Annotated in this window: 56 protein-coding genes (2 of these 56 running past the window's edge); 37 read left to right on the top strand and 19 right to left on the bottom strand. The window is 70.8% G+C overall.

Annotation, left to right across the window (positions count from 1 at the left end):
- The 5 genes in view from ACTWQO_RS01270 to ACTWQO_RS01290 are tightly spaced (at most 14 nt apart) and all read left to right on the top strand, a layout consistent with a single transcriptional unit that may run on beyond the window.
- A protein-coding gene (locus ACTWQO_RS01270) for an SDR family oxidoreductase (RefSeq protein ID WP_443235293.1) crosses the window boundary here: on the top strand, positions 1–408 show its end. It extends 501 nt beyond the left edge of the window; only the last 408 of its 909 coding nucleotides appear in the window; its start codon lies beyond the left edge, outside the window; it ends in the stop codon at positions 406–408.
- Between the two features lies 1 nt (position 409).
- On the top strand, positions 410–829 hold the full coding sequence (locus ACTWQO_RS01275) for a Zn-ribbon domain-containing OB-fold protein (RefSeq protein ID WP_443235294.1): 420 nt from the start codon (positions 410–412) through the stop codon (positions 827–829).
- The gene (locus ACTWQO_RS01280; RefSeq protein WP_443235417.1) at positions 826–1,974 is read left to right on the top strand and encodes a thiolase family protein; all 1,149 of its coding nucleotides are present in this window, start codon (positions 826–828) and stop codon (positions 1,972–1,974) included. Before ACTWQO_RS01275 ends, ACTWQO_RS01280 begins: the two co-directional genes overlap by 4 nt.
- Positions 1,975–1,988: 14 nt before the next feature.
- Complete coding sequence (locus ACTWQO_RS01285; protein WP_443235295.1) at positions 1,989–3,209, top strand: acyl-CoA dehydrogenase family protein; 1,221 nt, start codon at positions 1,989–1,991, stop codon at positions 3,207–3,209.
- Entirely contained in the window at positions 3,206–4,315 is a 1,110-nt protein-coding gene (locus tag ACTWQO_RS01290; RefSeq protein WP_443235296.1) for an acyl-CoA dehydrogenase family protein, read from the top strand. The genes ACTWQO_RS01285 and ACTWQO_RS01290 overlap by 4 nt, the downstream gene beginning before the upstream one ends.
- A gap of 63 nt (positions 4,316–4,378) precedes the next feature.
- Here the strand turns inward: ACTWQO_RS01290 and ACTWQO_RS01295 are convergent, their stop codons facing one another.
- From ACTWQO_RS01295 to ACTWQO_RS01320, 6 genes are all read right to left on the bottom strand, one after another.
- The gene (locus tag ACTWQO_RS01295; protein WP_443235297.1) at positions 4,379–5,536 is read right to left on the bottom strand and encodes an acyl-CoA dehydrogenase family protein; all 1,158 of its coding nucleotides are present in this window, start codon (positions 5,534–5,536) and stop codon (positions 4,379–4,381) included.
- Between the two features lie 14 nt (positions 5,537–5,550).
- Positions 5,551–6,078 carry a DoxX family protein gene (locus tag ACTWQO_RS01300; RefSeq protein WP_443235298.1) on the bottom strand — a complete coding sequence of 176 codons (528 nt, stop codon included), beginning with the start codon at positions 6,076–6,078 and terminating at the stop codon, positions 5,551–5,553.
- Positions 6,075–6,986, bottom strand: coding sequence for an SDR family NAD(P)-dependent oxidoreductase (locus tag ACTWQO_RS01305; protein ID WP_443235299.1), 912 nt, complete (start codon positions 6,984–6,986; stop codon positions 6,075–6,077). The genes ACTWQO_RS01300 and ACTWQO_RS01305 overlap by 4 nt, the downstream gene beginning before the upstream one ends.
- 3 nt (positions 6,987–6,989) lie before the next feature.
- Positions 6,990–8,147: a CaiB/BaiF CoA transferase family protein gene (locus ACTWQO_RS01310; RefSeq protein WP_443235300.1), complete on the bottom strand. Its 1,158-nt coding sequence runs from the start codon at positions 8,145–8,147 to the stop codon at positions 6,990–6,992.
- 63 nt (positions 8,148–8,210) lie between these two features.
- Entirely contained in the window at positions 8,211–8,981 is a 771-nt protein-coding gene (locus ACTWQO_RS01315; RefSeq protein ID WP_443235301.1) for an enoyl-CoA hydratase/isomerase family protein, read from the bottom strand.
- 10 nt (positions 8,982–8,991) lie between these two features.
- A complete protein-coding gene (locus ACTWQO_RS01320; RefSeq protein WP_443235302.1) occupies positions 8,992–9,747 on the bottom strand; it encodes an SDR family NAD(P)-dependent oxidoreductase in 756 nt (251 codons plus the stop codon).
- An 87-nt stretch (positions 9,748–9,834) separates the two neighbouring features.
- Here ACTWQO_RS01320 and ACTWQO_RS01325 point away from each other — a divergent pair, with 87 nt between their 5' ends.
- From ACTWQO_RS01325 to ACTWQO_RS01350, 6 genes are all read left to right on the top strand, one after another.
- Positions 9,835–10,977: an acyl-CoA dehydrogenase family protein gene (locus ACTWQO_RS01325; protein ID WP_443235303.1), complete on the top strand. Its 1,143-nt coding sequence runs from the start codon at positions 9,835–9,837 to the stop codon at positions 10,975–10,977.
- Between the two features lie 81 nt (positions 10,978–11,058).
- Positions 11,059–12,549 (top strand): aldehyde dehydrogenase family protein, encoded by a 1,491-nt coding sequence (locus ACTWQO_RS01330; protein WP_443235304.1) that lies wholly within the window; start codon positions 11,059–11,061, stop codon positions 12,547–12,549.
- Positions 12,550–12,570: 21 nt separating this feature from the next.
- Positions 12,571–14,163 carry an AMP-binding protein gene (locus ACTWQO_RS01335; protein WP_443235305.1) on the top strand — a complete coding sequence of 531 codons (1,593 nt, stop codon included), beginning with the start codon at positions 12,571–12,573 and terminating at the stop codon, positions 14,161–14,163.
- The gene (locus ACTWQO_RS01340) at positions 14,160–15,311 is read left to right on the top strand and encodes a thiolase family protein (RefSeq protein ID WP_443235306.1); all 1,152 of its coding nucleotides are present in this window, start codon (positions 14,160–14,162) and stop codon (positions 15,309–15,311) included. The genes ACTWQO_RS01335 and ACTWQO_RS01340 overlap by 4 nt, the downstream gene beginning before the upstream one ends.
- The gene (locus ACTWQO_RS01345; protein WP_443235307.1) at positions 15,308–15,730 is read left to right on the top strand and encodes a Zn-ribbon domain-containing OB-fold protein; all 423 of its coding nucleotides are present in this window, start codon (positions 15,308–15,310) and stop codon (positions 15,728–15,730) included. The genes ACTWQO_RS01340 and ACTWQO_RS01345 overlap by 4 nt, the downstream gene beginning before the upstream one ends.
- Complete coding sequence (locus ACTWQO_RS01350) at positions 15,718–16,476, top strand: FadR/GntR family transcriptional regulator (RefSeq protein ID WP_443235308.1); 759 nt, start codon at positions 15,718–15,720, stop codon at positions 16,474–16,476. Before ACTWQO_RS01345 ends, ACTWQO_RS01350 begins: the two co-directional genes overlap by 13 nt.
- A gap of 9 nt (positions 16,477–16,485) precedes the next feature.
- Here ACTWQO_RS01350 and ACTWQO_RS01355 read toward each other — a convergent pair whose 3' ends face one another.
- The 5 genes from ACTWQO_RS01355 to ACTWQO_RS01375 all read right to left on the bottom strand — a co-directional run bounded on the left by ACTWQO_RS01355 (position 16,486) and on the right by ACTWQO_RS01375 (position 21,157).
- A complete protein-coding gene (locus ACTWQO_RS01355; protein ID WP_443235309.1) occupies positions 16,486–16,944 on the bottom strand; it encodes a nuclear transport factor 2 family protein in 459 nt (152 codons plus the stop codon).
- Positions 16,945–16,994: 50 nt separating this feature from the next.
- Entirely contained in the window at positions 16,995–18,053 is a 1,059-nt protein-coding gene (locus tag ACTWQO_RS01360; protein ID WP_443235310.1) for a type III polyketide synthase, read from the bottom strand.
- Positions 18,054–18,214: 161 nt separating this feature from the next.
- Complete coding sequence (locus tag ACTWQO_RS01365) at positions 18,215–19,237, bottom strand: LLM class F420-dependent oxidoreductase (protein WP_443235311.1); 1,023 nt, start codon at positions 19,235–19,237, stop codon at positions 18,215–18,217.
- Complete coding sequence (locus ACTWQO_RS01370; RefSeq protein WP_443235312.1) at positions 19,234–20,370, bottom strand: acyl-CoA dehydrogenase family protein; 1,137 nt, start codon at positions 20,368–20,370, stop codon at positions 19,234–19,236. Before ACTWQO_RS01370 ends, ACTWQO_RS01365 begins: the two co-directional genes overlap by 4 nt.
- Positions 20,371–20,389: 19 nt before the next feature.
- Positions 20,390–21,157 (bottom strand): enoyl-CoA hydratase/isomerase family protein, encoded by a 768-nt coding sequence (locus ACTWQO_RS01375; RefSeq protein ID WP_328437025.1) that lies wholly within the window; start codon positions 21,155–21,157, stop codon positions 20,390–20,392.
- 91 nt (positions 21,158–21,248) lie between these two features.
- Between ACTWQO_RS01375 and ACTWQO_RS01380 the strand changes: the two genes are divergently transcribed.
- The 3 genes from ACTWQO_RS01380 to ACTWQO_RS01390 all read left to right on the top strand — a co-directional run bounded on the left by ACTWQO_RS01380 (position 21,249) and on the right by ACTWQO_RS01390 (position 25,362).
- Positions 21,249–22,115 (top strand): crotonase/enoyl-CoA hydratase family protein, encoded by an 867-nt coding sequence (locus ACTWQO_RS01380; protein WP_443235313.1) that lies wholly within the window; start codon positions 21,249–21,251, stop codon positions 22,113–22,115.
- A 118-nt stretch (positions 22,116–22,233) separates the two neighbouring features.
- Entirely contained in the window at positions 22,234–23,835 is a 1,602-nt protein-coding gene (locus ACTWQO_RS01385; RefSeq protein WP_443235314.1) for a GMC family oxidoreductase, read from the top strand.
- Positions 23,836–23,964: 129 nt separating this feature from the next.
- The gene (locus tag ACTWQO_RS01390) at positions 23,965–25,362 is read left to right on the top strand and encodes a family 1 glycosylhydrolase (protein ID WP_443235315.1); all 1,398 of its coding nucleotides are present in this window, start codon (positions 23,965–23,967) and stop codon (positions 25,360–25,362) included.
- Here ACTWQO_RS01390 and ACTWQO_RS01395 read toward each other — a convergent pair.
- Together ACTWQO_RS01395 and ACTWQO_RS01400 are read right to left on the bottom strand one after the other, a co-directional pair.
- On the bottom strand, positions 25,341–25,841 hold the full coding sequence (locus tag ACTWQO_RS01395; RefSeq protein ID WP_443235316.1) for a MaoC family dehydratase: 501 nt from the start codon (positions 25,839–25,841) through the stop codon (positions 25,341–25,343). The two genes, ACTWQO_RS01390 and ACTWQO_RS01395, sit on opposite strands and share 22 nt — an antisense overlap.
- A 10-nt stretch (positions 25,842–25,851) precedes the next feature.
- Positions 25,852–26,673, bottom strand: a complete 822-nt coding sequence (locus ACTWQO_RS01400) for an enoyl-CoA hydratase/isomerase family protein (RefSeq protein ID WP_443235317.1) — start codon at positions 26,671–26,673, stop codon at positions 25,852–25,854.
- A gap of 84 nt (positions 26,674–26,757) precedes the next feature.
- On the opposite strand from ACTWQO_RS01400, the gene ACTWQO_RS01405 reads away from it, so the two are divergent.
- From ACTWQO_RS01405 to ACTWQO_RS01420, 4 genes are read left to right on the top strand one after another with little or no spacing between them, the layout of a single operon-like run.
- Positions 26,758–27,867, top strand: coding sequence for an acyl-CoA dehydrogenase family protein (locus ACTWQO_RS01405; RefSeq protein WP_443235318.1), 1,110 nt, complete (start codon positions 26,758–26,760; stop codon positions 27,865–27,867).
- Between the two features lie 30 nt (positions 27,868–27,897).
- Positions 27,898–29,076 carry an acyl-CoA dehydrogenase family protein gene (locus ACTWQO_RS01410; RefSeq protein ID WP_443235418.1) on the top strand — a complete coding sequence of 393 codons (1,179 nt, stop codon included), beginning with the start codon at positions 27,898–27,900 and terminating at the stop codon, positions 29,074–29,076.
- On the top strand, positions 29,073–29,585 hold the full coding sequence (locus ACTWQO_RS01415; RefSeq protein WP_443235319.1) for a nuclear transport factor 2 family protein: 513 nt from the start codon (positions 29,073–29,075) through the stop codon (positions 29,583–29,585). Before ACTWQO_RS01410 ends, ACTWQO_RS01415 begins: the two co-directional genes overlap by 4 nt.
- Positions 29,586–30,338 (top strand): SDR family NAD(P)-dependent oxidoreductase, encoded by a 753-nt coding sequence (locus ACTWQO_RS01420; RefSeq protein ID WP_443235320.1) that lies wholly within the window; start codon positions 29,586–29,588, stop codon positions 30,336–30,338. It begins immediately after the preceding gene.
- A 92-nt stretch (positions 30,339–30,430) separates the two neighbouring features.
- Here the strand turns inward: ACTWQO_RS01420 and ACTWQO_RS01425 are convergent, their stop codons facing one another.
- Positions 30,431–31,018 (bottom strand): TetR/AcrR family transcriptional regulator, encoded by a 588-nt coding sequence (locus tag ACTWQO_RS01425; protein ID WP_443235321.1) that lies wholly within the window; start codon positions 31,016–31,018, stop codon positions 30,431–30,433.
- A 111-nt stretch (positions 31,019–31,129) separates the two neighbouring features.
- Between ACTWQO_RS01425 and ACTWQO_RS01430 the strand changes: the two genes are divergently transcribed.
- Complete coding sequence (locus ACTWQO_RS01430; RefSeq protein ID WP_443235419.1) at positions 31,130–32,140, top strand: NADP-dependent oxidoreductase; 1,011 nt, start codon at positions 31,130–31,132, stop codon at positions 32,138–32,140.
- A gap of 98 nt (positions 32,141–32,238) precedes the next feature.
- Positions 32,239–32,988: an SDR family NAD(P)-dependent oxidoreductase gene (locus tag ACTWQO_RS01435; RefSeq protein ID WP_443235322.1), complete on the top strand. Its 750-nt coding sequence runs from the start codon at positions 32,239–32,241 to the stop codon at positions 32,986–32,988.
- Positions 32,989–33,009: 21 nt separating this feature from the next.
- On the opposite strand, the gene ACTWQO_RS01440 is transcribed toward ACTWQO_RS01435, so the two are convergent.
- On the bottom strand, positions 33,010–34,221 hold the full coding sequence (locus tag ACTWQO_RS01440) for a CaiB/BaiF CoA transferase family protein (protein ID WP_443235323.1): 1,212 nt from the start codon (positions 34,219–34,221) through the stop codon (positions 33,010–33,012).
- 143 nt (positions 34,222–34,364) lie between these two features.
- Here ACTWQO_RS01440 and ACTWQO_RS01445 point away from each other — a divergent pair, with 143 nt between their 5' ends.
- The 6 genes from ACTWQO_RS01445 to ACTWQO_RS01470 are packed head-to-tail and all read left to right on the top strand — an operon-like array spanning position 34,365 to position 39,136.
- Entirely contained in the window at positions 34,365–34,859 is a 495-nt protein-coding gene (locus ACTWQO_RS01445; RefSeq protein WP_443235324.1) for a PaaI family thioesterase, read from the top strand.
- Positions 34,860–34,863: 4 nt separating this feature from the next.
- Positions 34,864–35,709 carry an enoyl-CoA hydratase-related protein gene (locus ACTWQO_RS01450; protein ID WP_443235325.1) on the top strand — a complete coding sequence of 282 codons (846 nt, stop codon included), beginning with the start codon at positions 34,864–34,866 and terminating at the stop codon, positions 35,707–35,709.
- Positions 35,710–35,727: 18 nt separating this feature from the next.
- On the top strand, positions 35,728–36,168 hold the full coding sequence (locus ACTWQO_RS01455; protein ID WP_443235326.1) for an FAS1-like dehydratase domain-containing protein: 441 nt from the start codon (positions 35,728–35,730) through the stop codon (positions 36,166–36,168).
- The gene (locus tag ACTWQO_RS01460; protein ID WP_443235327.1) at positions 36,168–36,584 is read left to right on the top strand and encodes a MaoC/PaaZ C-terminal domain-containing protein; all 417 of its coding nucleotides are present in this window, start codon (positions 36,168–36,170) and stop codon (positions 36,582–36,584) included. The genes ACTWQO_RS01455 and ACTWQO_RS01460 overlap by 1 nt, the downstream gene beginning before the upstream one ends.
- Positions 36,585–36,587: 3 nt before the next feature.
- Positions 36,588–38,033: a class I adenylate-forming enzyme family protein gene (locus ACTWQO_RS01465; protein WP_443235328.1), complete on the top strand. Its 1,446-nt coding sequence runs from the start codon at positions 36,588–36,590 to the stop codon at positions 38,031–38,033.
- Positions 38,030–39,136, top strand: a complete 1,107-nt coding sequence (locus ACTWQO_RS01470) for a serine hydrolase domain-containing protein (protein WP_443235329.1) — start codon at positions 38,030–38,032, stop codon at positions 39,134–39,136. The genes ACTWQO_RS01465 and ACTWQO_RS01470 overlap by 4 nt, the downstream gene beginning before the upstream one ends.
- A gap of 6 nt (positions 39,137–39,142) precedes the next feature.
- Here ACTWQO_RS01470 and ACTWQO_RS01475 read toward each other — a convergent pair whose 3' ends face one another.
- Complete coding sequence (locus ACTWQO_RS01475; RefSeq protein ID WP_443235330.1) at positions 39,143–39,910, bottom strand: FadR/GntR family transcriptional regulator; 768 nt, start codon at positions 39,908–39,910, stop codon at positions 39,143–39,145.
- Between the two features lie 203 nt (positions 39,911–40,113).
- On the opposite strand from ACTWQO_RS01475, the gene ACTWQO_RS01480 reads away from it, so the two are divergent.
- Positions 40,114–40,902, top strand: a complete 789-nt coding sequence (locus tag ACTWQO_RS01480; protein WP_443235331.1) for an enoyl-CoA hydratase-related protein — start codon at positions 40,114–40,116, stop codon at positions 40,900–40,902.
- The gene (locus ACTWQO_RS01485) at positions 40,899–41,237 is read left to right on the top strand and encodes a DUF2889 domain-containing protein (RefSeq protein WP_443235332.1); all 339 of its coding nucleotides are present in this window, start codon (positions 40,899–40,901) and stop codon (positions 41,235–41,237) included. Before ACTWQO_RS01480 ends, ACTWQO_RS01485 begins: the two co-directional genes overlap by 4 nt.
- Before the next feature lie 107 nt (positions 41,238–41,344).
- On the opposite strand, the gene ACTWQO_RS01490 is transcribed toward ACTWQO_RS01485, so the two are convergent.
- Positions 41,345–42,562 (bottom strand): acyl-CoA dehydrogenase family protein, encoded by a 1,218-nt coding sequence (locus ACTWQO_RS01490; protein WP_443235333.1) that lies wholly within the window; start codon positions 42,560–42,562, stop codon positions 41,345–41,347.
- Between the two features lie 100 nt (positions 42,563–42,662).
- Between ACTWQO_RS01490 and fabG the strand changes: the two genes are divergently transcribed.
- From fabG to ACTWQO_RS01515, 5 genes are read left to right on the top strand one after another with little or no spacing between them, the layout of a single operon-like run.
- Positions 42,663–43,409 (top strand): 3-oxoacyl-ACP reductase FabG, encoded by a 747-nt coding sequence (gene fabG, locus ACTWQO_RS01495; protein WP_443235334.1) that lies wholly within the window; start codon positions 42,663–42,665, stop codon positions 43,407–43,409.
- Between the two features lie 56 nt (positions 43,410–43,465).
- Entirely contained in the window at positions 43,466–44,701 is a 1,236-nt protein-coding gene (locus ACTWQO_RS01500; protein WP_443235335.1) for an acetyl-CoA C-acetyltransferase, read from the top strand.
- Complete coding sequence (locus ACTWQO_RS01505) at positions 44,701–46,125, top strand: OB-fold domain-containing protein (RefSeq protein ID WP_443235336.1); 1,425 nt, start codon at positions 44,701–44,703, stop codon at positions 46,123–46,125. The genes ACTWQO_RS01500 and ACTWQO_RS01505 overlap by 1 nt, the downstream gene beginning before the upstream one ends.
- Before the next feature lie 16 nt (positions 46,126–46,141).
- Positions 46,142–47,350, top strand: coding sequence for an acetyl-CoA acetyltransferase (locus tag ACTWQO_RS01510; RefSeq protein WP_443235337.1), 1,209 nt, complete (start codon positions 46,142–46,144; stop codon positions 47,348–47,350).
- Between the two features lie 15 nt (positions 47,351–47,365).
- A complete protein-coding gene (locus ACTWQO_RS01515) occupies positions 47,366–48,163 on the top strand; it encodes an SDR family NAD(P)-dependent oxidoreductase (RefSeq protein ID WP_443235338.1) in 798 nt (265 codons plus the stop codon).
- A 1-nt stretch (position 48,164) separates the two neighbouring features.
- Here the strand turns inward: ACTWQO_RS01515 and ACTWQO_RS01520 are convergent, their stop codons facing one another.
- Positions 48,165–49,046: an NAD(P)-dependent oxidoreductase gene (locus tag ACTWQO_RS01520; RefSeq protein ID WP_443235339.1), complete on the bottom strand. Its 882-nt coding sequence runs from the start codon at positions 49,044–49,046 to the stop codon at positions 48,165–48,167.
- 96 nt (positions 49,047–49,142) lie between these two features.
- Between ACTWQO_RS01520 and ACTWQO_RS01525 the strand changes: the two genes are divergently transcribed.
- Complete coding sequence (locus tag ACTWQO_RS01525; protein WP_443235340.1) at positions 49,143–49,481, top strand: winged helix-turn-helix transcriptional regulator; 339 nt, start codon at positions 49,143–49,145, stop codon at positions 49,479–49,481.
- 68 nt (positions 49,482–49,549) lie between these two features.
- Here the strand turns inward: ACTWQO_RS01525 and ACTWQO_RS01530 are convergent, their stop codons facing one another.
- Positions 49,550–52,234 carry an ABC transporter permease subunit gene (locus ACTWQO_RS01530; RefSeq protein WP_443235341.1) on the bottom strand — a complete coding sequence of 895 codons (2,685 nt, stop codon included), beginning with the start codon at positions 52,232–52,234 and terminating at the stop codon, positions 49,550–49,552.
- A gap of 193 nt (positions 52,235–52,427) precedes the next feature.
- Between ACTWQO_RS01530 and ACTWQO_RS01535 the strand changes: the two genes are divergently transcribed.
- The 3 genes in view from ACTWQO_RS01535 to ACTWQO_RS01545 are tightly spaced (at most 29 nt apart) and all read left to right on the top strand, a layout consistent with a single transcriptional unit that may run on beyond the window.
- On the top strand, positions 52,428–53,669 hold the full coding sequence (locus ACTWQO_RS01535) for an ABC transporter substrate-binding protein (RefSeq protein WP_443235342.1): 1,242 nt from the start codon (positions 52,428–52,430) through the stop codon (positions 53,667–53,669).
- Positions 53,669–54,388 carry an ABC transporter ATP-binding protein gene (locus ACTWQO_RS01540; RefSeq protein ID WP_443235343.1) on the top strand — a complete coding sequence of 240 codons (720 nt, stop codon included), beginning with the start codon at positions 53,669–53,671 and terminating at the stop codon, positions 54,386–54,388. The genes ACTWQO_RS01535 and ACTWQO_RS01540 overlap by 1 nt, the downstream gene beginning before the upstream one ends.
- A gap of 29 nt (positions 54,389–54,417) precedes the next feature.
- Positions 54,418–55,517, top strand: partial view of a hypothetical protein gene (locus ACTWQO_RS01545; protein ID WP_443235344.1) — the 5' portion only. It continues 244 nt past the right edge of the window; only the first 1,100 of its 1,344 coding nucleotides appear in the window; the start codon lies at positions 54,418–54,420; the stop codon falls past the right edge of the window.

Below are 55,517 nucleotides of genomic sequence, written 5' to 3' on the forward strand. Positions count from 1 at the left end.
GGCCAGTCCAACTACGGCTCGGCGAAGGCGGGAATCGCCGCCCTCACCATCATCGCCGCGGCCGAACTCGCCCGCTACGGAGTGACGGTGAACGCCATCGCGCCGACCGCGCTCACCCGGCTCACCGAGGACATCGAGGTGATGAAGCAGGCCGCCGAGACCCAGGACCTGACCCCGGAGGCCATCTCGCCCCTGGTGGTGTGGCTGGGCTCGGCCGCCTCGCGCGAGGTCACCGGCCGCGTCTTCGGAGCCGTCGGCAACCGGATCACCGTGCTCGAAGGCTGGGTCAACGGGCCCAGCGCCGGCGCCGAGTCCCGCTGGACACCGGAGGAACTGACCTCCGTCGTGCCGAACCTGGTCGCCAAGGCGGCACCGAACGCCGACGCGCTCGGCAGCCGGAGGGGCTGAGATGACGACACAGAAGCCGGTCGCCGAGGGCCTGTTCACCACCGAGCCCCGTCTCATCGGCTCCGAGTGCACGGCGTGCGGCGAAGTGGCCTTCCCCGCCGCCGAGTTCTGCCTGCGCTGCGGAGGCGACGCGTCCAAGGAGCGGCTGCTGTCGGACCGCGGCACGCTCTGGACGTACACCACACAGAACTTCCGCCCGCCCTCGCCGCCGTACGACGGACCGGAGTCCTTCGAGCCGTACTCCGTCGGCTACGTCGAACTCCCGGGCGAGCTGCTGGTCGAGGCCCGCCTCACCGAACCCGACCCGGCGAAGCTCGTGATCGGTCAGGACATGCGGCTGACACTCGTGCCCTACCGGGTCGACGACGACGGCACCGAGGTCCTGACGTTCGCGTTCGCCCCGGTCGAGGAGGAGGTCTGATGGAAGCGGTCATCATCGGCGTGGGGCTGCACCCCTTCGGCCGGTTCCCGGGCAAGCCGGCGATGGAGATGGGCACGGAAGCGGTCCGTATGGCCCTTGCCGACGCCGGCGTGACCTGGCCGCAGATCCAGGGTGGCTACGTCGGCAGCTACGAGGTCGCCAATCCGGACGCGATCGTCGGTGGCCTCGGCCTGACCGGCGTACCACTGCGCGGCGTCTTCAACGGCTGTGCGACGGCCGGTACGGCGGTGGCGCTGGCCGCACGTGCAATCGAGACCGGCGAGCACGACCTCACCATCGCCATCGGCATGGACAAGCACCCGCGGGGCGCCTTCGCGGCCGACCCGTCCGTGGCGGGCATCCCCTCCTGGTACGGGCAGACGGGACTCTTCCTCACCACGCACTTCTTCGGCATGAAGATCAACCGCTATATGCACGACCACGGCATCTCCCACGAGACGCTCGCGCGGGTGGCGTCGAAGAACTTCGGCAACGCGGCGGGCAACGAGAAGGCCTGGCGCCGTACGCCCCTGTCGGTGGAGGAGATCCTGGCCTCACCCGTCCTCAACCACCCCCTGCGCCAGTACATGTACTGCGGCCCAGACGAGGGCGCGGCAGCGCTCGTGCTGTGCCGCGCCGACCAGGCCCACAAGTACACCTCGACTCCTGTCCGGGTCCGCGCCACCGCCCTCCGCAGCCGCCGCCTCGGCGCGTTCGAGGTGCAGAGCCCGTCGTTCCCGGTCGGCGAGCCGACGCCCAGCCCCACCGTGGACGCGTCCCGGGCGGCGTACGAGAGCGCGGGGATCGGCCCCGAGGACGTCGACATCGCCCAACTCCAGGACACCGACGCCGGCTCGGAGATCATCCACATGGCCGAGAACGGGCTCTGCAAGGACGGCGACCAGGAACGCCTCATCGCCGAGGGCGCCACCGAGATCGGCGGTCGGCTCCCCGTCAACACCGACGGCGGTCTGCTCGGCAACGGCGAGCCCATCGGCGCGTCCGGACTGCGCCAGATCCACGAGATCGTGCTCCAACTGCGCGGCACGGCAGGGTCCCGGCAGATCCCCGGCACCCCGCGCGTCGGCTACACGCATCTGTACGGCGCCCCCGGCGTGTCGGCGGTCACCATCCTGAGCACGTGAGGGCTGGAGCGCACATGGACGACGACATGCAGGACTTCACCGCCGAGGTACGCCGCTTCCTCGACACCCACGCGGCGAAGGCCCCCGACCGCACCGCCTTCACCTGGGGCGAGGGCGACGACTCGATGGCGTACTTCAGCAGCCTCCCGCCCGAGGAAGACCTCCAGCACGTCCAGCGGGCCCGCGACTGGCAGCGCGTCCGCTACGAGAACGGCTTCGGCTGGATCACGGGCCCCGAGGAGTTCGGCGGTCGCGGACTGACTCCGATCCATGACGTCGTCTACGACGCAATCGAGGCCGAGTACGACGTCCCCGACACCGGCACCATCAGCGTGGTCGGCCTGGGCATGATCGGCCCGACGATCCTCGCCCACGCCCAACCGCACCTGAAGGACCGCTGGCTGCCCGCGATGTATCGCGGGGACGCCATCGCGTGCCAGCTGTTCAGCGAGCCCGGCGCCGGGTCCGACCTGGCGAGCGTGACCACCCGCGCCGTACGCGACGGCGAAGACTGGGTGCTCGACGGACAGAAGGTGTGGACGTCCGTCGCCCAGCACAGCCAGATCGGCCTCGCCCTGACCCGGACGAACCCCAAGGCGCCGAAGCACCGCGGCATCACGGCGTTCCTGGTGCCCATGGACGCACCCGGCGTCGAGGTGCGACCGCTCCGGCAGATGACCGGCGGCGCGGACTTCAACGAGGTGTTCCTCACCGGCGTACGCATCCCCGACGACCACCGTCTCGGCGAGGTCGACGGCGGCTGGACGGTCGCCCTGACCACGCTGATGAACGAGCGGGCGACCGTCGGCAGCGAGGGCGCGGGCCCCGTGGGCGCCGCTCTCTCCCCGGACCGTCTGGCCGCCCTGATGCGTGCCACCTGGACCTGGGAGGACCGCGCCCTGCGTGCCCGCCTCGCCGAACTCCTCGTGGATGTCATGGCCACCGGCTACCTCAACGCCCGCGCCACGCGCGCCCTGCGTTCCGGAGTCACACCCGGCCCCGAGAGGTCCGTCTCCAAGCTGATGTACGGTCAGAATCTCACCCGCGCCGCCCACTTCGCGTCCGACGTCCTCGGCCCGCGGATGATCGCCGACACCGGCGAGTGGGGCACGTACGCCTGGTCCGAACTCCTCCTGGCCACCCCCGCGTTGCGCATCCTCGGCGGCACCGAGGAGATCATGAAGAACATCCTCGCGGAACGCGTCCTCGGACTGCCCAAGGAGGCACGGTCGTGACCGTCGACGACAGCGGACTGCGCGAACTGCGGGCAGCCGTACGGGAGTTCCTGGAAGCCAAGTCGCCCGAGGACGTCGTCCGCAAGCTGATGGAGAGCGAGTCGCGCTTCGACCCGGCGGTGTGGGCACAGGCCTCCGACCAGCTGCGGCTCCCCGCGCTGACCGTCCCGGAGGAGTACGGCGGTGACGGCTTCGGGATGGTCGAACTCGGTGTGGTCCTGGAGGAGATGGGCCGCGCCCTGCTGTGTGCGCCCTTCTTCGCCACGGTCGTGCTCGCGGTCCCGGCCCTGCTCGCGTCCGGCGACGCGGAGGCCTGCGCGCGCCATCTGCCCGGCGTCGCCGACGGACGGACCACGGCGACGCTTGCCGTAGCCGAGGACGCCGGATCCTGGGACCCCGCGCTGGTCTCCGCACGAGCCGTGGGGGACGGCCGATGGCGGCTGACCGGCGGCAAGAGCTTCGTCATCGACGGGACGACGGCCGATCTCATCCTGGTCGTCGCCCGTACCGTCGCCGGTCCTTCCCTGTTCGCGGTCGACCGTACGGCCGCGGGTCTGACCGCCGAGCCCATGGAGACGCTGGATGCCACCCGGGCGATGGCCCGGCTCACCCTCGACGCCGTACCCGCGACGCTCGTCGGCGCGGAGGGCGCGGCCGAGCGGACCGTGAGCCGGGTCCTGGACCTCGCCTCCGTCGGACTCGCCGCCGAGCAGGCGGGCGGGGCGCGGCGCTGCCTGGAGGAGAGCGCCGCATACGCCCGCACCCGCCACCAGTTCGGCCGGCCCATCGGCTCTTTCCAGGCCGTCAAGCACAAGTGCGCCGACATGCTGGTCCAGGTGGAACTCGCCGAGGCCGCGAGCCGGGAGGCCGCGCGGCTCGCCGCCGAGGGCTCGGACGAGTTCCCGGTGGCCGCCGCCGTTGCGCACGCCTGCTGCTCGCGGGCGTACATGTTCGCGGCGATGGAGAACATCCAGGTCCACGGCGGCATCGGCTTCACCTGGGAGCACTCGGCCCACCTGTACTTCCGGCGGGCCAAGTCCTCCCAGCTGCTGTTCGGCGGTCCCGGGGTGTATCACGAGCGGCTGCTGGACCGGTTGGGCATCTGAGACCGCGCCGTCAGTCGTGACGGAGGGGCCGCCGGCACAGCCGGCGGCCCCATAGCGTCTCCCTCAGCCGCGAGCGGCCTCCCCGAGCAGCGCCTTGGCGATGATGACCTGCTGGATCTGACTGGTGCCCTCGTAGATGCGGAACAGCCGGGCATCGCGGTAGAAGCGTTCGACCGCGACCCCGCGCATGTATCCCGCGCCGCCGTGGATCTGCACCGCCCGGTCGGCGACCCGCCACACCATCTCGCTGGCGAAGTACTTCGTACAGGACGGGCCGACCTTGATGTCTGTCCCCGCGTCGAAGCCCCGGGCCGCCTCCAGGACCGTGGCACGCCCGGCGTAGTAGTCGGTCATGGAGTCGGCGATCAGACCCTGGATGAGCTGGAAGGAGCCGATGAGCTTTCCGGACTGCCTGCGGGTGCTCGCATACGCGACCGACTCGTCGACCAGCCGCTCGGCCATCCCGACCATCAGGGCCGAGATGTGCACCCGCCCGTGCGCGATACAGCCCATCGCCGTGGCGAAGCCGCGGTTCAGGCCGTCCTCGCCGCCGACGAGCGCTTCGGCCGGTACGCGTACGTCGTCGAAGTAGACATCCGCGGTCCAGGCGCCGAACTGGCCCATCTTGTGGTCCTTGGGCGCCACGGTGAGGCCGGGCGTGCCGGCCGGGACCAGGAAGGTGGAGATGCCGCGGGTGCGCGGGGCCTCGTCGTCGGTGCGGGCGAAGACCATGAAGACGTCGGCGAGCGGGGCGTTGGTGATGTACCGCTTGGCGCCGTTGATCACCCACTCGTCGCCCTCCAGGCGAGCCTTGGTCGTGAGCGTCGACGGATCGGAGCCGGCGTCCGGTTCGGTCAGCGCGAACGACGCCAGTACGTCGCCGGAGGCGATCCTCGGCAGCCAGTGGGCCTTCTGCGCCTCGGTGCCGCCGACCATCAGAACGTGCCCGGCGATGCCGTTGTTGGTGCCGAACATCGAGCGCAGGGACGGCGTCGTATAGCCCAACTCGAACATCAGCTGGGCCTCTTCGTACATCGAAAGCCCCAGCCCGCCGTACTCCTCGGGCAGCGCGAAGCCGAACAGGCCCATCTTCTTGGCCGCCTCGCGGATCTCCGCGGGCATCTCGTCCTTCTCGTCGATCTCCGCCTCCAGCGGCACGACGCGCTCCCGGACGAAACGCCGGACCTCGGACAGCACCGCGGAGAAGTCGTCCGCGTCCATGTCGCCTCCCTGGCTCACTGCTGCTCTGACTCGTCGGGATCATCGGGCTTGTCGGCATCCGGCCGGTAGCAGACGGCGAGAAGCGCCGCCGCGCTCGCCACCCCGACCCCGGCGGCCAGCACCGCGGTCCCCGCACCCGTGCGCCCGCGCCTGAGCAACCCGTCCACCGAATACCGGCCGTTGCCGAGTGCGGCCAGCGCCACCGCCGCGCCGCCCACGACACCGACGTACTCCCAGCCGCCCTTGAAGACGAAGAAGCCCTTGCCGCGGTGATCGGTCCGCGCGGCCACCGTCATCAGGCCCACGGTCGCCGCGGCGGGCAGCGGACCGGCGGCCCCCAGCGTGATGGCCGCGCCCGCCGCCATCTCGGTCCCCGCCGCCATCCGGGCGTGCACCTCGGCCGGCTTCAGCCCGAGCGCCTCGAACCAGCCCGTCGTCCCCTTCAGCCCGCCCGGCCCGGCGACCTTGTTCCAGCCGTGGGCGATCAGCATCGGGCCGAGCGTGGCACGCAGGACCAGCGCGGCGGCGTCCTGGCCCTTCACTGGCCCACTCCAGTGGCGCGTCCAGCGGGGGCGACGCCGTACAACTGGGGTACGGCTTCGAGGAGTTCGTCGCAGGTGAGGGCCTTGCCGGTCCGGCTGGGGTGGACGCCCGCGACCGTCCAGCCCTGGAGGCGGTTCAGCCGGTTGCCCTCGATGCGCAGGACCTGACCGGTCAGCCAGGCCGCGCTGTCGGAGGCCAGGTAGACGACGACTCCGGAGGCGTTGGCGGGATCGCGCGGGTCGAAGTCGTCGGTGGCCTGCAAGGAGTCGCCGACCGCCAGTCCGTCCGTCATCCGGGTGGCGGCGATCGGCGAGATGGCGTTCGCGGTGACGCCGTACCGGCGCATCTCCAGGGCCGTGAGGACGGTGAGCCCGGCGACTCCGGCCTTCGCGGCGCCGTAGTTGGACTGCCCCGCGTTCCCGAACAGCCCTGTCCCCGACGTCGTGTTGATGACGCGCCCGGCGACCCGCTCCCCCCGCTTCGACGCCTCACGCCAGTACGCGCACGCGTGCCGGGTCAGCGCGAACGTGCCCTTCAGATGCACCGCGATCACCGCGTCGAACTCGGCCTCGCTCATCGAGAACAGCATGCGGTCCCGCACGATGCCCGCGTTGTTCACCACTATGTCGAGCCGCCCGAACTCCGCGACGGTGTCCGCCACCATGGCTTCGGTGGCTGCCCAGTCCGAGACCGAGGCGTGGTTGGCGACGGCCCGTCCGCCGAGCTTGGTGATCTCGGTGACGACGTCGTCGGCGGGGGAGTCGCCGGTCTGCTCACCGTGCACGCCCGCGCCGAGGTCGTTCACCACCACCGTGGCGCCCGCTTCCGCGAGGGCCAGGCAGTGCGCACGGCCCAGCCCCCGTCCACCTCCGGTCACGATCGCGACCTTGTCGTCGAGGATGCCCATGACCTACCTCCCCAGCTCGTCGAGTATGTCGTCGGTGTGCTCGCCGAGCGTCGGCGCACCGGTGCGCGGCTTGTCGTCAACTCCCCAGAAGCTGACGGGAGTCGCGACGGTCCGCAGTGGTGGCGCCTCGCCCATGCCGGGCTGTTCGACGAACGCGCCGACCGCCTCCACCTGCGGATCGGCCGCCACCTCCGCCAAGGTCTGCACGGGCGCCCACCACACGCCCTCCCCGTCGAACCGCTCCGCCCACTCGGCCAGCGGTCGCTTCGCGAACTCCTCGTCGAACACGGCGATCAGCTCGCGCACGTGCCCCCGTCGCGCCTTACCGGTCGCGAACCGCTCGTCGTCCCCCAGGTCCTCACGGTCCAGCGCTTTGAGCACACCCGGCCAGTGCCGGTTGCCCTCCAGACCGACCAGCCAGAACCAGCGATCGTCGGCGGCCCGGTAGCTGTTGTAGAGGGGCGACTCGTGCTCGGTGCGCGGGCGGGTACGGCCGCGCTTGCCGAAGAAGTTCTGCAGGGCGAGGTCGTTGCCGTTGGCGTACGTCCCCGAGCGGAGCAGCGATACGTCGACCACGCCGCCCTCCCCGGTGCGCTCGCGTCGCAGCAGCGCGGCCAGCACGCCCGCCACCAGGTTCGCCGCGGCCGTACGGTCGCCCAGGCCCGGTCGGATACCGGGCGGCGGCTCACCGGCGGGGTTGAGCATCGCGGCGATCCCGGGACGGGCCCAGAACGCGGAGACGTCGTAACCCGCCCGGTCGCGCTCGGCGCCCGTCCAGCCGTACCCGGTCAAGGTGCCGACGACCAGGCGCGGATGGCGTGCCCGTATCTCGTCGGGGGACAGACCCAGCCGTTCCAGGGCGCCCGGACGGAGGTTCGTCACGAACACGTCCGCGCGCTCCAGGAGTTGCTCCAGGTGCGCCTTGCCGTCCGCCGCCCGCAGATCCAGCACGATCCCTCGTTTGCCCCGGTTGTCCGTCTCGAACGGCGGCGCGCTGTCGATCTCCTGACCGACGTGGCGCAGGGTGTAGCGGTTGGGGTCGCCGGTCGGCGCCTCCACCTTGATCACGTCCGCGCCCCAGTCGGACAGCATGGTGGCCGCGGCCGGTGCCGCCACCCACATGCCCAGCTCGACGACGGCAATGCCCTCCAGTGGCCGCACGGCCCACCTCCACTTCGTCAGATCCGCCAAGTCCGCCAGGTCCGCCAGGTCCGCCAACGTCCGCTACAGGCCGCGGAATTCACCGGGCCGGCGCTCCCGGAACGCCTTGAGCCCCTCGGCGCGGTCCTCGGTCGAGAACAGCACCGTCACGCTCTCGCGCTCGTACGTGATCGCCGCTTCCAGATCCATGCCGAGCCCGTAGTCGATCAGCCGCTTGCCCGCGGCGAGCGCCAGCGGGGCACCGGCGGCCAGTCGGCTCGCGAGCGCCTCGGCCGCCGCGAGGGCACTGCCGGGTTCGGCCACCTCGTTGACCAGGCCCAGCTCGCAGGCCCGTTCGGCGTCGATCGGCTCGCCGGTGAGGATCATCTGCTTGGCGATGGCCGGCGGCAGCAGCCGCGGCAGCCGCTGCGTACCGCCCGCCCCCGGCAGCACGCCGAGCTTCATCTCGGGCAGCCCGAGCAGCGCGCCCCGCTCGGCGACCCGCAGGTCACACGCGAGCGCCAGCTCCAGTCCGCCGCCGTACGCGAACCCGTGCACGGCCGCGACGGACGGCTTCGGAAAGTCCTCAAGCAGCGCGTACGTCTCCGTCAGGCGCCCCACGAAGGCACGGAACTGCCCGGGCGCCGTGCACGACTCGATCTCACCGATGTCGGCACCCGCCGAGAAGCCACGCCCCTCGCCGGCCAGGACGAGAGCCCGGACGTCGTCGTTGTGGCGCACCTCGGTGAGGGCGTCCTTCAGCAGGCCGACCGTCTCGGAGCCGATGGCGTTGAGCCGCTTCGGCCGGTCCAGGGTCAACACCGCGATCCGGTCGCGGAGTTCGACACGCAGCACGCTGTCCACCTCAGACCATCGTGAGGCCGCCGCTGACCGAGAGCGTCTGCCCGGTCATATAGGCGGCGTCGTCGGACGCGAGGAAGGCGACGACACCGGCGATGTCGGCCGGCTGCGCGATACGGCGCAGCGGGATCGCGCGGGCGGTCGCCTCGTACATCTTCTGGCTGTACTCGGCGACTTGGCCGAGCAGCGCGGTGTCGGTCGGGCCGGGGCAGACGCTGTTGACGGTGATGCCGTGCCGGGCGACCTCGCGGGCCAGTGTCTTGCCGAAGGCGATCACTCCGCCCTTGGTCGCCGAGTACACGGCCTCTCCCGAGGAGCCGACCCGGCCGGCGTCGGAGGCGATGTGGATGACGCGCCCGCCGCCCCGCTCGATCATCGGGTCGAGGACGGCCCGCGTCATGGTGATCGTCCCGCGGAGGTTGACCGCGATGATGCGGTCCCAGTCCTCCTCGCGGCTGTCGGTGAAGCGCGCGATGACATCGACGGCGGCGTTGTTGACGAGGATGTCCACCGGTCCCAGCTCCGCGGTCACCCGCTCCACCGCGGCCCGGACCGAAGCGCTGTCGGAGATGTCCGCGCCGACTCCCGCGGCGCGGACCCCGTACCGCTCGGCGAGCCCGGTGGCGACCTTGGCGGCGGCCTCCGTGTCCAGATCGCAGACGGCGATCGAGCATCCGATGGCCGCGAGCCGGTCGGCGATCGCCTCGCCGATACCGCGTCCCGCCCCGGTGACGAGTGCCACCTTGTCCCGTTCGCTCACGCGCCCTCCCTGTCCCGGCAGTCGATAGAGCGCTATCGTATAACTACTTCAGCTAAATAAGCGAGATGCGTGAGTGGGGAGCCGAGCATGCGCCGTACGATCTTCACCGCTGAGCACGAGATGTTCCGGGAGACCGCTCGCTCCTACTACCTGCGCGAATGTGCACCGCACGCTCAGGAGTGGGAACGGGACGGGCAGGTGAGCCGGGCCGCCTGGACGGCCGCGGGCAAGGCCGGGCTGATCGGCTGGCAGTTCCCGGAGGAGTACGGCGGCCAGGGCATCCGGGACTTCCGCTACAACGCCATCATGGCGGAGGAGATGCATGCCACGGGGTCCGTCGGCATCGGGCTCGGGCTGCAGAACGACGTCATCCCGCCGTATCTGACGCACCTCACCACCACGGAACAGAAGGCGCGTTGGCTGCCCGGCGTGACCAGCGGCGAGACGATCTGCGCTCTCGCCCTGTCCGAACCGGCCGCCGGGTCCGACCTCAAGGGCATCCGCACCACCGCGCGCCGCGACGGCGACGAGTGGGTGATCGACGGCTCGAAGACCTTCATCACCAACGGCATCCTCGCCGACCTGGTCATCGTCGCCTGCAAGACCGACCCCGAGGCCGGGCACAAGGGCATCAGCCTGATCGTCGTCGAGCGCGGCACCGAGGGCTTCGAGCGCGGGCGCAAGCTGGACAAGGTCGGCATGAAAGCACAGGACACCGCCGAGCTGTTCTTCCATGAGGTCCGCGTCCCGGCCGAGAACCTGATCGGCCAGGAGGGGCGCGGTTTCTACCACATGATGGGCAACCTGCCGACCGAGCGGCTGGCCATCGCGGTCGCCGCCCTCGCCTCGGCCGAGCGGGCCTTCGAACTCGCCCTGGACTACGCCAAGACGCGGGTCGCCTTCGGCCGGCCGATCGGCGAGTTCCAGGCCAACCGATTCGCACTCGCCGACATCAAGGCGAAGCTGGGCGCCGCCCGGGTCTATCTCGACGGCTGCATCTTGGCGCTCTACGAGGGCGAGCTGACCGCCGAGGAGGCCGCCGCCGCCAAGTACTGGACCACCGAGACCGGCTGGGAGGTCATCGACCGCTGTATGCAGCTCTTCGGCGGTTATGGCTACGTCAACGAGTACGAGATCGCCCGGATCTGGCGCGACAGCCGGGTCCAGCGGGTGTTCGGCGGGACCTCGGAGATCATGCAGGAGATCATCGGGCGCTCGCTGGGGCTGTGAGTGCGTCGCGCGCATTGATTACCTTCGATAAATAGGTTATCTATTTAAGCGGTAAGGTCGGGGCGGCTCCAGGAGGCATCCATGGTCACGGTCGATGTGAAGCTGCACCAGGTCCGGGCCGAGCGGGACCTTCCCCGGCCGCGGCTGGTCATCGGCGGCAAGGACGTCACCGACGGCAGCGGGGGAGTGTACGAGCACCGGAACCCCTCGACCGGCCTGATCCAGGCGTACGTCCCGCTCGCGGGCGCCACCGAGGTGGACCGGGCCGTGGCCGCCGCCCGGGGAGCCTTCGAGGTGTGGGGCCGGATGCGACCGGCCGAGCGGCGTCGGCTCCTGACCCGGTTCGCCGGGTTGATCCGCGACCACATCGAGGACTTCGCGGCGATCTGCCCGCTGGAGAACGGCGTCTGTATCGGCGGCTGGGCGGAGAACGTCGGCCCGCATGTCGCCGAGTGGACCGAGTACTACGCCGGCTGGGCCGACAAGATCGAGGGCATGGTCGGCGCGGCCTACAGCCCGCACGAGAACGTCGAGTACACCATCGCCGAGCCGTACGGCGTGATCGGCCACATCATCACCTGGAACTCCCCCGCGCTGTCGCTGGCGATGAAGGTGCCGCCGTCGCTCGCCGCCGGGAACACGGTCGTGATCAAACCGGCCGAGTCGACGCCCTTCTCCGCGCTCCTCTTCGCCGACCTCGCGCACGAAGCCGGCATCCCGGAGGGCGTCATCAACGTCGTCACCGGGCTCGGCGACGCGGGCGAGGCCCTGGTCTCGCACCCCGGGATCGACAAGATCTCCTTCACCGGCGGCCCCGCCACCGCCCGCCGCATCATGGCGACCGCGGCCCAGAGCCTCAAGCCGGTCCTGTTCGAGCTCGGCGGCAAGTCCGCCAACCTCCTCTTCGCCGACACCGACCTGGACGCCGTCGTGCCGTACTGCGCGGCCTTCGCCATGAGCAACACCGGCCAGGGCTGTGCGCTGCCGACCAGGCTGCTGGTCGAGCGGCCGATCTACGAGGAGGTCGTCCAGCGGGTGACAGGGGTCGTGGCGCATCTACCGGTCGGCGACCCGCTCAACCCGGCGACGTACATCGGACCGCTCATCAACGCCACCGCCCGCGACCGCGTCCAGAGCGTGATCGACAAGGCGGTCTCCGGCGGGGCGGGACGGCTCGTGCTCGGCGGCGAACGCATCCACTCCGAGGGCTACTTCGTCACGCCGACCGTCTTCGCGGACGTCGACAACCGCAGCGACCTCGCCCAGCAGGAAGTCTTCGGCCCGGTGCTGGCCATCACGCCCTTCGACACGGAGGACGAGGCGGTCGCGCTGGCCAACGACACCGAGTACGGACTGTCCGCGTACATCCAGTCCCGGGACATCGGACGCGTCAACCGACTGGTGCCGCGCCTGAAGGCCGGGACGGTCTACGTCAACCCCGGCCCCAACCCGATCACTTCGCCCACCACGCCCTTCGGAGGCGTCGGCATCAGCGGGTTCGGGCGCGAAGGCGGACGGGCCGGGCTCGACGAGTTCATCAACGTCAAGGGCGTCGGCGTCGGCCGCGCCTGACCGAGCATGGGGAGCAACGACGTGCAGACCTTTCCTGGGGGATTCCCCCCAGACCCCCGCGCCCGCCGCCTGACCTTCGGTGACCTCGTCCGCGAGCACCGCCGGTCCTTCCCCGACGCCGTCGCCCTGGTCGACGGTGAAACCCGCCTGACCTGGCCGGAGTTGGACGAACGCACCAACCGGCTCGCGAACGCGCTCAGCGTGACCGGCGTCGGCCCCGGCGACCGGATCCTCTGGCTCGGCCAGAACTCCTTCCGCATCTGGGAACTGCTCGGCGCCGCCGCGAAGCTCGGCGCCATGGTCTGCCCCGGCTACTGGCGCTGGGCCGCCCCCGAGATGGCGTTCGCGGTGCAGGACTTCGACCCGAAGGTCGTGGTCTGGCAGGACGAGGAGATCGGCGAGACGGTCGGCAAGGCGCGGGCCGAACTCGGCGACGGACAGCGGGCGTTGTGGCTGCGCCACGACACCGAGGGCGCGGGCTCCTACGAGGACTTCCTCGCCTCGGGATCGGCCGACGACCCGGACACCGACGTCGACCCCGACTCCGCCCTCCTGGTCATCTACACCGCCGCGATCACCGGACGCCAGTCCGGCTCCATGCTCTCCCACCGCAACCTGCTCGCGATGGGCACGAGCGCCGCCTGGATGGGCGACATCGGCCACGAGACCGCCTTCCTCGGCGCCGGACCCATGTTCCACATCGGCAACTACCAGTTCTGGGGCGTCCCCGCCTTCGTCCACGGCGGCAAGAACGTGATCGTCCGCCGCGTGGTCGCCGAGGAACTCCTGCCACTGCTGGCCGCCGAGAAGTGCACCCACGCCTACCTGATGCCCCCGACCACAGCCCAGCTCGTCGCCCTCAACCGCGAGGCCGGGCACGACCTGTCGCACCTCCGCGCCAGCGTCGCCGCGCAGGTCTGGGAGGGCATGGTCCCCACCGACGTCAGCCGCTTCACCCGCAACGGCGGCGGCGAGGGCCGCGGCTACGGCCAGACCGAGGTCACCGGCTTCGCCGTCACCGGCGCCTACGGCGGCATGGGCGCCGGCAACGCGGGACGCCCCGGCCCCTTCACCGCCGTACGCATCCTCGACGAGCGGGGTGCGGAGTGCGAGGTCGGCGAGATCTGCGTCCGCGGCGACCTCGTCCACCTCGGCTACTGGAACCGCCCCGAGATCAACGAGGAGCGCTTCCGCTTCGGCTGGTGGCACACCACCGACCTCGGACGCCGTGAGCCCGACGGCACGATCAGCTTCCTAGGCACGACGACCCGCATGCTCAAGTCGGCGGCCGAGAACATCTTCCCGGCCGAGGTGGAGAACTGCATCGAAGCCCACCCGGCCGTGAAGGAGGCCGCCGTGATCGGCGTGCCCAACCAGCGCTGGTCGCAGGACGTCAAGGCGGTCGTGGTCCGCCAGGAAGGGGCGGAGGTCACCGCGGAGGAGATCATCGACCACTGCCGGTCCCGCATCGCCTCGTACAAGAAGCCGAAGACGGTCGAGTTCATCGACGCCCTGCCCCGCACGGGCGGCTACGCCAAGGACTACGACACCCTCGACACCCGCTTCGGCGGCGGCGGTTACCCGGGCGGCGACACGCTCGGCGCGGGGCGATGACCGGCCGAACGCCCGTCGTCGCGGGCGTGTACGCCACCGAGCAGGCCCTGTCGCTCCCACACCGCGACGCCATGGACCTCGCCCTGGAAGCGGTACGCGGCGCCATCGAGGACGCCGGTCTCACCCCGGCCGACGTGGACGGCGCCCAGGTCGACTGGCCGGGCCCGGGCGGCGTACCCGGCGAGGGCAGCTCCTGGGCGCGGATGCTCGGCCGGGACCTGCGGTGGACGAGCGACTCGATGCTCGACAACGCGGGATCGAGAGGCCTGCTGAAGGCAGCGGCCGCCATCAGCGCCGGATACGCGGACACCGTCGTCGTCGGCGGCTGCAAGCTCGTCTCCCGCGGCACCGGACCCGTCGGCGCCGGGGTGCCGCTGGAGTTCGCGGACGTGTGGGGCAGCTACGTCGTCGCCCAGTTCGCCCTCGTCGCGGCCCGGCACATGCACGAGTACGGTACGACCTCCCGCCAGCTCGCGGAGGTCGCCGCCACCATCCGCAACAACGGCACCACCAACCCGGAGGCGATGATGTACGGCCGCGGCCCGTACACCGCCGACGACGTCCTCGCCTCCCGCATGGTGGCCACGCCCTTCCACCTGCTGGACTGCTGCATCGTGGGGGAGGGCGGCGCGGCGCTCGTGGTGACGACCGCCGAACGGGCCCGGGATCTCGGACAGCCGCCCGTCGCCGTGCTCGGCGGCGGCATGGAGTACCACCAGGCCGCGTACGCCAACCCCGCACTCCACCGGGACGTCGGGCAGCTCGGCCGGGACGCGGCCACCCGCGCCTACGCGATGGCGGGCGTGAGTCCTCACGACGTCGACGTGTTCTCCCTCTACGACCCCAACTCCTTCGAAGTCATCCGCCAGTTGGAGATCCTCGGCCTCTGCGGCGAGGGCGAGGGCGGTCCGCTGGCCGCGAGCGGCGCCATCGCCGTCGGCGGCAAGCACCCCGTCAATCCGGACGGCGGCTGTCTGGCGTACGCGTGGAACGGGACGCAGCAGATGACCCTCAAAGTCGTCGAGGCCGTACGGCAGTTGCGCGGCACGGCCGTGCACCAGGTCGAGGGCGCCGAGCTGGCCGTGGTGGGCAACGCCGGGTCGGGGGCGCAGCACTACGAGATGAGCGTGCTGGGGAGGATGCGATGACCGGCAGACCCGTGCCCCAGCCGACGGAGTTGTCGAAGCCGTTCTGGGAGGCGGCCCGGCGCGGCGATCTCGTCGTCCCGTACTGCCCCACCTGCGACCTGCGCTTCTTCGTCCCCGAACCCGCCTGCCCGGGGTGTATGGCGAAGGACTGGCGGTACGCCCCCAGCGCGGGCCGGGGCACCGTCTACTCGGTGACCGTGGTCCACCGCGCACCCGGCCCGGGCTTCGACCAGCCCTTCGCGCTCGCCGTGATCGACCTCGACGACGGGGGCACCCTGCTGACCCACGTCGACGCCGGCGACCCCGACAACGTCGTCATCGGCATGCGGGTCCGAGTCGACTTCCGCCCCCTCACCTCGGAGATCACCCTGCCGTACTTCGTGCCGGACACCGGTGACCGAAGGAGATGGACGCCGTGACGAACACACCGGTACGGGTACCCAAGATGGCCGAGCTGGTCGCGGCGCAGCTGCGGCGGATGATCGTACGCGGGGAACTCGCCGAAGGAGACGCGCTGCCCGCCGAGACGGCGCTCATGGAGGAGTTCGCCGTGTCGCGGCCGACGCTGCGCGAGGCGTTCCGGGTGCTGGAGTCGGAGGCGCTGATCAGCGTGCGCCGAGGAGCCCGGGGCGGGGCGCGGGTGCAGGTCCCGGAGGGCACGGTGGCCGCCCGGTACGCGGGCGTGGTCCTGGAGTACCGGGGCACGACCCTGAAGGACGTCTACGACGCGCGTACGGTGATCGAGGCGCCCTGCGCCGGGCTGCTGGCCCAGCGCCGTACGGACCAGGACCTGCAGCGGCTGCGGTCGGCGGTCGCCGAGGCCGAGCAGCTGATGGACGATCCGTCGGCGTTCATCCGCGCCCACATGGAGTTCCACGCCCTCGTCGTCGAACTCGCCGGCAACCAGACTCTGACCGTCCTCAACGGCATGGTCCGGCACATCATCGACCAGGCCAACTGGTCCCATGTCGATCTCGACGCGGGCAGTGCCGAGAACGTGCGGGCCAACCGGCGGGGCTTCCGCGCCCATGTCGCCCTCGTCGACCTGGTGGAGGGTCGGCGGTCCGAGGCCGCGGAGGAGCTGTGGCGGGTGCATTTGCAGGAGGCCGAGGACTATCTGCTGCAGAACAGATCCATGACGACCGTGCTGGACCTGCTCGGCTGAGCCGGCCCCTCATGCGGGGTCGGCGGGCGGCGGCGGGGGAAAGGCCGTGCCGCCCAGCCACACCGGAGTCACCCGCACACCGCTGATGCGCCACTGACCGCCCTCGCGGAGATAGGTGTTGTCGTACCAGCCGCCGACCGACCACCAGTGGGTGGGATCGGCCTCTTCCGGCAGGTGGACGGCGTGGAGGTACGAGCGGGAGGCCGCCTCGTCGTCGTCCACGGTGATCTGATGGTTCGTGCTGATGTGGTGGGTGCGGTGGTAGCGGCCGAGGTCCCTGGCCACCAGATCGGCGAGTCCCGCGCGCCCCCGGTGCACGACCCCGGGCAGTTCCAGGGTCCCCTTCTCGGTGAACAGGGCCGCGTAGCCCTCGAAGTCCTTCTCGTCCAGGCGACTTGCGAAGGCCACCAGCAGGTCGCCGATGGCCATACGGTCGAGGAGCAGGCGCACGTCAGCGTCGGAGGGCATCGTCACCGAGACCTTTCGTGAAGGTTGATGGGGAGGCGGAGGCGGCGGGATCAGACGCCGCGGAGCAGGACGGCGTAGAAGGTCAGCCCGGGGCCGAAGGCCATCGCCAGGCCGTACTGCCCGGCAGCCAGAGGTGTACGGCTCTGCAGTTCCCGTATCACCAGGGGCAGGCCGGCGGAGGCGCAGTTGCCGTACTCGCGCAGGACGCACCGGGAGGCGGCGACCGCGTCGGGGGTGAGGCCGAGGCCGCTTTCCACCGCGTCGATGATGCGCCGCCCGCCCGGGTGCACCGCCCACCAGCGGACGTCGGCGACGCTCAGCGAGTGGCGCGCCAGCAGCCTGCCGACCGCGTCCGGCACCAGGCGTTCGAGGACGTCGGGCACCTCCGGGGACAGGCCCATCCGGAACCCGTGATCGCCTACGGTCCACAGCATGTGGTCCTCGTGCTCGGTGTCCGTGTGCGCCAGCATGTCCACGATCCGCAGACCTGTGCCGTCCCCGGCCGGCGCGTCCGGCTGGACGACGGTGGCGGTGACCGCGTCGCCGAACAGGACGTGCACGACGACCTGGTCGCCGTCCCACGGGGGCGGCTGCAGATGCAGCGACGACAGTTCCGCGTTCAGCAGCACGGCCGGGCGCCGGTGGAGGCGTACGTAGTTGGCGCAGGCGGCCAGCGCGGGCAGCGCCGCGAAGCAGCCCATGTGGCCTACGAGGAGCCGCTCCACGTGCGGTGACATCCCCACGTCGCGGGAGACCCGGGTGTCCAGGCCCGGCGCCGCGTAGCCGGTCGAGGACGCCACGCACAGCAGGCCCACGTCGGCCGGGTCCACCCCGGTGGCGTCCAGGGCCGAGGCGACGGCATCCTTGCCCAGCGGCAGAGCTTCCTGCAGATAGCGGCGCATGCGCGCGGCCGTGGACCAGTCGCTGATGTCCTCCAGCAGCGGGCTCACCGCCAGGTGACGCCGCGCGACGCCTGAGTGCGCGGCGATCCGTGCCGCGATCCGCTGGTTCGGGCTGCTGGCCCGCAGCAGGTCGACGACGTCTTCCTGACGGCAGGCGATCGCCGGCAGCGCCGCACCGAATCCGGCGATCACCGATGACTCAGACATGCGCACCAGGTCCTTCCGCCGGCGACTGATCGAACAGCCTAGGGCGAGCGATCGCGGTGGCGGAGAGGCGCGCGGGGGCACTGTGGATCAGGGTGCGGTGGGCGTGAGCCGGAGTGAAGGGCGTGCTTCCGGCGTGCGGGCGCATCACCGCGCCCGGCCGGTCAGCTGCCGCGCAGCTCCTGCACGATCGGCTGCCACACCTCGGCGTCGATCTCGTACGCCGTGTAGAACGACACCCGGTCCACCAGCGCGCCGTACCGCCGCCGGATCTCCGCCGCCACCCGCTCCGGCTCGGCGACCACCGCGAAGGTGTGCAGGACGTCGTCGTCGACCAGCCCGCCCATCGCCTCCCACTTGTCCTCGCGCGTGGACTTGGACAGCGCGTGCAGCTCGTCGCCGAGGTCGCCCCAGCCGTGCAGTTCCAGGACGCCGCGATAGGCGGGTGTGCTGCCGTAGAAGGCGATCTGGCGGCGGGTGCCGGCCACCGCACGGGCCATTTCCTCCTCGGTGCGGCCGGTGGCGGTGAGGAGGAGATGGCTGACGGAGAAGTCCTCGCGGCTGCGGCCGGACTGGGCGAGCCCGGCTTCGGCGGTCGGCAGCGTGACCTCCCGCAGATACCGCTCGGTGGTGAAGCCGTGGGCCAGGAGGCCGTCCGCCACTTCGCCCGCCACCCGGGTCATCGCCTCGCCGACGGCGGCCACGAACACCTTCGGCGCGCCTCCCGGTGCGGGCGGCGGAGAGAAGAAGGGGGCCATCAGGGTGTGCGTGTAGAAGTCGCCGCGGAAGTCGAGTTTCGTGCCGTCGTTCCAGGCCGCCCATATGGCGTGGAGCGCGCTCACGTACTCGCGCATCCGGGCCGCGGGCCTGCTCCACGGCATCGAGAACCGCCGCTCGATGTGCGGCTTGATCTGGCTGCCGAGGCCGAGGGAGAAGCGGCCGTCCGCGTAGGTCTGGAGGTCGTGCGCCGTGTACGCGAGCTGCATGGGGGAGCGGGCGAAGGCCACCGCGATGGCGGTGCCGATCTCCAGGAGGTCGGTGTGCTCGGCCGCGAGCAGCAGCGGCAGGAAGGGGTCGTGCTTGGACTCCGAGGCCCACAGGCCGTCGTAGCCCGCCTTCTCGTGGTGCCGCGCCTCTTCGACGACCTCGGCGGTGCGCCACACGTTGAGCTTGCCGTCGACCTTCATGCCGCTCCCTGGACTCGGATGACGCGCTGTGCGAGACGTTCCCGGTGGTACGCCGGGTCGCCGAACAGCAGTTGTGAGGTCTTGGCCCGTTTCAGATAGAGGTGGGCCGGGTGTTCCCAGGTGAAGCCGATGCCGCCGTGCACCTGGATGTTCTCGGCGGTCGCCTGGAGACAGGCGTCGGAGCAGAAGGCCTTGGCCAGGCTTGCCACGGCGGGCAGTTCGGGGTCCTCGGCGTCGGCGGCGAGCAGCGCGTAGTGGGCGGCGGCCCGCGCCGACTCCACCTCCAGGAGGACATCGGCCAGCAGGTGCTTGACCGCCTGGAAGGAACCGATGGGCCGGCCGAACTGGTGCCGCACCTTCGCGTACGCCACGGCCATGTCGAGCGCCTGCCCGGCCACCCCGACCTGCTCGGCGGCCAGGGCGACGGCGGCCCGGTCGAGCACCTCCGACACCAGCCGCCACCCGTCGTCGCCGTGCGCACGCAACCGGGTCGCCGGTACGTCGTCGTAGTCGAGGCGGGCCTGGCGGCGGGTCGTGTCCATCGTGGTCAGGGGGGCGCGGGTCAGGCCGGGTGCGTCACCGTCCACGCAGAAGACACTGATGCCGTCGCCGCCGGTGCGGGCGACGGTGAGGACGACGTCGGCACTCGCGCCGTCCAGGACGAAGGTCTTGTGGCCGCTCAGGCGCCAGCTCCCCGCCTTTTCCCGCGCGGTGAGACACACCCCTGCGGCGTCCCACCGCGCGGAGTCCTCGGTCAGGGCGAGCGTCCCGACGAGTTCGCCGGAAGCCAGGCCGGGCAGCAGGCGCTTCTGCGCGTCCTCGTCGTCGCAGCGCAGCAGCGTGGTGGTCGCCATGACGGCCGAGGCGAGGAACGGCGCGCACAGCAGTGAGCGGCCCAACTCCTCCATCACGACGCCCACTTCGACCGGCCCGCACCCGGCGCCGCCGTACTCCTCGGGGACCGCGAGCCCCTGAAGGCCCAGCTCGCTCCCCATCCGCCGCCACAGCGCCCGGTCGAAGCCCTCGGGGGTCTCCATCAGCCGCCGCACCTCGGTCTCCGGTGAGGTGTCCGCCAGGAACGCCCGCACGGTGCGGCGCAGTTCCTCCTGCTCCTCGCTGAATGCGAAGTCCACGTGCCTGCTCCTGTTCCGCTCAGCGGGCGCCGCGCGCGGCGATGATCTTCTCGACGGCCGCGATGTGCTCCGGGTCGGTCATGCTGTCCTGCTCGGCGAGCAGCGCCGGTTCCAGAACGGCGGCGATCGCCTGCTCCAGGTGGAGGTTCACCGCCCGCTTCGTCTCGCGCAGCGCCTTGACGGGCAGCGTGGCCAGGCGCTGGGCGAGATCCATGGCCTCCGTGAGGATCTTGTCCTTCGGTACGACGCGATTGGCGATGCCCAGCCGGACCGCCTCCTCGGCGCTCACCCGGTCGCCCAGGAACAGCAGCTCCTTGGCGCGGGTCAGCCCGACGAGCAGCGGCAGCACGAGCGCGCCGCCGTCGCCAGCGACGAGTCCGACCTGGACGTGCGGGTCCGCGATGTAGGCGTCGTCGGCGATCAGTACGAGGTCGCTGAGCAGGGCGAGGCTGCAGCCGAGGCCCACCGCGGGCCCGTTCACCGCCGCGATGACCGGCAGCGGGCAGCGGACCATGCCGGTGATGATCCGGCGGGCCTCGTCGACGTTCCGCTCCCGGAAGGCCGCGTCCTGCTGGACCCGGGTCATGATGCCGAAGTTGCCGCCCGCACTGAACGCCCGGCCCCGCCCGGTGAGGACGACGACCCGCGCTTCCGGATCCGCTGCCACGTCTTCCCACACCGACGCGAGGCCCGCGTGCAACTCCTCGCTCATCGCGTTGAGTTGCTCGGGCCGGTTCAGCTCGACCAGCCGGACCGGTCCCCGGGCCGTCACCACCAGATCCGTCATCTCCACCGCCGTCGACCGCTTGCTAATGAGTCAGTAGAGTTGAATGCTATAACTAATTAAGCTGACTGGGAACCGAGTGTGGAGGGCATGTATGCCGGAGCAGGAGTACGAGACCGTAACGGCGGTATCGGCCGACCGGATCCTCACCGTCACGCTCAACCGGCCCGAGAAGCTCAACGCCTTCGACCCGCGCATGATGCAGGACCTGCTGGACGTCCTGGACGCGGCCGACGCCGACGACGATGTGCGCGTGATCGTGGTGACCGGGGCCGGACGAGGCTTCTGCGCGGGCGCCGACGTCAGCTCCGGCGGTGGGTCCTTCGACCACCGAAAGGCAGGTGCCTGGCACCGGGACACCGGCGGCCGGGTGGCGCTGCGCATCTTCTCTTCGGCCAAGCCGGTCATCGCCGCGATCAACGGCCCGGCGGCCGGTGTCGGCGCCAGCATGACCCTGCCCATGGACATCCGCCTCGCCTCGACCTCGGCGAATTTCGGCTTCGTCTTCGCGCGCCGCGGCATCGTCCCGGAGTCCGCCGCGAGCTGGTTCCTGCCGCGCGCGGTCGGCATGCAGCGGGCCATGGAATGGGTGGCCACCGGCCGCGTCTTCGGCCCCGACGAGGCACTGGCCGCCGGGCTCGTACGCTCCGTCCACCCGCCGGAGGAACTGCTCCCGGCGGCGTACGCCCTCGCGCGCGAGATCGCGGAGAACACCTCGGCCGTGTCGGTCGCCCTCGCGCGGCAGATGATGTGGCGGATGCTCGGCGAGGCCCACCCCATGGCCGCGCACCGTCTCGACTCACGGATCATGAGCCAGATCGGCGGCGGCCCGGACCCGACGGAGGGCATCGAGTCCTTCCTCGCCAAGCGCCTGCCGGAGTTCCCCGGGCGGGTGAGCAAGGACATGCCGCCCGTCTATCCGTGGTGGCCGGAGGACGAGTTCCGGCCCTTCGGGGAGTAGGGCGCTGCCGGGCCGGAGGGCATCCGCGGCGATGCGACGGAGCTCGTCGGGGCGGTCGGCCAACCCGGCGAAGATGCGGCATCGTGCTGTCAGGCGTACAGACACTGTGGGAGACCGGATGACGGCGTTCGACTACATCGTGGTGGGGGCCGGTTCGGCGGGGTGCGTGCTCGCCAACCGCCTGTCCGCGGACCCCGGGACGACGGTGCTGCTGATCGAGGCGGGCGGCAGGGACTCCACGCCGCTGATCAAGATGCCCAAGGGATTCGGCAAGCTGCTGGGCGACCCCCGGTACGCCTGGCACTACCCGGTGGAGCCGGTGGGCCCGACCGGGCGGGTCGAGCACTGGGTGCGGGGACGCACGCTCGGGGGATCGAGCTCGGTCAACGGCATGGTCTACAACCGCGGCGACCGGGCCGACTACGACGATCTGGAGCGGCTCGGCAACCCCGGCTGGGGCTGGGACACCATGCTCCCGGTCTTCAAGCGGATCGAGGACAACGCGCTCGGCGCCTCCGAGGTCCGGGGCGCGGGCGGGCCGTTGCACATCTCGACCGCGTCGCGGCCGGAACCGCTCTGCGAGGAGGTGATCGCCGCCGGGACCGGACTCGGCTGGCGCCGCACCGACGACCTCAACGCGAGTGACGACGAACGCATCGGCTACGCCATGGCCACCATCAAGAACGGGCAGCGCTTCAGCGCCGCCCGGGCCTTCCTGCACCCGGTCGCAGACCGGCCCAATCTGACCGTCGCCGTCGACACCCTGGTCACCGCGGTGGTCACCGAGAAAGGCCGGGCCGTCGGCGTACGGACCCGCAGTAAGGGACAGCAGACCGAGGTCCGCGCCCGACGCGAGGTGATCCTCTCCGCCGGCAGCATCGCCACGCCGAAGATCCTGCAGCTCTCGGGCATCGGACCGGCCGAGACGCTCAAGGCGGCCGGCATCGACGTCCTGGCCGACAGCCCGCACATCGGCGGCAGGATGCGCGAGCATCGCTGCTTCGTCGTCCAGTACCGGCTGGGAGACAACCTCGGCTACAACAAGGCGCTGAGCACCCCGCTGCGGCAGGGCCTGTCCGGCGTGAAGTACCTGACCACCCGCCGTGGACCGCTGGCCGCTCCCGCTTTCGACGTCATCGCCTTCTTCAAGAGCCGCCCCGAACTCGACCGCCCGGACGCCCAGTTGCTGATGGCGCCGGTCTCCCTGACCCCGGAGATCCCCGGCAAGGAGCCCGTAGTCGAGCGCGAGCCCGGCGTGATGGGCCTCGCCTACATCCTGCGCCCCACCGCCGAGGGGAGCCTGCACATCACCTCGGCCGACCCCGAGGCACCCCTGACGATCACGGCCAACTACTACGGCTCCGACCACGACCGCACGGTCGGCACCGCCCTGTTCCGCAGGATGCGCGAACTCTTCGAGACCGCGCCGATCGCCGGGCGGATCACGGCCGAGACCCTGCCTGGCCCCGCGGTGCGGGAGGACCAGGAGATCATCGACGCGGGCCTCGAGCACGGCCGCTGCGGCTACCACGCCATCGGCACCTGCGCCATGGGCCCGGCCGAGGACGACGCCGTCGACGCACAGCTGCGCGTGCGCGGAGTCGAGGGCCTGCGGGCCGTCGACTGCTCGGTCATGCCGACGATGGTGTCCGGCAATCTCAACGCACCGATCATGGCGATGGCCTGGCGGGCGGCCGACCTCATCCTCGACGGGAGCTGAGAAGTGATCACCATGGCCGGTTCGAAGAGATCTGGCTGAAACATTGTCGTAGTTTCCCCGAAGTGTTAGCGTCCGGACGGCGAGCATTCAGTTGAATGCGCTAAACCATTCATCGCCTGGACGGTGACCATGAGCGATGGTTTTCTGTACGACTCCTACCGCGGTGTCGACTGGGGGACGGCCACCGCGGACGCCATCGCGGCGGCCCCGCTGCCCCCGCCGGACCAGGGCGGACACTTCCGGCAGTGGACCGACGACATCCGGCATGTGCTCGGTGTCGCCCCGACGACCCACCGGGCCGTGGCGGGCTGGCCGCAGCTCCAGCCCGAAGGGCCGGGTCTGTGGGACCGGACCGCCCTCGACCGCTGCGACCGCGCACTCGACTCCCTGCTCGCGCGCGGCCTGAAGCCCAGCCTCACCCTGCTCCATCTGTCGCTGCCTCCGTGGCTGGACGCCTCCGGCGGCTGGCTCGTACGCGACACCGCGAACCGCTTCGCCGAGTACGCCGCCGAGATGGGCCGCCGCTTCGGCGACCGGGTCGACCGCTGGATCACCTCGACCGACCTGGCGAGCCCCACGCTCGCGGACCATGTGGCCGGAATGTATCCCCCGAGCCGTGGCATCGGCCGGGCGGGACTGCCCGCGGTCCACCACATCCTGCTCGCCAACGGGCTCGCCACCCAGGCGCTGAGGGCGACCGGCACGCACGGCCGGATCGGCACCACGGTCACCCTCGTCGGCGGCTATGCGGCCACCGACGACCCGTACGACCGCCTGGCCGTGGAGCGGCTGGAGAGCTGGACCAACCGCATGTTCCTCGACCCGATGCTGCTCGGCGAGCACATGGTCACCGAGGACGACGTCTCACCGGTCGAGGCCACCGGCTGCGTACGCCCCGGTGACCTGGACACCATCGCCACCGCGCAGGACCTGCTGAGCCTGTCCTGGTACAACCCGTTCCGCGTCACCGCGCCGGAGAACCTGCCCAGGGCGCTCCCGGTGATGAAGTGCCTCGGCGCCCTCAATGAGGTGAACCGGCTGCTCGTCGGCCTCGGTTTCGCCCTGATCCCCTTCGACGACGTGGAGACCACGGCGTACGGCTGGCCGATTCTCCCCGAAGGCCTCGCCGATGCCGTCGCCGCCCTGCACGACCTGTACGGCGACCTCCTGCCGCCCCTGTCCATCGTGGACAACGGCATGGGCGACCTGGACCTCGTCGACCACCGGGGCCGCCGCGACGACGCCCGGCGCCGTGCGCTGCTCGGCGCCCGGCTGTCCTGGCTGGCCCGGGTCGTGTCGCGCGGAGTCGACGTGTGCGGCTACGAGTACTGGTCGGTGCTCGACAACATCGAGGCGAAGCTCCGCTACACCCGCCTGTACGCGATGGGCGTCCCCGACCGCACTTTGCCGCCCCGCCCGCCGATGCCCGCGGACTGGGTCCACGGGGGAGCGTTCGCCCCCGCCCCCATCGGGTCGCCCACCGGACTCCACGCGGTGCCGAGGGCTCAGGGCGCCGGAGCCTCGTAGTCCCTGCCGCGGATCAGCCGTACCGGCGTGTAGACGAGCACCTCCTCGTCGCGCTGGTTGCGGACGGAGATCCGGCTGGTCACCACGCCCCGGCCCGGCTTGCTGGACGGCCGTGAGTCCGTCGTCTCGACGACGGCGTACAGCGTGTCACCGACGTACACCGGACCCTTGACCGTCAACTCCATGTGCAGGAACGCCAGGCCCGTGCCGTGCAGCACGTTCGTCTGCAGCACCAGTCCCTCGGCGATGCAGTACGTGAGTCCGCCCGGCACCAGCCGGCCGGTGTAGCCGCCGTCCGCGGCGTGCGAGGCGTCCCAGAAGAGCGGCTCGGTGAAGCCGCCCCAGGTGACGAAGTTGACCAGGTCGGTCTCGGTGATGGTGCGGCGCGCGGTGCGGAAGGTCTGCCCGACGGGCATCTCCTCGAAGGTCAACCCCCGGACGAGCAGGGGCACTTCAATGGTGGTGGACTCCGATGTCATCGCGGGCTCCTCAGAGGTCGAGCGGGTGCTTGGCGGCCACGCCCTCGAAGTCCGGGGCGCGCTTCTCACGGTGGGCGGCGAGCCCCTCGGTGACCTCGTGCCCGCCGAAGCCGAAGAACTCAAGTCCCAGGGAGGCCTCGAAGAGCGGTCCCGCCGTGCGGTACCAGTGGTTGAGGGAGCGCTTGGTCCAGCTCAGCGCGCTGGCGGGTCCGGCGGCCAGGGCGGTCGCGAGGCGCAGCCCTTCGGTGTGCACCTCCCCGTCGTCGACGCACTTGGAGACCAGGCCGATCCGCTCGGCCTCCTCGCCGGTGAGCGTCTCGCAGGTCAGCAGGTAGTACTTGGCCTTGGCCATGCCGCACAGCAGCGGCCAGCAGATCGCCGCATGGTCGCCGGCCGCCACGCCGAGCCGGGTGTGCCCGTCGACGATCTTCGCCCGGCGTCCGGCCACGGAGATGTCCGCCAGCATGCCGATCACCAGCCCGGCGCCGACGGCGGGACCGTGGATCGCCGACACCACGGGCTTGGAGCAGTTGATCACCCCGTACACCATGTCCCGCGCCTCGCGCATCACCCGCGCACGCACCGTGTAGTCCTCGGTCATGGCCTCGATGGAGTCGAAGGTCCCGCCGGCCGAGAAGGCCTTGCCCGCGCCCTGGACCAGGACCGCGCGCACGTCGTCGTCCCGGTCGACGACCGGCCAGATGTCGGCCAGCTCGCCGTGCATCCGGGGATCGACCGCGTTGAGGTGGGGGGCGTCGAGCACGATCCGGAGCACCCCGGGCGCGGGCCGCTCGAAGGTCAGGCTCGTGAACTGCTCATAGGGATCCGTCACGTCATGCTCCTGGTGTATTCAGTTCGGATACTATAATTATCTAACTGTATCTGGGCGGGCAACACCGAGGACGGGAAGCTCGGGATGGATCTCACCTTCAGCGAGGAGCAGGACGAACTGCGCAAGGTCGTACGCTCGTTCCTCGCCAGACACTCCGACGAGGCCGCCGTACGCCGCCTCGCCGCCGACCCGCGCGGTCTCGACGCGCTGGTCTGGCGGCGCATGGCCACCGAACTCGGCCTGCAAGGACTCGCCATACCGGAGGAGTACGGCGGCTCGGGCTTCGGTTACGTCGATCTCGGCATCGTCTTCGAGGAGGCGGGCCGCGCCCTGCTCTGCGCGCCGTACTTCGCCACCGTGGCCCTGGCCGCCGAGGCGCTCCTGCGCTGCGACGACGAGCAGGCCCGCGCCGACCTCCTGCCCGGCATCGCGTCCGGCGCGACGGTGGCCACGCTGGCGCTGACCGAGGAGAACGGCCGCTGGGACGAGACGGGCATCGGCCTCACGGCCGGGGACGACAACCGGCTCACCGGAGTCAAGACGTACGTCCCCGACGGCCATCTCGCCGACCTCTTCCTGGTCGCCGCCCGTACCGCGTCCGGCATCAGCCTCTTCGCGGTCGAAGCCGACGCCCCGGGCCTGACCCGCAGCCTCCTCCCCACCCTCGACCAGACCCGCAAACAGGCCCGCGTGGAGTTCCAGGACACCCCCGCCCGGCTGCTCGGCACCGAGGGCACCGCCTGGCCGGTGCTGAGCCGCACCCTCGCCACCGCCTCCGTCCTGCTCGCCGCCGAACAGGTCGGGGGAGCCGCCGCGGCCCTGGACACCGCCGTGTCCTACGCGAGGATCCGCGTCCAGTACGGCAGGCCGATCGGCTCCTTCCAGGGCGTCAAGCACATGTGCGCCGACATGCTCACCGAAATCGAGTCGGCGCGCTCGGCGGCGTACGGCGGCCTGTGGGCACTGGACGCCGGGGACGAGACGCAGACCGCGATCGCCGCGGCCCTGGCCCAGGCCTTCTGCTCGGAGGCGTTCACCAAGGTCGCGGGCGACAGCATACAGGTGCACGGCGGAATCGGCTTCACCTGGGAGCACCCCGCCCATCTCTACCTGAAGCGGGCCAAGAGTTCCGAGGTGCTGCTGGGGACGCCCGCCTACCACCGGGAGCTGCTGGCCGCCCGGCTCGGCATCTAGGAGAGCGACATGGAGATCCCGGAGAACGACATGGAGCTGGACTTCGGACCCGCGGTACGCGACTTCCGCGACGAACTGCGCGACTGGCTCGCCGAGCATCTGGTGGGGGAATTCGCCGAGCACAAAGGGGTGGGCGGCCCGACCGACGGCACGGCCTGGGAGGTGCGGCTCGCCTGGGACCGCGAGCTGTCCGCCGGGAACTGGCTGGGCGTGGGCTGGCCGAAGGAGTACGGCGGCCGGGGACTGGGCCTCGTCGAGGAGATCGTCTTCGAGTACGAATACGCGCGGGCCAACGCCCCCTACCGGGCCACCTGCAGCGCCCTCGACCTGCTCGGACCGATGCTGCTCGCGATGGGCAGCGAGGAGCAGAAGAAGCGCTTCCTGCCGCCGATCCTCGCCGTGCAGGAGCTGTGGGGCCAGGGCTTCAGCGAGCCCGGCGCCGGCTCCGACCTGGCGTCCGTCCGCACCCGGGCCCGACTCGACGGCGAGGAGTGGGTGATCGACGGGCAGAAGGTCTGGATGTCCTTCGGCGACCACGCCGACTGGCTCTACGTCCTTGCCCGAACCGACCCGGATTCCCAGCGGCACAAGGGCCTGACCATGCTGCTGGTGCCGACCGACCAGCCCGGCGTCGACATCCGCCCGATCCGCAACCTGGCCGGCCAGGACGAGTTCGCCGAGGTCTTCCTCTCCGCCGCACGCACCCCTGCCGACCTGGTCGTGGGCGAGGTCGGCGGCGGCTGGCGCACGGCGATGACCACGCTCGGCATCGAACGGGGTACGACCCTGCTGCCCCTCCAGCTCAGCTACGAGCGTGAGGCCGACGCCCTGATCGAGCTGGCCCGGGAGCGCGGCGCCCTCGACGACCCCATGCTGCGCCGCCGGATCCTGGACGCCTGGATCTCCGTACGGATCATGCGCACCACCAACATGCGGACCGTCGCCGAACTGATCGCGGGCCGCACGCCCGGCGCCCAGGCGACCACGGCAAAGCTGTACGCCTCCACGCGCCACCAGCAACTCGGCCATCTGGCCATGGAACTGGCGGGCCCCGCGGGGCAGATCGTCGGCGAGGACTACGGCCTGGACACCCGGCAGCGGTCCTTCCTGCTCTCCCTCGCGGAGACGATCTACGGCGGTTCCAGCGAGATCCAGCGCAACATCATCGGCGAGCAGGTGCTCGGACTCCCGAAGGACCCCCGGCCATGAGCAGGCCGGCGGACCGTATCGACCGCATCGAGTCCCAGCTGGCCATCCAGCAACTCCCCATCCGCTACGCCCTCGCGGTCGACGGCCGTGACCTCGACGCCTGGGTCGGCTGCTTCCGGCCCGACGTGGACCTGGGACGCCACGGCAGCGGCCGGGAGGCCCTGCGTGCCTACATCGAGCCTCTCGTCCGCGGCTTCCACCGCTCCATCCACCAGATCTGCGGTCACCGCGTCGAGTTCACCGGCCGCGACACCGCGACGGGCTCGGTGTACTGCCGGGCCGAGCACGAGGTGGGGGAGCGGTGGATCGTCATGGCGATCCGCTATCTCGACGACTACGCGCGCGTGGGCGGCGAGTGGTACTTCTCCCGGCGCCGCGAGCAGCACTGGTACGCGGCCGATGTGACCGAGCGCCCGCAGTCCGTCGGCTTCAACAGTTGGGCGGGGGCCGGTGATCCACCACTGCCGGACGCCTTTCCCACCTGGGCCCCCTTCTGGAAGGAGACGTGAATGCGACTGCACAGGAAGGTCGCGCTGGTCACCGGCGGCGGCCAGGGCGTGGGCCGCGGCATCGCGCTCGCGTTGGCCACCGAGGGGGCCGCCGTGGTGATCACGGGCCGCACCGAGAGCAAGCTGAAGGACACGGCCGCGGAGATCGCCGGGCGCGGGGGCCGGGCACACACCGTCGTGGGGGACGTGTGCGAACGCTCCGACGTCGACCACATGGTGGCGGAGACGGTAGGGGAGTTCGGCGCGCTGGACGTGCTCGTCAACAACGCACAGTCCTCGGTACAGCGGCGGCTTGAGCAGACGTCGTACGACGATCTCGAACTCGCCTATCGCAGCGGGCCGTTGGCGACGTTCCATGCGATGCAGGCCGCGTTCCCCTGGTTGCGGGAGAGCCGGGGCAGCGTCGTCAACCTCGGTTCGTCGACCGCCGTCCAGGGCGATCCGACCTTCGCGTCCTACGCGATGGCCAAGGAGGCGATCCGTGGTCTGACGCGGGTCGCCGCGCGGGAGTGGGGCACGTACGGGATCCGGGTGAACGTCATCTGCCCGGCCGCGCTCAGCCCGGCCGCGGAGCTGTATCTCACCGCCCACCCCGAACACGCCGAACGTCTCGCCGCGGACATTCCGTTGGGCCGGCTCGGTGATCCGGAGGAGGACATCGGGCGCGCGGTGGCGGCGCTGGTGAGCGACGACATGGCGTATCTGACGGGGGCGACGCTGATGCTGGAGGGCGGCCGCACGCTGATCGGTTGAGGGATGCGAATCGCTGACCGCGGGCGGGCCGGTGCGGGCTTGTCGCGCAGTTCCCCGCGCCCCTTTGGGGGCGCGCTGTCGCGCCGGCGATTTCAGGTACGGGCGCGGCAGTCCTCCTCGGGTTCGCTGCTGCCCCCGCGCGTCAGTATCGCGCTCGCGACCACATCGAAGAGGTGATCGGCGCGCGGCGCCAGCGAGGGTTGATCGCCGAGCCAGGCGAGCGCCGCGATCAGCGCGAACAAATCGGTGCCATCGATGTCGCTCCGCGCCATGCCGGCGGCCTGGGCACGGGTGAGGAGCCGCGCGCCCGCCGCGCGCAGGGTGACGCACGAAGCGTGGAGCGCGGATTCGGGGTCATCGATGGCGGCTGCCATCAGCACGGTCACGCCCCGGTACTCGGTGGTCCACGCGACGCAGTCGCGCAGCCACGAAACGAGTGCGGCCTCGGGCGAGCTCGACGTCTCGAACTCGCCTGCCTTTGCCGTCAGTTCGTCGAAGCTCGTGTGGAGCAGGGCTTCGAGCAGCGCCTCGCGCGTCGGGAAGTGCCGCAGCAGCGTCGCGAGCCCGACATCGGCCCTGCGCGCGATGTCGCGCAGTGACACATCGACGCCTTGCTCGGTGATGGCGGCGCCCGCTACTGCGAGCAGGTGGTCGCGGTTCTTCCTGGCGTCGGCCCGCATCTGCCCCTCTTGACTATCCGGATCAGTGGTCCATATATTCGGATCAGTGGTCCACTTATGTGGATCGCTGATCCGAATAAGCCTATCCCGCAGTGCGGGCAGGAGAAAACGATGCCGACACACACGATGAGGGCGGTCCGGCTCCATGAGCACGGCGGCCCTGACGTTCTGCGCTACGAAGAGGTGCCGATTCCCGAGCCGGGTCCGGGCGAGGTGCTCGTTCGCGTGCACGCGGCCGGCATCAATCCCCCCGACTGGTACCTGCGCGACGGGATGTCCAACCTGCCTCCGGAGACGAGGCCGAAGTTCGACTTGCCCGTGATCCCGGGGACGGACCTGTCGGGCGTCGTCGAGGCCGTCGCCGCGGATGTGGACGGCTTCTCCGTCGGCGATGAAGTCTTCGGTCTCCTTCGCTTCCCCAGCTTCGACGGCAGCACATATGCCGAGTACGTGGCCGCGCCCGCGTCGGACCTCGCACTCAAGCCGGCCGGCATCGATCACGTGCACGCCGCCGGGGCCCCCATGGCCGGGCTCACCGCGTGGCAGTTCCTGATCGAGCTCGGACACGATCACCCGTCGCCTTTCCAGGCGGCGAAGCATCGTCCGGTGCCACTCGATGCCGACACGACGGTGCTCATCAACGGCGCCGCAGGCGGTGTGGGGCATTTGGCGCTACAGCTGGCGAAATGGAAGGGCGCACGTGTCATCGCGGTGGCATCGGGCGCGCATGAATCGTTCCTGAGCGAGCTCGGCGCCGACGAGTTCATCGACTACACCAAGAGCCGCCCCGAGGAACTCGTACGCGGCGTCGACCTCGTTCTCGACACCGTCGGCGGCCCTCACAGCAGCCGCTTCCTCCGCACACTCAAGCGCGGCGGTTCCCAGTTCCCCGTGTTCTTCGGCGAATTCGACGAGGAAGAGACCGCGAAGCTGGGCGTCACCGTCACGGCCACCCAGGTCCGCTCGAACGGCGCACAACTCGCTGAACTGGGCCGCCTGCTCGACGCCGGCACGGTCCGCGTCGCGATCGACAGCACGTTTCCACTCGCGGATGCCCGGGCGGCACACGAACGCGCCGCACGAGGGCATATCCAAGGCAAGATCGTGCTCACGGTCGCTTAGTGGCCACACCTCTTCCGTACCGGTCGGTGCAGATGTGCTACGGTCTCGTTCGCATCGTTCAGTACCGATCGGTACGGAAAGTTATGGAGGTCATGGACATGGGGCAGCTCGAAGGCAAGACCGCCGTCATCACCGGTGGCAGCACCGGCATCGGCCTGGCAACCGCCGTTCGGCTGGCAGCCGAGGGTGCGCACGTGTTCATCACCGGCCGGCGCAAGACGGCGCTGGACGCGGCCGTGGAGACCATCGGCCCGTCGGTGGCCACCGCGGTGGCGGGTGATGTCGCCAATCTGGCCGACCTGGACCGCCTGTACGACGCGGTCCGCGCCCGGGGCCGGGGCCTGGACGTGGTCTTCGCGAACGCGGGGAGCGGTGCGCTCGCGACACTGGAGCAGATCACCGAGCAGCACGTGGACCAGATATTCGGTGTCAATGTGCGCGGCACGCTGTTCACCGTGCAGAAGGCGCTGCCTCTGCTCAACGACGGCGCGTCGGTGATCCTGAACTCCTCGGTGCGCGCCGATGACGGGGTCGCGGCGTTCGGCACGTACGCGGCCTCCAAGGCGGCGATCCGCTCCTTCGCACGGACCTGGGCCAACGAGCTCAAGGGGCGGAACGTCCGGGTCAACGCGATCTCCCCGGGCACCATCGACACGCCGGGACTCGACGCCGTGGTCAGCGCGGAGGACGCGGCCGTCACCAAGGCGCAATTCGCCGCAGGCGTCCCGCTCGGCCGGATCGCGGACCCGGCCGAGGTCGCCCATGTGGTCGCTTTCCTCGCTTCCGAGCAGAGCAGCTTCATCCTCGGCGCCAACCTGTACGTCGACGGCGGCGAGAACCAGATCTGACCAGCGCTTTCCCGGCAGGCGCTAGACGACCCCCCGCGCGCGCAGCTCAGCCAGCCGGGTCTGAGTCACCCCCGCCAGCCTGCCCAGGACCTCGGCCGTGTGCTCACCCAGCGCGGGCGGCGGGGTGTAGCCGTCGACGGGGGTGGCGGTCAGGCGGATCGGGTTGGCGAGCAGTGGGAGTCGGCCGGACAGCGGGTCCTCGACCTCGACCAGCATCTCGCGGTGGCGGATCTGGGGGTCGGCGAAGACCTCGGGCAGCTCGTTGAACGGGCCCGCGGGGACGTCGTGTTCGTCCAGGACCGCAAGCCATTCGTCGCGGGTCCGGGTGCGGAGGATCTCCTCCAGCACCGGCAGGATCTGCTCGCGGTGCGCGATCCGGGCGGACGTCGAGGCGAACCGCGGGTCCTGCAACAGATCCGTACGGTCGGCCGCCGTACAGAAGGCGGCGAACTGTTTGTCGTTGCCCGCGACCAGGAAGATCGGCTTGTCCTTGCACTCGAAGGCCTGGGAGGGGATGCCGCCGTAGCCGCCGTTGCCGCGCCGCTGCGGGACTTCCCCCGACACCAGGTAGTTCATCGCGAAGTGGGACAGCGAGGCCAGCCCGCAGTCCAGCAGGGACAGGTCGATGAACTGGCCCTCGCCGGTGGTGTCCCGGTGCCGCAGAGCGGCGAGCACGGCCGTGGCGGCGTACAGGCCGGTGAGGATGTCGACCATGCTGACGCCGACTTTCATCGGCTCCTCGGGGTGACCGGAGACGCTCATCATCCCTGACATCGCCTGGAAGATGCCGTCGTAGCCGGGGCGTTGCGCATACGGCCCGGTCTGGCCGAAGCCGGTCACGGAGAGGTAGACGAGCCGGGGGTTGAGCGCGCGCAGGCTCTCGTGGTCGAGCCCGTACTTCGCCAGCGTCCCCGCGCGGAAGTTCTCCACCAGGACGTCCGACCGGGCGGCCAGCGCACGGATCAGCTCCTGGCCCTCGGTGGTGGCGTGATTGACGGTGACCGACCGCTTGTTGCGGTTGCAGGCGAGGTAGAACGCGGCCGTGTCGGTGCGCTCGCCGTCCGGGCCGGCGGGGAAGGGCGGCCCGTACGTCCTGGAGTCGTCGCCGCTGCCCGGCCGCTCCACCTTGATCACCTCCGCGCCCAGGTCACCCAGCATCTGGGTGGCCAGCGGTGCCGCGAGGATGCGGGACAGGTCGAGGACGCGGACCCCGGCCAGGGCGGTAGACGGCATCGAGCACCCTCCCCTTCTCGGACTTCTTCATTGAGTTACTTCTTAATGAGTTAGATAAATGCTACATCCACTCCTCGCGGATGGCGCTGAATCGTGTAACTATATAGATCTGCACTGCGAGGCAGAGACCGGAAGGTGCGCGGATGACCGTCGCGGCGAGGAGCCTCACCGACCAGGAACAGCGCGAACGCCGCGAGTGGTTCCGGGCCCGCTGGGAGCGCGGGGTCAAGTTCAACCGCGGCTGCGGCATGCGGATCCTGCGCTGGGACCCGGACGGCGTCGAGATGGTCCTGCCCTACGCCGAGTCGCTCTCCGCCCACGAAGGCGTCTTCCACGGCGGAGTGATCTCGGCGCTCATCGACACCGCGGGCGCCGGGGCGGTGATCGCCGGGCACGACTTCGACAAGGGCAGCCTGCTGAGCACCGTGTCGATGTCCGTGCAGTACCTCGCGCCGGCCCGGGGCCGGGAGGCCGTCGCCTCCGCGCGGTGCGTCCGGCGCGGCCGGCGGCTGCACTTCGCCGATGTGGAGGTACGTATGCCGGACGGCCGGGTCTGCGCGCGGGGCCAGGTGGTGGTGACCATCTCCGGGGAACGGGCCGGTGTCGGCGACCCCATCGAACCGCTGACGGAGGAGTGACGACGTGCCCGAGCAAGCCGATCAGGACCTGGTGCTGTACGAGGTCGACGAGGACGGCGTCGCCACGCTCACCCTCAACCGGCCCGAGCGCAAGAACGCGTGGAGCATCCCGATGGAGCGCCGCTTCTTCGCGCTCCTGGAGGAGGCCGCGCACGACCCGTCGGTGAAGGTCGTGATCATCACGGGGTCGGGCCGGGCGTTCTGCCCCGGCATGGATGTCCAGCGGCTGGAGCAGAACTCCCAGCCCGGCCAGTCCCTCAACCTCCAGGTCCGGGTGCCGATGTACAGCAAGCGGGACATGCCGAAGCCCCTCATCGCCGCCGTCAACGGCGCCTGCGCGGGCATCGGTCTGGTCCAGGCCCTCATCTGCGACATCCGCTTCGCCGCCCGAGGCGCCCGCTTCACCACCGCCTTCACCCGCCGGGGCCTCGCGGGCGAGTACAACCTGCCGTACGTCCTGCCCCGCGTCGTCGGCCTGGAGAACGCCCTCGACCTCCTGCTCTCCGGCCGGGTCTTCGACGCCGACGAGGCGAAGCAACTCGGGCTCGTCAGCCGGGTCGTGGAGCCCGAGGACCTGCTCGACGCGGCCCGCGCCTACGCCCGCGACATCGCCCGCAACTGCTCGCCGCGCGCCATGGCCGTCGTACGCCATCAGGTGTACGGCGATCTGGACCGGCCGTTCGAGGAGGCGCTGGCCCGCTCCTACTCGGCCATGGAGTTCTTCGCGGGGTCGCCGGACTTCCGTGAGGGCGTGGCGAGCTTCGTGGAGAAGCGGGAGCCGAAGTTCGAGGGGCTGCCTGCCGACTTCGATCCCGAGGACGCCACCCGCGACGCGTTTCTGCCGTACTGACCGAGGAGACGACGAGAGATGACAGGGCAGCCTTTCCCCGTCGAGGCCGGGCACATCATGATGTTCGCCCGCGCCATCGGCGACGAGAACCCGGCGTACGAGGAGTTCGCGCCGCCGACTTTCGCCATGGCGAGCGCGCACTACGACCCGGAGTACCACCTGCGGCCCAAGCCGGGGCAGGAGTGGTTCGGCTCCGGAGGCGGCCTGGGGACGATGCCCGAGGGCGGCGGAGGACTCCACGCCGAGCAGCACTTCGAGTACCACCGCCCGGTACGGGCGGGGGAGACGCTGTACGCGCACACCGTGCCCGGGCGCAGCTGGGAGAAGCAGGGCCGCACCGGGCTGCTGCTGTTCAGCGAGCGGATCACCGAATACCGGGACGCGAACGGCGAGAAGGTCGTCACCGCCCTGACCGTGGCCGTCGTCCCCGAGGGCCCCGCCACCCGGAAGGACTCGTGATGCACGTCGACGACATCAAGGCCGGCGAGACCCGTGAGAGCGTGCTCGTCGAGGACCTGAAGCGCACCCGGATCGTCCAATACGCGGGTGCGTCCGGGGACTTCAACCCCCTGCACACCGACGAGGTGTTCGCCAAGGAGACCGCGGGCTACCCCGGCGTCTTCGCCCACGGCATGCTCACCATGGGCATGACCGGACGGGTGCTCACCGACTGGGTCGGTATCGAGTCGCTGCTGACCTTCGGCGTGCGCTTCAAGGCCCAGGTGTGGCCCGGTGACACCCTCACCGCCACGGCCACCGTCGAGTCCGTCGAGGACACACCGGCCGGTCCGGTCGCCCGCTTCTCCCTGCGCACGGTCAACCAGGACGGCGGCGAGGTGGTCACCGGCACCGCGACGGCCCGCCTGGAGGCCTGAACCGTGGACCGCCCAGGCGCAGTCGAGCAGGACACCTGGACCGCCATGGTCAACCGCGCCTACGACCACACCCGACCCGCCACCCGGTTCGGCGACCAGAGCTGGACCGGACGCGAACTCCTCGACCGAGCGGGCGGCGCCGCCGACTGGCTCGACACCCTCGGTCTCACCCCCGGCGAACCCGTCCCCGCCCTCATCGCCACCTCCGCCGACGCCCTCGCCCTGGTGATCGGCGGCGCGGGCTCCGGCCACCCACTGGCGCCGCTCGGGGTGCGGATGACGCCGCACGAGATCGCGGCGGTGGTCTCGGCGAGCACTTCCGACGTCATGGTCATACAGGCCGAGTTCGCGCATCTGGGTCACGAAGTCGCCGACCTCGCAGGCCGCAAGTGCGTCGTGATACCCGAACTGCCCTGCACCTCCAGATCACTTACGACCCTCCCGGACGAACTCGCCGCCGTCCTGCACACCTCCGGCACGACGGGAGCGCCCAAGCCCGTCCCCATGACCCAACGCCGACTCGCCGCCCGCGCACGCGTCAACGGCACACTCTGCGCGCTGGACGCCGAGAGCTTCTACGGCGGCAGCGCGCCCTTCCACCACATCGCGGGCCTGGGCAACATCGCCGTCGCGCTCGCCGCCGGAGCGCTGATCACCGGGCTGCCGCGGTTCACCGTCGACGGCTGGGCCCGGCTCCGCGAACTCGGCACCACGCACACCAGCATGGTCCCCGCCATGCTGGAGACGCTGCTGGCCGCCGGACAGGCCCGGCACGAGAGCCTGCGCGTCCTCCAGTACGGCGGTGCGCCCATCCGCCCCACCACGCTGCGGCGGACGTACGAGGCGATGCCCGGGGTCCGGATGCTCAACATGTTCGGGCAGACCGAGGGCTCACCGATCAGCGTGCTCACCCCGGACGACCATCGCGAGGCCGTCGCCGGGCGCACGGAGTTGCTGCGGTCCGTCGGACGGGCGGCGCCCGGCGTCGAGTTGCGGGTGCGGGGCCCCGGGCCGGACGGGATCGGCGAGATCGACGCCCGCGCAGACCATTTGTTCCGGGTGGACGAGGCGGGCTGGCTGCGCAGCGGCGATCTGGGGCGGGTCTCGGCGGACGGCTATCTCTATCTCGCCGGGCGGCGGACCGACATGATCATTCGTGGCGGGGAGAACGTCCATCCGCTGGAGGTGGAGACCGTCCTCGCCGCCCATCCCGATGTCGCCGACGTGGCGGTCACCGGCGTACCGGACGACCGCCTCGGGCAGACGGTCGTCGCCTTCGTCGTCCCCGCCGACCCCACCGCACCGCCCGAACCGGACGCGCTCCGGGCCTACGCCCGCGCCCGGCTGTCAGGCTTCAAGGTCCCCGTCCGTTGGAGCTTCGTCGCCGACCTGCCGCGCAACGCCAACGGGAAGGTGCTGCGCCGCAGCCTGAGCAGGAGAGTGACATGACACGCGAATCTGTGGGCGTCGACCCGCATCGGCTGGATGTGCTGCTGCGCAGGATCAGGCTGGAGGTGGAGCACGGCCCGCTGCCGTCCGCGCAGGTCGCCGTGGCCCACGCGGGGAAGTTGGTGGCTTTCGAGACCTGGGGGGAGGCCGAGCCGGACACCCGCTACATCCTGCAGTCCGTGGGCCGGTCGATCGTCGCGGGCGCGGTGTGGAAGCTGATCGGCGACGGCCTGCTCGATCTCGGGGAGCAAGTCGCCGCGATCATCCCGGAGTTCGCGCCGAACGGGAAGGAGGCGGTGACGGTCGAGCAGGTGCTCACCCACACCGCCGGCTTCCCCTTCGCGCCGCTCGGCCACCCGAAGATGCTCGACCGTGAGCAGCGCCTGGCCGCCTTCGGCCGCTGGCGGCTCGACTACCCGCCGGGCAGCCGCTTCCAGTTCCATCTCACCTCGGCCGCCTGGCTGATCGCGGAGATCGTGGAGCGCCGTACGGGGCTGCCCTTCGCCGACCATCTCCGTGAGCGGATCGTCGGGCCGCTGGGCCTGTCGTCGATCGAGCTGGGCGTACCGGTCGACCGGCAGCCCGGCACGGTCGCCCCGATGACCGCCACCGATCGCACCGGCGACGACCAGAAGTCCGACCCCTGGGGTCCCTGGTATCTGTCCGACCCGGAGGTGCTGGCGGCGGGCGAGCCGAGTCATGCGCTCGTCGCCACCGCCGCCGATGTCGCCCTGTACTTCCAGGCGCTGGAGCACTCGGGCCTGTGGAAGCCGGAGGCGGTGGCCGAGGGCACGCGGATCCGGCTGACCGAGCATCCCTACGGCGACCAGGTCTACGGCGGCGGGGGCAGCCGGCGGACGAGCATGGCGCTGTTCGTCACCGTCGCCGGACCCGACGCGGGCAGCGGACTGCCGTCCACCGGCTCGCCGTCACTCTTCGGGAACGCCGGAGCCGCCTATCAACTGGGCTTCATGGACCCGGAGACCGGGCTGTCCTTCGCGCTGCTGAGCAACGGCTACCCGCTCGCCGGCTACGACCACTCGCGGCGCGGTACGGCCTTCATGACGAACGTCGCCAACCTGGCGGCCGACCTCACGGCTTGAGCGGTGTCAGTCGATCAGTTCGAGGACGGTCTTCGGGCCGGCCGAGTTCACCACGTCGTCGGCGCTGGAGATGTGCCGCTGCCACAGCTTCTCGGCCTCGTCGGCCTTGCCGGACTCGATCAGCCCGACCAGCCGGACATGCGCGCGGTGACCCTTGAGGGCCTGGGCCTTCTGGGTCTCGGTGTCCGTGGCCGCCGCGGTGTACGAGGCGTTCGCCCGGTCGACGATGGTGCGCAGCATGCCGCACAGCAGGATCAGGGTCTGGTTGCCGGTGAGCTCGACCAGCAGGGCGTGGAAGGCGTCCTGGGCGTCCACGAGCGCGAGCGGGTCGTCCAGCACGGACTTCTCGGCGGCCACCGCGTCACGCAGCCGCTTGATGTCGTCCGCCGTGTGCTTGGCGGCGAGCTGGCGGGCGCACGGCGGCTCGATGAGCGCTGCGGCGCGGTAGACGTCGCCGAGGGTGGCGCCGCGGTATTCGAGGATCAGTCCGGCGAAGCGGGCCGCGACCTCGGCGTCCGGCGCGCTCACCCGGGCGCCGCCGTGGGCGCCGCGGCGCACCGTGATCAGCGACTCCGACTCCAGGACGCGGAAGGCCTCACGCAGAGTCGGCCGGGAGATGCCGAACTGCTCCATCAGGCCCGACTCCGGCGGCAGCGCGTCGTCGGGCTTCAGCTCTCCCCGCACGATCTGGCGGCGCAGATGCGCGGCGACCAGCTCGGCCGTCTTCGGTACGCGCACCTGGCGTCCGACGCGCGCGCGGGAGGGGGCGGGCATGGGGGGCGCTTCTGCGCGGGCTGCCTCGGCCACGGCGGAGTCTCCTCGCTGACGATGTGTGCCGTATATAGCAAAATGAATCTGCTTAATGTATCGAGGGTACCAGGTCAAGGGGTCGGTGATCGCGGTCGGGCGGCCCCGGATCTGGCGTCTGTCCACCACTTGGGTATATAGATGATTCATCTATCTATTTTGGAGACGCGATGGTGATCCTCTCCGACCTCACCGACGACGGGGTCATGCTGCTCACCCTCAACCGGCCCGAGCGGCACAACGCCTGGACCCTGGAGATGGAGCTGCTCTACAACGAGCTGTTCGATCGCGCCGAGTCCGATCCCGGCGTACGGGCCGTGGTGCTCACCGGAGCCGGGCGCGGCTTCTGCCCCGGGATGGACATGAGCGTGCTCGACGGGGCGTCCTCCGGGGCCAAGCCGTGGCCGACCGATCAGCTGCCGCCGCGCACCCGGCCGATGACCTTCCCGAAGCCCGTCGTGGCGGCGATCAACGGTGCCTGCGCCGGTATCGGCTTCAACCAGGCGCTGATGTGCGATGTGCGGTTCGCCGTGCCGGGCGCCCGGTTCGCCGCCGCGTTCAGTGCGCGTGGACTGGTCGCGGAGGACGGGGTGTCGTGGATCCTGCCCCGGCTGGTCGGCTATGGGAACGCCAGCGATCTGCTGTTGTCCTCGCGCCGGATCGACGGGCCGGAGGCGCTGGCGATGGGCCTGGTCAACCGTCTCGTCGAGCCGGAGGAACTGCTGCCGACGGCACTCGCGTACGCCACCGAACTCGCCCGCTCCGCCAGCCCGTACGCGATGTCCCTGATCAAGCGGCAGCTCGCCGACGACCAGGCGCGGAGCTTCGTCGCGAGCAGGGACAGCGCGGCCGCCCTGCTGGCCACGGCGAAAGGCGCCCCCGATTACCGGGAGGGCGTGCGCAGCTTCATCGAACGGCGGCAGCCGGAGTTCGCCGCGCTGGGCGAGGCGGCGTCGTGACCCGGGCCGAGTTGCCCCTGCACCGTCGCACTACCACTATCAACGCCTACGAGGAGGAGGGCGGCGCAGAGCTGTCCGTCGAGGCGGAGTTGGCCGACGTACGGCCGGGGGAGGACGCGTCGGCCGCGACGGTTCACCGGATGGTGCTGGGCGTGCGGGTTCGTCTCGCGGACATGGTCATCGTGGCCGCCGACGCGGACATGCGGACGTTTCCTCATGCCGAATGCCCGCGGATTGCCCCGGCGTTCGAGGGTCTGGTCGGGTTGAGCGTGGCCGCTGGGTTCAATCGGGCGATCCAGGGGCGGTTCCGGGGCACGTCCGGCGCCGGAAGTTGAGGTGTTCGAGGGATAGCGCTCCGCGGTGCGGTTTGTCGGCTGCGGGTCGGTGGGGGCTGGTCGCGCAGTTCCCCGCGCCCCTATCGGGGCGCCTGGCCAGCCGTGTGTCACACCCTCGGCTCCCTCGGCAGGCCCAGCACTCTCTCCGCGAGGATGTTCCGCTGCACCTGTGACGTGCCGGCGTAGAGCGTGCCCGAGAGGGCGATGAGGTACGTCGTCGACCAGGATGCTGAGGAGTTCGCGGTGCCGGGGTCGTCCGTGCGGTAGGTGCGCAGGGGTGGGCGGCCGAGCGGGACCTGGGCGTGCAGGCCCATGATGTCCATCGCCAGATTGGTGACCTCGGTGTGGTACTCGCTCCAGTACAGCTTGGCGATCGACGACTCCGGGCCGGGCTCGGCGCCCTTGAGCCAGCCGGTGAGGATGCGGTAGCCGAGGAAGCGCATGATCTCGACCTTGGACCAGCACCAGGCGATGCGCTGCCGTACGACGGGGTCCTGGTCCTTGCCGTACTGCCGGGCGAGTTCGACGAGACGCTCGACCTCGGCCTTGAACAGGATCGGGTTGGTCGCGGCCTCCTCCCCGCGCTCCACGCCCAGCAGGCTCTGGGCGACCGTCCAGCCGTTGTCGACGCCGCCCACGACGAGGTCGGCCCGGGTGCGGGCGCCGGTGAAGAAGACCTCGTTGAAGTGGAGCTGGCCGCTCATCATGCGGAACGGGCGCACCTCGACGCCGGGTTGGTCGAGGGGGACCAGGAGGAAGGAGATGCCGCGGTGCTTGGGGGCGTCGCGGTCCGTGCGGGCCAGGACGAAGATCCAGTCGCAGTGGTGGGCGCCCGAGGTCCACACCTTCTGGCCGTCGATCACCCACTCGTCGCCGTCCCGTACGGCCCGGGTGGTGAGCGAGGCCAGGTCCGAGCCCGCGTCCGGCTCGGAGTAGCCCTGGCACCAGGTGTCCTCGCCGCTGAGGATGCGCGGCAGGAAGTGGCTCTTCTGCTCCTCCGTGCCCCAGCGCAGCAGCGTGTTCGCCAGCATCTTCACGCCGAAGGTGTCCTGCGGCAGCCCGAACGGCACGCCTGCCAGCGCCAGTTCCTCCATCAGGACGACCTGGTGGAGCTTGGTGAGACCGAGGCCGCCGTACTCCTCGGGCCAGGTGAGCGAGAGGTAGCCGCGCTCCGCGAGCCGCTTGCGCCAGTCGCGGGCGAAGGCCCACGCGGCCTCCTCGTCGAGGGCGCCGATACCGCGCCAGTCGGTCGGAAGGGCGTCCGCGAGGAACGCCTTGACCTCGCTCCGGAACGCCAGGGTCTCCGGGGGATAAGTGATGTCCACCTGCGCTGTCTCCTCCCGCGGACCGGGCTCGCCTTATTGATACTTTCAGCGTAATAGGTTATCTATTTAAGTGGAATAGCGTCGAGCTGGGGACGGGCGGATGAGACTGCTGGACGGCCGTAGCGCGGTGATCACCGGTGGCGCACAGGGCATCGGCTTCGAGATCGCCGGTGTGCTCGGCAGCGCGGGCGCGTCGGTGGTCCTTGGCGACATCAACGAGGACGCGGCGGCCGAGGCCGCCGAGCGTCTCACCAAGAACGGCGTCGCCGCCACCTCTCTGCGCTGCGATGTCACGGACGAGGGCGAGGTCGGCGCCCTCGTCGCGCACTGCGCCGACACCTTCGGGCCCGTCGGCGTGATGATCAACAACGCCGGCATCACCCGGGACGCGACCCTGCGCAAGATGCAGATCGCCGACTTCCGCGCCGTCGTCGACGTCCACCTCACCGGCGCCTGGAACGGCACCAGGTTCGCGGCCGAGTCGATGCGCGCGCACGGCGTGGGCGGCAGCATCGTCAACATCTCCTCGATCGCCGGCAAGGTCGGCAACTTCGGCCAGACCAACTACAGCGCCGCCAAGGCAGGCCTCGTCGGCCTCACCAAGGCCTCCGCCAAGGAACTGGCCCGCGCCGGCATCCGCGTCAACGCCGTCCAGCCCGGACTGATCCGCACCGCCATGACCGAGGCCATACCCCAGGCCGCCTGGGACGCCAAGCTCGCCGAGATCCCGATGAACCGCGCGGGCGAACCCGCCGAGGTCGCCCAGGCGGTCCTCTTCCTCGCCTCCGACATGGCGAGCTACATCACCGGAGCCGTCCTTGAGGTGACCGGTGGCCGGTACATGTGACGCCCGCTTCTCCGAGGCCCCATGTGCGGCTCCTCCCCTGACGAAAGGCATGACCGATGCGTGACGCGGTGATCTGCGAACCCGTGCGCACCCCCGTCGGCGGCTACGGAGGTGTCCTGAAGGACGTCACCGCGGCCGAACTCGCGGCCACGGTCGTGCGGGCGGTGCTGGAACGGACCGGCATACCGCCCGGCGCCGTCGACGACGTACTCCTCGGCCAGTGCTACCCCAACGGCGAGGCCCCCGCGATCGGCCGGGTCGCCGCCCTGGACGCGGGCCTGCCCGTCGAGGTGCCGGGCCTCCAGATCGACCGTCGGTGCGGCTCCGGGCTCCAGGCCGTGATCATCGCGGCCATGCAGGTGCAGACCGGTGCGAGCGACCTCGTCCTGGCCGGGGGAGTGGAGTCCATGAGCCAGGCCGAGTTCTACACCACCGACGTACGGTGGGGCGTGCGCGGCGCGGGCACCACCCTGCACGACCGGCTGGCCCGCGGCCGGGTCACCTCCGGCGGCGTCAACCACCCTGTCCCCGGCGGCATGTTGGAGACGGCCGAGAATCTGCGGCGCGAGTACGGCATCCCGCGCGAGGAACAGGACCGACTGGCCCTGCGCTCGCACGAGAAGGCCGTCGCCGCCCAGCGGGAGGGCCGGTTCGCCGACGAGATCGTGCCGGTAACCGTACGCACTCGCAATGGCGAGACCGTCGCGGACACCGACGAACACCCGCGCCCCGACTCGACGTTGGAGAAACTCGCGGCACTGCGCCCCGTCCTCGGCCGCAAGGACCCGGACGCGACCGTCACCGCCGGAAACGCCAGCGGGCAGAACGACGGCGCCTCGCTCTGCATCGTCACCCACCCCGAACGCGCCGCCGAACTCGGCCTGCGTCCGCTGGGCCGCCTGGTCTCCTGGGCCGTCGCGGGAGTACCGCCGGAGACGATGGGCATCGGCCCGGTACCCGCCACAGCCAAGGCCCTGGAACGGGCGGGTCTCAAGCTCGCCGACATCGACCTCATCGAACTCAACGAGGCCTTCGCCGCCCAGGTCCTCGCCTGCACCCGCGAATGGGCCCTGACCGAGGCCGACTTCGAGCGGTTCAACGTCAACGGCTCCGGTATCTCGCTCGGTCACCCCGTCGGCGCCACCGGTGGCCGCATCCTCGCCACCCTGCTGCGCGAACTCGACCGCCGAGGCGCCCGCTACGGCCTGGAGACCATGTGCCTCGGCGGCGGACAGGGCCTGGCCGCGGTCTTCGAGCGGCCGACCGACATCACTGCTCAGGGAGGACGCTGATGGCCGGACTGATCGCATACGGCGCCTACGTGCCGTACCACCGCCTCGCCCGCGCCGATCTCGCCGCCGTACTCGGCACACCGCCCGGCAAGGGCACACGCGCGGTCGCGGGCTACGACGAGGACACCACCTCGATGGCCGTCGAGGCGGCCCGCGGCGCCCTCGTCCCTGACGGGCTGCGCCCCCGCATCGGCCAGCTCTTCCTCGCCACCGCCGCCCCCGCCTACCTCGACAAGACGAACGCCACCGCGGTGCACGCCGCGCTCGGACTCGACGAGCACGTCCTCGCCGCCGACATGGCGGGCTCCGTGCGCTCCGGCCTCGGCGCCCTCGTCACGGCCGCCCGCTCCACCGTCCCGACCCTCACGGTCCTGTCCGACCTGCGCACCGGCCTGCCCGGCGGCAGCGACGAGTCCGCGGGCGGCGACGGCGCGGCGGCGTTCGTGTTCGGCGGACACCGCGACAGCACCCCCGTCATCGCCGAACTCCTCGCGCACGACACGGTGAGCGACGAGATCCTGGACCGCTGGCGCCTGCCCGGCTCGCCCACCTCCCGGGTGTGGGAGGAACGCTTCGCCGAGGAGATCTACGTCGATCTCGCGGGCAAGGCCCTCGGCGCCGCGCTCGACCGGGCGGGGCTCGACATCGCCGCCGTCGACCACCTCATCGTCTCGGGCCTGCACGCGCGCGCGTGCGCGGCGGTACGACGCAAGACCGGCGCCCGCCCCGAGGCCGTCACCGCCGACCTCACCGCGGCGATCGGCAACCCCGGCACCGCCCAGCCCGGCCTGCTCCTCGCCGACGTCCTCGACCGCGCCCGCCCCGGCGAGACCATCGCGCTGGTCGTGCTCGGCGACGGCGCCGGAGTCATACTCCTGCGCACGACGGACGCCCTGCCGGCTCACCGCAGCGCCCGCCCGGTCGCCGCGCAGATCGCGGCGGGCAGCGCGCCGATGCCGTACGCCACCTATCTCACCTGGCGCGGCCTGCTCGACCGGGAACCGCCCCGCCGACCCGACCCCGAACCGCCGTACGCCCCGCCCGCGCACCGCCGCAACGCGTGGAAGTACGGCTTCGTGGCGTCTCGTTGCGAGAAGTGCGGCACCCGCCATCTGCCGCCGGACCGCGTGTGCACGTCCTGCCGCAGCGTCGACGCCATGACCGGTGAACCGATGGCCGACGTACGCGGCACGGTCGCGACGTTCACGGTCGACCGGCTCGCGCACACGCCGAGCCCGCCGATGCTCGTCGTGGTCGTCGACTACGACGGCGGCGGCAGGTTCCGCTGCCAGCTCACCGACGCCACCGAGGCCGACGCCGTCATCGGCGCCCGGGTGGAGATGACCTTCCGGCGCACCGTCACCGCGGCCGGCGTCCACAACTACTTCTGGAAGGCCCGTCCGGTCCGTACGGACGAGGACTGACGAGGGGAACGACATCATGGGCTCGCACGGAATCCGGGACCGCGTCGCCATCGTCGGCATGGGCTGCACGCCCTTCGGCGAACACTGGACCCGCTCGGCCGACGACCTGCTGGTCGACGCGGTCGGCGAAGCGGTCACCTCGGCCGGCATCACCCTCGACGACATCGACGCGTTCTGGCTCGGCACCCAGGCCTCCGGCGTCTCCGGCCTCACCCTCAGCCGCCCGCTCCATCTGCCCTGCAAGCCGGTCACCCGCGTGGAGAACATGTGCGCGACCGGCTCCGAGGCCCTGCGGAACGCCTGTTACGCGGTTGCCTCGGGCGCCTACGACGTGGCCATGGCGGTCGGCGTCGAGAAGCTCAAGGACTCCGGGATGAGCGGGCTTTCGGGTACGACGATGCCGGGCGCCGGTGACGACAGCCGCGGCGAGATCACCGCACCGGCCAACTTCTCCCTCCTCGCCCCCGCCTATGCCGCCAAGTACGGCCTGGACGAAGCCGCGTTGAAGGACGTCATCACCCGTATCGCCTGGAAGAACCACGCCAACGGCGCCCGCAACCCGCGCGCCCAGTTCCGCAAGGAAGTCCCGCTGGAGCGCATCAAGTCCGCGCCCATCGTCGCGGGCATGCTCGGCGTCTTCGACTGCTCCGGCGTCTCCGACGGCTCGGCCGCCGCGATCGTCGTACGCGCCGAGGACGCCTACCGGTACACGGACAAGCCGATCTTCGTGAAGGCCCTGTCGTTCGTCGCGGGACCGGCGGACGGACTCCAGGACCCGGAGTACGACTTCACCACCTTCCCCGAGGTCGTCGCCTCCGCGCAGGAGGCCTACCGCCAGGCCGGTGTCACCGACCCGCGCGCCGAGATCGCCCTCGCCGAGGTCCACGACTGCTTCACGCCCACCGAACTGGTGCTGATGGAGGACCTGGGCTTCTCCGGGCGCGGGCAGGCCTGGAAGGACGTCACCAGCGGCGTGTTCGACCTGGACGGCTCGCTGCCGGTCAATCCGGACGGCGGCCTCAAGGCCTTCGGCCACCCCATCGGCGCGTCGGGCCTGCGCATGATGTTCGAGGCGTGGCTGCAGTTGCGGGGCGAGGCGCCGCCGGAGCGCACCGTGCGTACGCTCGCCGAAGGACGCTCGCTCGCACTTACCCACAACCTGGGCGGCGGACCCGGCGAATGCGTATCGTTCGTGTCATTGGTCGGCAGCGAACTCACCGACTGAGAAAGGGAGTTCGCCATGGGACGACTCGACGAAAAGATCATCGTCGTGACGGGTGCCGCCTCCGGGATCGGCGCCGCCACCGCGTGCCGCGTGGCGGCCGAGGGTGCGCACACGGTGGTCGCCGATCTGAACCTCGACGGCGCCAAGGCCGTCACAGAGGAGATCGGGGCTGCCGGCGGCTCCGCGCTCGCGGTCCAGGTCGACCTCGGGGACATCGAGAGCGTACGGGCCCTGGTGGAGGCGACCGTCCAGGCGTACGGCGGCCTCGACGTCCTGGACAACAACGCCGCCGCCACGCACCTGGCCGCCCGTCAGGACCTCGCGGTCGCGGAGGCCGACGCGGGCGTCTGGGACGACACCATGCGGATCAACCTGCGCGGCACCATGGTCGCGATCCAGGCCGCCGTCCCGCACATGATCGCGCGGGGCGGCGGATCCATCATCAACACCTCGTCCTGTTCAGGCATCGCGGGGGATCTGCGCAACCCGGCCTACGGTGCCTCCAAGGCCGCGATCATCAACCTCACGAAGTACGTCGCCACCCAGTACGGCAAGCAGGGCGTCCGCTGCAACGCGATCGCGCCGGGATTCATCGTCACGCCGGCGAGCGACGACTCGGCGCACGGAGCGATCCGGGAAGCGATGCTGCGCCATCACCTCACCCCGCGGCTGGGGCTGCCGGAGGATGTCGCCTCGGCGGTCGTCTTCCTCGCCTCCGACGAGTCCGTGTTCATCACCGGGCACACGCTGCGCGTGGACGGCGGGCTGCTGGCCCACCAGCCGTATGTGGCGGATCTGCGCGACAGCATGTGAGTCACCGCACCAGCAGGTCGATCACGCCCGTCAGATCCTCCTCACCGCTGCCTTCGGCCAGGCGGCGGCGCATCAACTCGAAGAGCGGGCTGAGCAGTTCCGGGCTGACGCCCTGCTGCTCGGCCGTGCTCAGGAACGTCGGCGTGCCGGCCACCTGCATGGCCAGATTGGACACGACACCCTTGGTGTAGTCGCCGCTCTTCAGCTGACCGGCGGTCGTGTGCACGGCCGGTGCCATCGCGACGAGCCAGTCCGCGAGCAGCGGGGCCAGCGACGCGGGGTCGATGTCCTCCTTGCGGATCAGCGCGAAGGCATGCGCGGCCCCGGCGAACATCCCGTACATGGCGCTCAGCAGGGCCACGTCGTGCAGGGCCGCGAAGCCGGCGTCCGTGCCGACGTAGTGGGTGCCGACCGGGACGCCCAGAGTCTCCTGATGCTGCTCGAACAACTCCCGCGAGCCGCTGTAGAAGACGTAGCCGCCCGCTTCCGGGACGCCGATCATCGGCGGCACCGCCATGATCCCGCCGTCCAGGTAGCGGGCGCCGCGCTCGTGCGCCCACTCGGCGCGGGCGCGGGCCTGGGCCGGAGTGCTGGTGGTCAGGTTGACCAGGTCACGGCCGGCCAGATCGGTGCCGCCCAGTACCTCCTCGACCGAGGCGTCGTCCAACAGGCAGACGACGACCAGCGTGTTCGCCGCGACCGCCGCGGCGGCGCTGTCCGTGCCCCGCGCACCCTCGGCGCCGAGCGCCGCCGCGCGGGCCGGGGTGCGGTTCCAGACGGTGAGCGGGTGCCCGGCGGCCATCCAGGCTCGGGCCAGTGCGGTGCCCATCGCGCCGAGGCCCAGCAGCGTGACGGAGGTCTTCTCAACAGTGTTCCGTGTCATGCCCATCAGGCTGGTCGCAGGCCCGAAGGTGATCAAGTACGCACTTCGGAGTAGGTGGTTACTCTGGGGTGAGCGAGCACGTCAGAGGGGTGGGGCATGACGACGCTGAACCGGCCGGGCACACCAGACGGACACGTCTGCGGCATCGACACCGCGATGGAGGTCATCGGCGGCAAGTGGAAGGTCCTGATCCTCTGGGCCCTCCACGAACACCCCCACCGCCGCTTCGGCGAACTGCGCCGACTCCTTCCAGGGATCACCGAGAAGGTGCTGGCCTCTCACTTGCGCGAGATGGAAGCGGACGGCGTCGTGCACCGCGTATCGTACGACGAGGTGCCGCCGCGTGTGGAGTACTCGCTAACGGAGGACGGCACACGCCTGAACGACGCGTTGGAGCCGTTAGCTGTTTGGGGCCGCGAGCGACAACGCCCCTAAGGGGCGCGGGGAACTGCGCGACCAGCCCCCACCGGCCCGCAGCAGACGAACTGCCCCCAGCGCAGCGCTCACGCAATCACGGGATCCTCTGGCGACAGGTCCCCCAAATAAGCCTCCCGCACCGCAGGATCCCCCCGCACCTCCTCCGGCGTCCCCACACTGATCCGCCGCCCGAAGTCCAGAACAACCACCTGATCACACACGCTCATCACCATGTCGACGTCATGCTCGACCAGCAGAATCCCCATCCCCCACTCCTCGGCGAGCCTCCGCACCAGATGGGCCAGTTCACGCGTCTCGTCCTCCGACAGCCCCGCCGCCGGTTCGTCGAGAAGCAGCACGGAGGGCGACGCGGCCACCGCACGGGCGATGGCGAGCAGCCGCCGCTCGCCGTAGGACAGGTCGCCGACCGGCCGGTTCAGACTGTCCTGGAGGCCGAACTCCCGCACGGCGACCAGCACATGGGCGGGCAGCGGCCGGCTGCCGGGCCGGATCAGGTCCGTGAGGTACGTCCACGGACCGGGCCGATCGCACGCGGCGTACAGATTGTCGAGGACGGTCATGTCCTCGAACAGCTCCAGTGACTGGAAGGACCGGCTCAGCCCGGCGGCGGCACGCCGGTGCACCGGTGTGCGGGTGATGTCCCGCTCACCGAGCCGCACTTGCCCGGATGCGGCCCGGGTGAAGCCGGTGACGGCGTCGATGGCGGACGTCTTGCCCGCACCGTTGGGTCCGATCAGGCCGACGACCTGGCCCGGCTCGATGCCGAAGGAGAGCCCGTCGACGGCGACGACACCGCCGTATCGGACGGTCAGGCCTTCCACGTGGAGGGGCAGAGGTGCCGCCCGGTCCACGGTCTGCTCGGTGGGGCCGTCGACCTCAAGAGGTCTGGTACGGCGGTCAATCCGTGCCGCCTGCTTGGCCAGTTCACGCCCGATGCCGTCCTGGTTGCCCACCAGCGTCAGCACCAGGATGATCCCGCCGATCAGCGGCATCCACTCACTGAGCCCCGGCAGGACCAGGTCCCCGAAGCGGGCGCCGACCGTGCCCGCCGCGAACGTGGCGCCGAACAGCGGGCCGACCAGGAAGCCGACGCCGCCGATCACCGCGAGCCCGAGCACGGTGATGGAGTCGAAGCTCGCGAAGTCGCCCAGCACCACGGACGTCGAGCGGAAGCCGGTCAGCACGCCGGCGAGTGCGGCGATGGCCGAGGACAGCCCGAATGCGTACAGCTTGGCCGCGCGGACGTCGATGCCGAGGGCCGCCGCGGCCCGCTCGTTCGCCCGGACCGCGACCAGCCGGCGCCCGCTGCGGCTGCGCCGGACGTTGGCGACGACGAGCGTGGCCGCGACGAACATCACCAGCACGACGGTGGCGTACCGCTGCGGATGGTCGACCCCGGAGATGCTGATGCCGAAGAGTGACTGCTTGCCCACCGCGATCCCGTCACTGCCCGGGGTCGTGGCGAGATCGGTGTTCTGGAACACCATCGTCTCCAGCGTGGTGCCGAGCCCGAGCGTGATGATCGCGAGGTTGACCCCACGGGTCCGGACTGCCGGGAGCGCGAACAGCAGGCCGATGGGCACCGTGCCCAACACGCCTGCGAGCAGCGCGAGTTCGAAGGGCCAGCCCCAGTCGGCCGCGGCGTGCCCGGCGATGAACGCGCCGGTCCCGGCGAGGGCGTACGCCGCCAGCGACACCTGTCCCGCGTACCCGGTGACCACGATGATCGACAGGATGATCAGGGAGAGGACCAGGGTGGTGGTGATCGCGTCCGCCCACAGCGGCGACGACACGCTCACGAGCAGCAGGCCGACGGCCACGGCGACGGCGAGCGGCGCGGGCCGTACCCGTCCCGTGCCCAGGGTCGGCATCCGGTCCAGGAACGTGCCGCGCAGCGGCAGCGCCTTGCCCCGTGCCACCAGCACCAGGGCGATGAAGAGGAACGGCACCGAGGCGGCGAGCCCGGTGACGTCGGAGCCGAAGCGGGTCAGCTCGGACTGCACGACGCCGATCAACAGACCGCCCGCCAGCGTGACGGGGAACGAGGAGAACCGGCCGACCAGGGCGGCGGCCAGCGCGCTCAGCAGCAGCGTCGTCAGACCGGTCACCGACAGGCCGACCACCGGCACGATCAGGATGCCCGTCAGACCCGCGAGCGCCGAGCCCAGCCCCCAGTTGGCGGCGGCGATCAGATCCGCGGACCAGCCCAGTGAGGCCGCCGCGCTCTGGTTCTCCGCGACCGCCGTGGTGCCCAGGCCGAACAGGGTGCGCCGGTAGAGGACATGGAGGACCGCGGTGACCGCGATGGCGATCCCGAGCAGCCAGACGCGGTCCTCGGACACCTTCGCACCGGCGATCTCCAGCAGCCGGTTCGGCAGCTTGCCCGGCACCAACTGCACGCTGTCGCCGTAGCGCTTGACGGCGACGGCGGTGAGCACGATGAACACCGCGAGCGTGCCGACCAGCCGGGCCAGCGACGACGCCCGGCGCAGCGGGCGGATGACCAGGAGGTGCGTGAGCAGGCCCAGCAGCGCGGACGCGGCCACCCCACAGGCCACGGCCGGCCAGTAGGGCAGGCCCTGCTGCACGGCCAGCTCCCACTGCACATAGGCCCCGGCCATCCCGATCGCGCCGTGCGCGAAGTTCAGGACACCGGAGCCCCGGTAGATCAGCACGATGCCCTGGGCCGTGAGCGCGTACAGCGCACCGAGCCCCAGACCGAGCAGCGCGAAACGCAGGATGTCGTCCACGACAGATACCTCCCAGGGCCCCAGGGCCTACCTCTCAGGGCTTCATGAGTAGCGAACGTCCGAGAGCCCGGCAAGGCTATAACGCACATTCATTTAAATAATTGCTACGAGAGTACTTCTCTAACGAGACATCTCGCTCCATGCTGTCGGCATCTCGACGTCGCCCATCCGGGCCGAGTCCCTCGGAGGGATCATGAACGACTCACGCCGACGCAGAACTGCCGCAGCGAGCTGTCTCGCGGTGACCGGAGTGCTCCTGGCCGCCGGTTGCGGGGGAGAGGCGTCCTCCGGCACCTCGACCACCTCCGAACTCAAGGGCACTCCGGTCAAGGTGATGGTCTGGGCCCCGGAGGACACCCAGGGCAGCGCCCAGCCCGGGGTCCGGCTCACGGCCCAGGCCTATGAGAAGTGGATCAACGACAACGGCGGGATCAAGGGCGGCCCGTTGAAGGTGCTCACCTGCAACGAGAAGAACGAGCCCGACGAGGCCGAGAAGTGCGCCCAGCAGGCCGTCGCCGAGAAGGTGGTCGCGGTCGTCGGCTCGTACAGCCTGGCCGGCGACCGCTACATGCCGATCCTGGAGAAGGCCGGCATCCCCTACATCGGCGGCACCGGCGTCTCGGCCGCCGAGTTCTCCAGCCCGATGTCCTTCCCCGTCAACGGCGGTACGCCGGTCGTGTTCGCCGCGCACGGCAAGCAGCTGGTGGACGAGGGCTGCAAGAAGATCTCCGGCGTACGGTACGACGTGGCCGCCGCCGCGATCGTCTCGAAGTTCCTCACGCTGGGCGTGACCTCGGCCGGAGGCGCGGCGCCCAAGGACCTGAAGGTGCCGGTCACCGCGACCGACCTGGCACCGCAGGTCGCCGCCGCCACCAAGGACGCCGACTGCGTCAGCGTCATCCTGGGCACCCACTCGGACCTGTTCGTGACGTCGTACGTGCAGTCCGGCGCCGACACCCAGCTGGGCAGCGTCGTCGGCAACCTCACCCCGGAGCTGGCCGAGAGCACCGGCGGCGCGAGCAGCCCGCTGGAGGGCGCCGCCATCACCGGCTACTACCCGCCCGTCTCGGACGCCTCCTGGAAGGACTTCGTCGAGGCCGCCGGCGGCAACAAGGACATCGACACCACCAACGGCGCCAACGAAACCGCCTGGGTGGCGTTCAAGGTCTTCACCGAGGCCGCGAAGAAGCTCCCCAGCATCACGGCGAAGGCCCTGGTCGACGAGTTGAACACGACCGACGGCATCGACACCGGCGGCCTCACCCCGAAGCTGACCTGGCAGGAGTCGACGGCTCTCCCCATGGAAGGCATGGGGCGGATCCACAACACCACCGCCACCGAACTGACCATCCGCGACGGCAAGATCGAGTGGGCCGAGTCCGGCTCCACGTTCGTCGACGTCCGGAAGCTCCTGACCGCGAAGGCGTCGGGGTGATGCACCCACCGCAGGCACCACTGATCGAGGCCCGTGCCGTCTGTGCCGGATACGGCACGCGGCCCGTCGTACGCGACCTCGACCTGGAGGTCCGCCCCGGAGAGGTCGTCGCACTGCTGGGGCCCAATGGCGCGGGCAAGTCCACGACCCTCCGGGCGCTGGCAGGCGACCTCGCCGTGATGAGCGGCGAGGTGCGGTGGCTGGGCGACGCACGCCGGGCGCCGCTGCACCGCCGGGCCCGCGAGGGACTGGCGTACGTGGGGGAGCGGGCGGTGTTCACCGGCCTCGACACCGCCGAGAACCTGCGGGTCGGCCGGGTCACCACCGATCGGGCCGTCGCGCTCTTCCCCGAGCTCGGCACCCGCCTGACCACCGGAGCGGGCATGCTCTCCGGCGGCGAGCAGCAGATGCTGTCCCTGGCGCGGGCGCTGTGCCGCTCGCCCCGGCTGCTGCTCGCCGACGAACTCTCCCTCGGCCTCGCCCCACTCGTGGTCGACCGCCTCCTGCGCGCCGTGCGCGAGGCGGCCGACAAAGGCCTCGGCGCACTCCTCGTCGAACAGCACGTACGCAAGGTGCTGGACATCGCCGACCGCGTGTACGTCCTGCGCCGCGGCCGGGTCGTCATGACCGGCACCCCGCAGGAACTGCGCGAGAACCTGAACGCGATCGAGTCGTCGTACCTGGCCGAGGAGCGTTCCCCGCAGAAGACGGATCACTGAACCTCACTACCTGACAAGGGTGAGTTGCTGTGGCAAGCGCACGCGAGCACATCCGGAATCTCGTCGCCTCCGGCGACACCTTCGACCAGCCCGCACAGGAGCTGCGGGAGCTGCAACTCGACGCCGCACGGGAGGCCTTCGCCGCCCATCGCGAACGCATCCCGCTGCTGCGTACCCGGGCCGAGGAGACCGGCGTCCACGAGATCACCGCTCCCGCGGACCTCGTCCCGCTCCTCTTCTCGCACACCAGCTACAAGTCGTACCCCGTCTCCCTGATCACCGCCGGCCGCTGGGACCGGCTGCTGCGCTGGTACACCACCGTGTCCGTGGTCGAACCCGGCGACGTCGACATGGACGGCGTAGCGGACATCGACGAGTGGACCGACCGCATCACGGCCGCCGGACACCGCCCGTACATCACCAGCGGTACGTCGGGAAAGGTCTCCTTCCTCAACTGCGACGGCACCGACCTGCGGTTCCTGCACGACATCCTGGAGAACCTCACCTGCTGGCCCGACCCACTGCCGCCGAAACCCACCCGCCGCGGCTATCTGCTCGCACCCGCGAGCGGCCCGATGCGCTCCATCGACGGCTTCCGCTGGCACGCGGACGTCTTCGCCCGCCCCGAGGAGACACATCTGCTGACCGACGCACCACTGCGGGTGTCGGAGCTGATGAGCAGCGCCCTGCTGCGTCGGCGGATGGCGGAGGGGACGGCGACCCCGCAGGAGATCGGCTCCTTCGAGGCCGCGTCGGAGTCCCGCGAGCGACAACTGGGCGCCGCGATGACCCGGATCGTCGACGACATCGCCGCCCACCGCGACGAGCCACTGCTCATCGCCGGGATGAACAACCAGCAGTTCGCGCTGATCCAGGCCCTGCGCGAGCGCGGCGTATCCGACGGCAGCCTGCACCCGGACACGCTGGTGCTCAGCGGCGGCGGCAACAAGGGCCGGGCGCTGCCCGACGACTACCAGCAGCAGTTCGCCGCCTTCTACCGCGGCGTACGGCGGGTGCGCAGCTACGGCATGACGGAACTCCAGGGCTCCTGCCTCGCCTGCGAGTCGGGCCGCTACCACGTGCCGCCCTGGGTGATCCCGCTGATCCTGGACGAGCCGGGCGAGAGGCT

This window comes from Streptomyces sp. 4N124, assembly GCF_052245395.1.
In the GTDB taxonomy this organism is placed as follows: Bacteria; Actinomycetota; Actinomycetes; order Streptomycetales; family Streptomycetaceae; genus Streptomyces.

Bases quoted from the DNA above. Each gene is read 5' to 3' on its own strand.
- ACTWQO_RS01360 (WP_443235310.1), bottom strand. From the start codon at position 18,053: ATGTCTGAGTCATCGGTGATCGCCGGATTCGGTGCGGCGCTGCCGGCG.
- ACTWQO_RS01405 (WP_443235318.1), top strand. From the start codon at position 26,758: ATGGATCTCACCTTCAGCGAGGAGCAGGACGAACTGCGCAAGGTCGTA.
- ACTWQO_RS01390 (WP_443235315.1), top strand. From the start codon at position 23,965: ATGAGCGATGGTTTTCTGTACGACTCCTACCGCGGTGTCGACTGGGGG.
- ACTWQO_RS01425 (WP_443235321.1), bottom strand. From the start codon at position 31,018: ATGCGGGCCGACGCCAGGAAGAACCGCGACCACCTGCTCGCAGTAGCG.
- ACTWQO_RS01445 (WP_443235324.1), top strand. From the start codon at position 34,365: ATGACCGTCGCGGCGAGGAGCCTCACCGACCAGGAACAGCGCGAACGC.
- ACTWQO_RS01455 (WP_443235326.1), top strand. From the start codon at position 35,728: ATGACAGGGCAGCCTTTCCCCGTCGAGGCCGGGCACATCATGATGTTC.
- ACTWQO_RS01460 (WP_443235327.1), top strand. From the start codon at position 36,168: ATGCACGTCGACGACATCAAGGCCGGCGAGACCCGTGAGAGCGTGCTC.
- ACTWQO_RS01470 (WP_443235329.1), top strand. From the start codon at position 38,030: ATGACACGCGAATCTGTGGGCGTCGACCCGCATCGGCTGGATGTGCTG.
- ACTWQO_RS01525 (WP_443235340.1), top strand. From the start codon at position 49,143: ATGACGACGCTGAACCGGCCGGGCACACCAGACGGACACGTCTGCGGC.
- ACTWQO_RS01340 (WP_443235306.1), top strand. From the start codon at position 14,160: ATGACCGGCCGAACGCCCGTCGTCGCGGGCGTGTACGCCACCGAGCAG.
- ACTWQO_RS01535 (WP_443235342.1), top strand. From the start codon at position 52,428: ATGAACGACTCACGCCGACGCAGAACTGCCGCAGCGAGCTGTCTCGCG.
- ACTWQO_RS01305 (WP_443235299.1), bottom strand. From the start codon at position 6,986: ATGGGCATCCTCGACGACAAGGTCGCGATCGTGACCGGAGGTGGACGG.
- ACTWQO_RS01375 (WP_328437025.1), bottom strand. From the start codon at position 21,157: ATGACGGATCTGGTGGTGACGGCCCGGGGACCGGTCCGGCTGGTCGAG.
- ACTWQO_RS01285 (WP_443235295.1), top strand. From the start codon at position 1,989: ATGGACGACGACATGCAGGACTTCACCGCCGAGGTACGCCGCTTCCTC.
- ACTWQO_RS01420 (WP_443235320.1), top strand. From the start codon at position 29,586: ATGCGACTGCACAGGAAGGTCGCGCTGGTCACCGGCGGCGGCCAGGGC.
- ACTWQO_RS01475 (WP_443235330.1), bottom strand. From the start codon at position 39,910: ATGCCCGCCCCCTCCCGCGCGCGCGTCGGACGCCAGGTGCGCGTACCG.
- ACTWQO_RS01515 (WP_443235338.1), top strand. From the start codon at position 47,366: ATGGGACGACTCGACGAAAAGATCATCGTCGTGACGGGTGCCGCCTCC.
- ACTWQO_RS01345 (WP_443235307.1), top strand. From the start codon at position 15,308: ATGACCGGCAGACCCGTGCCCCAGCCGACGGAGTTGTCGAAGCCGTTC.
- ACTWQO_RS01275 (WP_443235294.1), top strand. From the start codon at position 410: ATGACGACACAGAAGCCGGTCGCCGAGGGCCTGTTCACCACCGAGCCC.
- ACTWQO_RS01500 (WP_443235335.1), top strand. From the start codon at position 43,466: ATGCGTGACGCGGTGATCTGCGAACCCGTGCGCACCCCCGTCGGCGGC.
- ACTWQO_RS01415 (WP_443235319.1), top strand. From the start codon at position 29,073: ATGAGCAGGCCGGCGGACCGTATCGACCGCATCGAGTCCCAGCTGGCC.
- ACTWQO_RS01505 (WP_443235336.1), top strand. From the start codon at position 44,701: ATGGCCGGACTGATCGCATACGGCGCCTACGTGCCGTACCACCGCCTC.
- ACTWQO_RS01540 (WP_443235343.1), top strand. From the start codon at position 53,669: ATGCACCCACCGCAGGCACCACTGATCGAGGCCCGTGCCGTCTGTGCC.
- ACTWQO_RS01395 (WP_443235316.1), bottom strand. From the start codon at position 25,841: ATGACATCGGAGTCCACCACCATTGAAGTGCCCCTGCTCGTCCGGGGG.
- ACTWQO_RS01410 (WP_443235418.1), top strand. From the start codon at position 27,898: ATGGAGCTGGACTTCGGACCCGCGGTACGCGACTTCCGCGACGAACTG.
- ACTWQO_RS01435 (WP_443235322.1), top strand. From the start codon at position 32,239: ATGGGGCAGCTCGAAGGCAAGACCGCCGTCATCACCGGTGGCAGCACC.
- ACTWQO_RS01330 (WP_443235304.1), top strand. From the start codon at position 11,059: ATGGTCACGGTCGATGTGAAGCTGCACCAGGTCCGGGCCGAGCGGGAC.
- ACTWQO_RS01430 (WP_443235419.1), top strand. From the start codon at position 31,130: ATGCCGACACACACGATGAGGGCGGTCCGGCTCCATGAGCACGGCGGC.
- ACTWQO_RS01295 (WP_443235297.1), bottom strand. From the start codon at position 5,536: ATGGACGCGGACGACTTCTCCGCGGTGCTGTCCGAGGTCCGGCGTTTC.
- ACTWQO_RS01325 (WP_443235303.1), top strand. From the start codon at position 9,835: ATGCGCCGTACGATCTTCACCGCTGAGCACGAGATGTTCCGGGAGACC.
- ACTWQO_RS01350 (WP_443235308.1), top strand. From the start codon at position 15,718: ATGGACGCCGTGACGAACACACCGGTACGGGTACCCAAGATGGCCGAG.
- ACTWQO_RS01355 (WP_443235309.1), bottom strand. From the start codon at position 16,944: ATGCCCTCCGACGCTGACGTGCGCCTGCTCCTCGACCGTATGGCCATC.
- ACTWQO_RS01385 (WP_443235314.1), top strand. From the start codon at position 22,234: ATGACGGCGTTCGACTACATCGTGGTGGGGGCCGGTTCGGCGGGGTGC.
- ACTWQO_RS01510 (WP_443235337.1), top strand. From the start codon at position 46,142: ATGGGCTCGCACGGAATCCGGGACCGCGTCGCCATCGTCGGCATGGGC.
- ACTWQO_RS01480 (WP_443235331.1), top strand. From the start codon at position 40,114: ATGGTGATCCTCTCCGACCTCACCGACGACGGGGTCATGCTGCTCACC.
- ACTWQO_RS01365 (WP_443235311.1), bottom strand. From the start codon at position 19,237: ATGAAGGTCGACGGCAAGCTCAACGTGTGGCGCACCGCCGAGGTCGTC.
- ACTWQO_RS01440 (WP_443235323.1), bottom strand. From the start codon at position 34,221: ATGCCGTCTACCGCCCTGGCCGGGGTCCGCGTCCTCGACCTGTCCCGC.
- ACTWQO_RS01520 (WP_443235339.1), bottom strand. From the start codon at position 49,046: ATGACACGGAACACTGTTGAGAAGACCTCCGTCACGCTGCTGGGCCTC.
- fabG (WP_443235334.1), top strand. From the start codon at position 42,663: ATGAGACTGCTGGACGGCCGTAGCGCGGTGATCACCGGTGGCGCACAG.
- ACTWQO_RS01380 (WP_443235313.1), top strand. From the start codon at position 21,249: ATGCCGGAGCAGGAGTACGAGACCGTAACGGCGGTATCGGCCGACCGG.